The sequence below is a fragment of the Promicromonospora sp. CA-289599 genome (assembly GCF_050936155.1).
In the GTDB taxonomy this organism is placed as follows: domain Bacteria; phylum Actinomycetota; class Actinomycetes; order Actinomycetales; family Cellulomonadaceae; genus Promicromonospora.
In genome coordinates, this window is sequence record NZ_JBNJNI010000001.1 from 2563516 (window position 1) to 2621186 (window position 57671).

General features: G+C 69.3%; 50 protein-coding genes and 3 tRNA genes (2 of these 53 only partly in view). 31 read left to right on the top strand and 22 right to left on the bottom strand.

The window, feature by feature from the left end; all coding sequences use genetic code 11:
* A protein-coding gene (locus ACQEVI_RS11380) for a CCA tRNA nucleotidyltransferase (protein WP_432898399.1) crosses the window boundary here: on the bottom strand, nt 1-1435 show its 5' portion. 2 nt of this gene lie to the left of the window's left edge; the window shows 1435 of its 1437 coding nt (coding positions 1-1435); its start codon is at nt 1433-1435; the stop codon is cut by the window's left edge — 1 of its three bases falls inside, at nt 1.
* Between the two features lie 152 nt (nt 1436-1587).
* Between ACQEVI_RS11380 and ACQEVI_RS11385 the strand changes: the two genes are divergently transcribed.
* The 8 genes from ACQEVI_RS11385 to ACQEVI_RS11420 all read left to right on the top strand — a co-directional run bounded on the left by ACQEVI_RS11385 (nt 1588) and on the right by ACQEVI_RS11420 (nt 12525).
* Complete coding sequence (locus ACQEVI_RS11385) at nt 1588-2217, top strand: NUDIX hydrolase (RefSeq protein ID WP_432898402.1); 630 nt, start codon at nt 1588-1590, stop codon at nt 2215-2217.
* On the top strand, nt 2214-4463 hold the full coding sequence (locus tag ACQEVI_RS11390) for a DUF6049 family protein (RefSeq protein WP_432898405.1): 2250 nt from the start codon (nt 2214-2216) through the stop codon (nt 4461-4463). The genes ACQEVI_RS11385 and ACQEVI_RS11390 overlap by 4 nt, the downstream gene beginning before the upstream one ends.
* 85 nt (nt 4464-4548) lie before the next feature.
* On the top strand, nt 4549-6279 hold the full coding sequence (gene murJ, locus ACQEVI_RS11395; protein WP_432898408.1) for a murein biosynthesis integral membrane protein MurJ: 1731 nt from the start codon (nt 4549-4551) through the stop codon (nt 6277-6279).
* 166 nt (nt 6280-6445) lie between these two features.
* Nucleotides 6446-8314, top strand: coding sequence for a protein kinase family protein (locus ACQEVI_RS11400; RefSeq protein ID WP_432898411.1), 1869 nt, complete (start codon nt 6446-6448; stop codon nt 8312-8314).
* 216 nt (nt 8315-8530) lie between these two features.
* A complete protein-coding gene (trxB, locus tag ACQEVI_RS11405; RefSeq protein WP_377141710.1) occupies nt 8531-9526 on the top strand; it encodes a thioredoxin-disulfide reductase in 996 nt (331 codons plus the stop codon).
* A 68-nt stretch (nt 9527-9594) separates the two neighbouring features.
* Nucleotides 9595-9921 carry a thioredoxin gene (gene trxA, locus ACQEVI_RS11410; RefSeq protein WP_357448134.1) on the top strand — a complete coding sequence of 109 codons (327 nt, stop codon included), beginning with the start codon at nt 9595-9597 and terminating at the stop codon, nt 9919-9921.
* Between the two features lie 161 nt (nt 9922-10082).
* A complete protein-coding gene (locus ACQEVI_RS11415) occupies nt 10083-11393 on the top strand; it encodes a PLP-dependent aminotransferase family protein (RefSeq protein ID WP_432898416.1) in 1311 nt (436 codons plus the stop codon).
* 97 nt (nt 11394-11490) lie between these two features.
* Nucleotides 11491-12525: a D-alanine--D-alanine ligase family protein gene (locus ACQEVI_RS11420; RefSeq protein WP_432898419.1), complete on the top strand. Its 1035-nt coding sequence runs from the start codon at nt 11491-11493 to the stop codon at nt 12523-12525.
* A 110-nt stretch (nt 12526-12635) separates the two neighbouring features.
* On the opposite strand, the gene ACQEVI_RS11425 is transcribed toward ACQEVI_RS11420, so the two are convergent.
* The 8 genes from ACQEVI_RS11425 to rpmH all read right to left on the bottom strand — a co-directional run bounded on the left by ACQEVI_RS11425 (nt 12636) and on the right by rpmH (nt 20091).
* On the bottom strand, nt 12636-13910 hold the full coding sequence (locus tag ACQEVI_RS11425) for a ParB/RepB/Spo0J family partition protein (RefSeq protein WP_432898422.1): 1275 nt from the start codon (nt 13908-13910) through the stop codon (nt 12636-12638).
* Nucleotides 13911-14007: 97 nt separating this feature from the next.
* Nucleotides 14008-16005, bottom strand: a complete 1998-nt coding sequence (locus ACQEVI_RS11430) for an AAA family ATPase (RefSeq protein ID WP_432898425.1) — start codon at nt 16003-16005, stop codon at nt 14008-14010.
* Nucleotides 16006-16673: 668 nt separating this feature from the next.
* On the bottom strand, nt 16674-17333 hold the full coding sequence (gene rsmG, locus ACQEVI_RS11435; protein WP_432905902.1) for a 16S rRNA (guanine(527)-N(7))-methyltransferase RsmG: 660 nt from the start codon (nt 17331-17333) through the stop codon (nt 16674-16676).
* Nucleotides 17334-17460: 127 nt separating this feature from the next.
* Nucleotides 17461-18015, bottom strand: coding sequence for a protein jag (locus tag ACQEVI_RS11440; RefSeq protein ID WP_432898428.1), 555 nt, complete (start codon nt 18013-18015; stop codon nt 17461-17463).
* 11 nt (nt 18016-18026) lie between these two features.
* The gene (gene yidC / locus ACQEVI_RS11445) at nt 18027-19187 is read right to left on the bottom strand and encodes a membrane protein insertase YidC (RefSeq protein ID WP_432898431.1); all 1161 of its coding nucleotides are present in this window, start codon (nt 19185-19187) and stop codon (nt 18027-18029) included.
* Between the two features lie 80 nt (nt 19188-19267).
* On the bottom strand, nt 19268-19576 hold the full coding sequence (gene yidD / locus ACQEVI_RS11450; RefSeq protein ID WP_432898434.1) for a membrane protein insertion efficiency factor YidD: 309 nt from the start codon (nt 19574-19576) through the stop codon (nt 19268-19270).
* Complete coding sequence (gene rnpA, locus ACQEVI_RS11455) at nt 19573-19950, bottom strand: ribonuclease P protein component (protein WP_432898437.1); 378 nt, start codon at nt 19948-19950, stop codon at nt 19573-19575. Before rnpA ends, yidD begins: the two co-directional genes overlap by 4 nt.
* Before the next feature lie 3 nt (nt 19951-19953).
* Entirely contained in the window at nt 19954-20091 is a 138-nt protein-coding gene (gene rpmH, locus ACQEVI_RS11460) for a 50S ribosomal protein L34 (RefSeq protein WP_108493057.1), read from the bottom strand.
* 433 nt (nt 20092-20524) lie between these two features.
* Between rpmH and dnaA the strand changes: the two genes are divergently transcribed.
* The 5 genes from dnaA (at nt 20525) to ACQEVI_RS11485 (ending at nt 26552) form a co-directional block, all read left to right on the top strand.
* A complete protein-coding gene (gene dnaA / locus ACQEVI_RS11465) occupies nt 20525-21961 on the top strand; it encodes a chromosomal replication initiator protein DnaA (RefSeq protein ID WP_432898441.1) in 1437 nt (478 codons plus the stop codon).
* Between the two features lie 637 nt (nt 21962-22598).
* Nucleotides 22599-23729 (top strand): DNA polymerase III subunit beta, encoded by a 1131-nt coding sequence (dnaN, locus tag ACQEVI_RS11470; protein WP_116677406.1) that lies wholly within the window; start codon nt 22599-22601, stop codon nt 23727-23729.
* Nucleotides 23730-23858: 129 nt separating this feature from the next.
* Nucleotides 23859-24755 (top strand): phosphogluconate dehydrogenase (NAD(+)-dependent, decarboxylating), encoded by an 897-nt coding sequence (gnd, locus tag ACQEVI_RS11475; RefSeq protein ID WP_432898445.1) that lies wholly within the window; start codon nt 23859-23861, stop codon nt 24753-24755.
* Between the two features lie 26 nt (nt 24756-24781).
* Nucleotides 24782-26017: a DNA replication/repair protein RecF gene (gene recF, locus ACQEVI_RS11480; RefSeq protein WP_432898448.1), complete on the top strand. Its 1236-nt coding sequence runs from the start codon at nt 24782-24784 to the stop codon at nt 26015-26017.
* 40 nt (nt 26018-26057) lie between these two features.
* On the top strand, nt 26058-26552 hold the full coding sequence (locus ACQEVI_RS11485; RefSeq protein ID WP_357448160.1) for a DUF721 domain-containing protein: 495 nt from the start codon (nt 26058-26060) through the stop codon (nt 26550-26552).
* Nucleotides 26553-26664: 112 nt separating this feature from the next.
* Here ACQEVI_RS11485 and ACQEVI_RS11490 read toward each other — a convergent pair whose 3' ends face one another.
* Nucleotides 26665-27348: a hypothetical protein gene (locus tag ACQEVI_RS11490; RefSeq protein ID WP_432898452.1), complete on the bottom strand. Its 684-nt coding sequence runs from the start codon at nt 27346-27348 to the stop codon at nt 26665-26667.
* Between the two features lie 588 nt (nt 27349-27936).
* Between ACQEVI_RS11490 and gyrB the strand changes: the two genes are divergently transcribed.
* The 6 genes from gyrB to ACQEVI_RS11520 all read left to right on the top strand — a co-directional run bounded on the left by gyrB (nt 27937) and on the right by ACQEVI_RS11520 (nt 34559).
* Entirely contained in the window at nt 27937-30012 is a 2076-nt protein-coding gene (gyrB, locus tag ACQEVI_RS11495) for a DNA topoisomerase (ATP-hydrolyzing) subunit B (protein ID WP_432898455.1), read from the top strand.
* Nucleotides 30013-30159: 147 nt separating this feature from the next.
* Entirely contained in the window at nt 30160-32820 is a 2661-nt protein-coding gene (gene gyrA, locus ACQEVI_RS11500) for a DNA gyrase subunit A (RefSeq protein WP_432898458.1), read from the top strand.
* On the top strand, nt 32820-34100 hold the full coding sequence (locus ACQEVI_RS11505; RefSeq protein ID WP_432898461.1) for a DUF3566 domain-containing protein: 1281 nt from the start codon (nt 32820-32822) through the stop codon (nt 34098-34100). Before gyrA ends, ACQEVI_RS11505 begins: the two co-directional genes overlap by 1 nt.
* Before the next feature lie 145 nt (nt 34101-34245).
* Nucleotides 34246-34319 (top strand) — tRNA-Ile (locus ACQEVI_RS11510).
* A 35-nt stretch (nt 34320-34354) separates the two neighbouring features.
* A complete protein-coding gene (locus ACQEVI_RS11515) occupies nt 34355-34474 on the top strand; it encodes a DLW-39 family protein (RefSeq protein WP_274994665.1) in 120 nt (39 codons plus the stop codon).
* 12 nt (nt 34475-34486) lie between these two features.
* A tRNA-Ala gene (locus tag ACQEVI_RS11520) sits at nt 34487-34559 on the top strand.
* 161 nt (nt 34560-34720) lie between these two features.
* Here the strand turns inward: ACQEVI_RS11520 and ACQEVI_RS11525 are convergent.
* Nucleotides 34721-35776, bottom strand: a complete 1056-nt coding sequence (locus ACQEVI_RS11525; RefSeq protein ID WP_432898464.1) for a hypothetical protein — start codon at nt 35774-35776, stop codon at nt 34721-34723.
* A gap of 123 nt (nt 35777-35899) precedes the next feature.
* Between ACQEVI_RS11525 and ACQEVI_RS11530 the strand changes: the two genes are divergently transcribed.
* Nucleotides 35900-36439 (top strand): peptidylprolyl isomerase, encoded by a 540-nt coding sequence (locus tag ACQEVI_RS11530; protein WP_357448172.1) that lies wholly within the window; start codon nt 35900-35902, stop codon nt 36437-36439.
* 99 nt (nt 36440-36538) lie between these two features.
* Nucleotides 36539-37420 carry a rhomboid family intramembrane serine protease gene (locus tag ACQEVI_RS11535; protein WP_432898468.1) on the top strand — a complete coding sequence of 294 codons (882 nt, stop codon included), beginning with the start codon at nt 36539-36541 and terminating at the stop codon, nt 37418-37420.
* 161 nt (nt 37421-37581) lie between these two features.
* On the opposite strand, the gene ACQEVI_RS11540 is transcribed toward ACQEVI_RS11535, so the two are convergent.
* Nucleotides 37582-37854 carry a cell division protein CrgA gene (locus ACQEVI_RS11540; RefSeq protein WP_432898471.1) on the bottom strand — a complete coding sequence of 91 codons (273 nt, stop codon included), beginning with the start codon at nt 37852-37854 and terminating at the stop codon, nt 37582-37584.
* Nucleotides 37855-37999: 145 nt separating this feature from the next.
* Here ACQEVI_RS11540 and ACQEVI_RS11545 point away from each other — a divergent pair, with 145 nt between their 5' ends.
* Genes ACQEVI_RS11545 through ACQEVI_RS11560 form a run of 4 tightly spaced genes read left to right on the top strand, consistent with a single transcriptional unit; the run spans nt 38000 to nt 40490 of the window.
* Complete coding sequence (locus ACQEVI_RS11545) at nt 38000-38815, top strand: DUF881 domain-containing protein (protein WP_432898474.1); 816 nt, start codon at nt 38000-38002, stop codon at nt 38813-38815.
* Nucleotides 38812-39645, top strand: coding sequence for a class E sortase (locus tag ACQEVI_RS11550; RefSeq protein ID WP_432898477.1), 834 nt, complete (start codon nt 38812-38814; stop codon nt 39643-39645). Before ACQEVI_RS11545 ends, ACQEVI_RS11550 begins: the two co-directional genes overlap by 4 nt.
* On the top strand, nt 39645-39803 hold the full coding sequence (locus ACQEVI_RS11555; RefSeq protein WP_357448182.1) for a hypothetical protein: 159 nt from the start codon (nt 39645-39647) through the stop codon (nt 39801-39803). Before ACQEVI_RS11550 ends, ACQEVI_RS11555 begins: the two co-directional genes overlap by 1 nt.
* A 24-nt stretch (nt 39804-39827) precedes the next feature.
* On the top strand, nt 39828-40490 hold the full coding sequence (locus ACQEVI_RS11560) for an aminodeoxychorismate/anthranilate synthase component II (RefSeq protein ID WP_432898480.1): 663 nt from the start codon (nt 39828-39830) through the stop codon (nt 40488-40490).
* Nucleotides 40491-40547: 57 nt separating this feature from the next.
* Here ACQEVI_RS11560 and pknB read toward each other — a convergent pair whose 3' ends face one another.
* The 7 genes from pknB to ACQEVI_RS11595 are packed head-to-tail and all read right to left on the bottom strand — an operon-like array spanning nt 40548 to nt 50077.
* Nucleotides 40548-42587 carry a Stk1 family PASTA domain-containing Ser/Thr kinase gene (gene pknB / locus ACQEVI_RS11565; protein WP_432898483.1) on the bottom strand — a complete coding sequence of 680 codons (2040 nt, stop codon included), beginning with the start codon at nt 42585-42587 and terminating at the stop codon, nt 40548-40550.
* The gene (locus tag ACQEVI_RS11570; RefSeq protein WP_432898485.1) at nt 42588-44321 is read right to left on the bottom strand and encodes a protein kinase domain-containing protein; all 1734 of its coding nucleotides are present in this window, start codon (nt 44319-44321) and stop codon (nt 42588-42590) included.
* Nucleotides 44318-45853, bottom strand: coding sequence for a peptidoglycan D,D-transpeptidase FtsI family protein (locus tag ACQEVI_RS11575; protein ID WP_432898488.1), 1536 nt, complete (start codon nt 45851-45853; stop codon nt 44318-44320). The genes ACQEVI_RS11570 and ACQEVI_RS11575 overlap by 4 nt, the downstream gene beginning before the upstream one ends.
* A complete protein-coding gene (locus ACQEVI_RS11580; protein ID WP_432898491.1) occupies nt 45850-47346 on the bottom strand; it encodes an FtsW/RodA/SpoVE family cell cycle protein in 1497 nt (498 codons plus the stop codon). The genes ACQEVI_RS11575 and ACQEVI_RS11580 overlap by 4 nt, the downstream gene beginning before the upstream one ends.
* On the bottom strand, nt 47343-48851 hold the full coding sequence (locus ACQEVI_RS11585; RefSeq protein ID WP_432898494.1) for a PP2C family protein-serine/threonine phosphatase: 1509 nt from the start codon (nt 48849-48851) through the stop codon (nt 47343-47345). The genes ACQEVI_RS11580 and ACQEVI_RS11585 overlap by 4 nt, the downstream gene beginning before the upstream one ends.
* Nucleotides 48852-48858: 7 nt before the next feature.
* Nucleotides 48859-49350 carry an FHA domain-containing protein FhaB/FipA gene (locus ACQEVI_RS11590; protein WP_357448197.1) on the bottom strand — a complete coding sequence of 164 codons (492 nt, stop codon included), beginning with the start codon at nt 49348-49350 and terminating at the stop codon, nt 48859-48861.
* A 10-nt stretch (nt 49351-49360) separates the two neighbouring features.
* Nucleotides 49361-50077, bottom strand: a complete 717-nt coding sequence (locus ACQEVI_RS11595) for an FhaA domain-containing protein (protein ID WP_020017306.1) — start codon at nt 50075-50077, stop codon at nt 49361-49363.
* Between the two features lie 240 nt (nt 50078-50317).
* Here ACQEVI_RS11595 and ACQEVI_RS11600 point away from each other — a divergent pair.
* Nucleotides 50318-50401 (top strand) — tRNA-Leu (locus ACQEVI_RS11600).
* A 123-nt stretch (nt 50402-50524) separates the two neighbouring features.
* Here the strand turns inward: ACQEVI_RS11600 and ACQEVI_RS11605 are convergent.
* The gene (locus ACQEVI_RS11605) at nt 50525-51796 is read right to left on the bottom strand and encodes an anhydro-N-acetylmuramic acid kinase (protein ID WP_432898499.1); all 1272 of its coding nucleotides are present in this window, start codon (nt 51794-51796) and stop codon (nt 50525-50527) included.
* A gap of 72 nt (nt 51797-51868) precedes the next feature.
* Here ACQEVI_RS11605 and ACQEVI_RS11610 point away from each other — a divergent pair, with 72 nt between their 5' ends.
* Nucleotides 51869-52717, top strand: a complete 849-nt coding sequence (locus ACQEVI_RS11610; RefSeq protein WP_432898502.1) for a class I SAM-dependent methyltransferase — start codon at nt 51869-51871, stop codon at nt 52715-52717.
* Here the strand turns inward: ACQEVI_RS11610 and ACQEVI_RS11615 are convergent.
* On the bottom strand, nt 52695-53528 hold the full coding sequence (locus ACQEVI_RS11615; protein ID WP_432898505.1) for an alpha/beta fold hydrolase: 834 nt from the start codon (nt 53526-53528) through the stop codon (nt 52695-52697). The genes ACQEVI_RS11610 and ACQEVI_RS11615 overlap by 23 nt on opposite strands.
* 415 nt (nt 53529-53943) lie before the next feature.
* On the opposite strand from ACQEVI_RS11615, the gene ACQEVI_RS11620 reads away from it, so the two are divergent.
* The 4 genes from ACQEVI_RS11620 (at nt 53944) to ACQEVI_RS11635 (ending at nt 57044) form a co-directional block, all read left to right on the top strand.
* Entirely contained in the window at nt 53944-54435 is a 492-nt protein-coding gene (locus ACQEVI_RS11620; RefSeq protein ID WP_432905905.1) for a low molecular weight protein-tyrosine-phosphatase, read from the top strand.
* Nucleotides 54436-54497: 62 nt separating this feature from the next.
* Nucleotides 54498-55433, top strand: coding sequence for an NAD(P)H-binding protein (locus ACQEVI_RS11625; protein ID WP_432898508.1), 936 nt, complete (start codon nt 54498-54500; stop codon nt 55431-55433).
* Nucleotides 55430-56635 (top strand): alpha/beta hydrolase, encoded by a 1206-nt coding sequence (locus ACQEVI_RS11630; RefSeq protein ID WP_432898511.1) that lies wholly within the window; start codon nt 55430-55432, stop codon nt 56633-56635. The genes ACQEVI_RS11625 and ACQEVI_RS11630 overlap by 4 nt, the downstream gene beginning before the upstream one ends.
* A 115-nt stretch (nt 56636-56750) precedes the next feature.
* Nucleotides 56751-57044, top strand: coding sequence for a hypothetical protein (locus ACQEVI_RS11635; RefSeq protein WP_432898513.1), 294 nt, complete (start codon nt 56751-56753; stop codon nt 57042-57044).
* Between the two features lie 15 nt (nt 57045-57059).
* On the opposite strand, the gene ACQEVI_RS11640 is transcribed toward ACQEVI_RS11635, so the two are convergent.
* Nucleotides 57060-57671, bottom strand: partial view of a DUF1992 domain-containing protein gene (locus ACQEVI_RS11640; RefSeq protein ID WP_432898516.1) — the 3' portion only. 18 nt of this gene lie beyond the right edge of the window; only the last 612 of its 630 coding nucleotides appear in the window; the start codon falls outside the window, past its right edge; the stop codon is at nt 57060-57062.

Consider the following 57671-nt stretch of genomic DNA (forward strand, 5'->3'; position numbering starts at 1 on the left):
ACCGCTCCGCCCACCACTTCTTCAGCTCTTCCGTCGCCGCTTCCTCGCCCAGCGGGCCGCGCTCCATCCGCAGACCCAGCAGGTACTTGTAAGCCTCGCCCACCTCACGCGATGGCGAGATCCCGAGGATCCTCATGATCTGCGTCCCGTCCAGGTCGGGGCGGATCGCGTCGATCTCCTCCTGCTCACGCAGCGCGGAGATCCGGTCCTCCAGGTCCGTGTACGCGTCGGACAGCCGCTTGGCCTTCCGCTTGTTGCGAGTCGTCGAGTCGGCACGGGTGAGACGGTGCAGCCGCTCGAGGAGCGGACCGGCGTCGGTCACGTAGCGGCGGACGGCGGAGTCCGTCCATGCGCCTTCCCCGTACCCGTGGAACCGCAGGTGCAGTTCTACGAGGCGCGAGACGTCCTTGACCACCTGCTTCTCGAACTTGAGGGCCTTGAGCCGCTTGGCGGTGAGCTTGGCCCCGACGACCTCGTGGTGGTGAAAGCTGACGCCGCCGCCGGGCTCGAAGCGGCGAGTGGCCGGCTTGCCGATGTCGTGCAGCAGCGAGGCCAGGCGCAGCACCAGGTCCGGTGCCGGCACGGCGCCGTCGGGGCCGGTCTCCTGGGCGATCGCCTGCTCCAGCACGGTGAGCGAGTGCTGGTAGACGTCCTTGTGCCGGTGGTGCTCGTCGATCTCGAGCTGGAGCGCGGGCAGCTCGGGCAGCACCTGCTCGGCAAGGCCTGTGTCGACGAGGACCTCGAGACCTGCCCGCGGGTTGTCGCTCAGCAGCAGCTTGGTGATCTCCGCCTGCACCCGCTCGGCCGAGACGATCTCGATCCGCTCAGCCATCGCGACCAGCGCGGCGAGCGTCCCTGGTTCCACGTGAAACGAGAGCTGGGCCGCGAACCGGGCGGCGCGCATCATGCGCAGCGGGTCGTCGTCGAACGAGCGCTCGGGGGCGATGGGCGTGCGCAGCACCCCTGCCGCGAGGTCGCTCAGGCCGTTGAACGGATCCACGAACGTCAGGTCGGGCACACGCACGGCCATCGCGTTCACGGTGAAGTCGCGGCGCGACAGGTCCCCGTCGAGCGAGTCCCCGAACTCGACCAGCGGCTTGCGCGACGCCGGGTCGTACTTGTCGGTCCGGTACGTCGTCACCTCGACGACGACGTCCCCGCGCCGCGCGCCGATGGTGCCGAACTCCCGACCGATGTCCCAGTTCGAGTCGCCCCAGCGCGCGAGGATCTTCTGCGTCTGGTTCGGGGAGGCCGACGTCGCGAAGTCCAGGTCGTTGCTCGCCCGACCCAGGAACGCGTCCCGAACCGGACCACCGACCAGCGAGAGCTCGTGCCCGGCGGCGCGGAACTGGTCGCCCAGCTCGAGCGCGGCGGGCGCCATCTCGGTCAGCACGCCGAGCGCGCGCCGCAACAGATCCTGCTCAGGGGTAGACACAGCCCAAGATTCTCCCAGACGCGGCCGGGCAACACTCACCGCAAGATCACCCGCACCGCCAAACGAGGTCCTGGCGTCCGAACCCGTGCCCGAAACCGCCCGCACCCCTGCTCCTGACCAGACCAACGGTGCTCAGTCGGTAGTGTTGGGGCATGTCCACCCCAGTTCCGGCGAGCGACCGTCCTGACGGTCGCCCGGAGGTGCCCCCGCCGCCCGGCGGAGCGCCCTTGCGGGTGAATCCTGCCCGGCGCGCGGCGGCGAGCCCGACGCATCTGCCCGTCGTCGACGAGACCTCCGCGGGCGGCCTGGTGCTGCGAGGCGGTTCCGAGCGGCCCGAGGACTTCAGTGCGGCGGTGCTGCTGCGCCGGAACCGGACGGGGCGCCTCGAATGGTGCCTCCCGAAGGGCCATCTCGAGGGTCGTGAGACACCTCAGGAGGCGGCGATCCGGGAGATCCGCGAGGAGACCGGGATCCGCGGCTCGATCCAGGCGGAGCTCGGCGTGATCGACTACTGGTTCACCGGTGAGGACCGGAGAGTCCACAAGGTGGTGCACCATTACCTCTTGCGCGCGGAGGGCGGTCGCCTGACCGTGGAGGACGATCCGGACGGCGAAGCCGAGGACGCTCTCTGGGTCAGGGTCGACGAGCTCGCTGCGCGCCTGTCGTACCCGAACGAGCAGCGACTGGCCGTCGCCGCCCTGGACCTTCTCGAGTCATCGAGGGATCTCCGGGACGCGCTGCGTGCTGACGCCTTCCCCACGGAGCGCCCCGACCTGCCATGACGCAGCACCCCGACCTCGCACACAGTTCCGCCCTCCGCCGGGCGGCCCGTCACACCGGCAAGACAGGCGCCGTGCTCCTGGCGGCCATGCTGCTTGCCGGGTCCGCAGTGGTTCCGGCGAACGCCACCGTTCCGACGTCGGGAGGTGCCGCCGTCGGTACGGCCCCGGCGCCCGTCTCCGACACGGTCGCCGAGGACCTCTCCGCGGGTGTCCCCGCCGCGCCGTCGGCCCAGGGCACGGTGGACGTCTCGATCACCGACGTCTCGCACCCGACCGCGCAGCCTGGCGACGTGGTGACCATCCGGGCAAAGATCACCAACCACACCGGCGCCGTCGTCTCCGGAGCCAACGTCAGCCTGGCCGTCAACTACGTGGCGATCACGTCCCGCGCCGAGGTCAGCGAGTGGGCCTCCGCGGACCTGCTGGACCCGGTCAGGGGCATGCCCACCACGAAGCCGCTCGGACGGCTGGACGCGGGTGCGTCCAAGGACGTCTCGTTCACCTATGACCCTGGTGTCGCGGCACTGCAAGGTTTCGGCCCCCGCCGCTTCGCGGTCAGCGTCGACGACGCCACGGGTCGGCTCGGCATCGCGCGCTCGTTCCTGCTCTACGACGCCGACGGCGCCGAGCGTGCGCCCATGCGGCTCAGCGTCCTTGCCGGTATCACCGGCCCGGCCACCGACCCGGCAGACCACAGCACCACCGACATCGAGCTGGCGCAGCTGGCTGCCGCGGGCCAGCGGCTCGACGGCGTGGTGGAGGTCGCGGAGCACAGCAAGCTGTCGCTCGCCGTCGACCCCTCGGTGATGGCCGTCGCCGCAGCGTCGAAGGACTCCGCACTCATCGCCTGGTCCGAACGTCTCCTCGACGCCGCGGGCAGGACGACCACCTACACGATCCCCGACCGCGACCCTGATCTCGCCGCGCTCGCACACGCCAACGTGCGGACCACCGGTCCGCGCAGCTTCCTCCGCGTCCCCCGCCTGGACGACTGGCGTGTCCCGAAGAGCTGGCTCCCGGGCCTCGCCTGGCCGGCCGACGGCGCCGTGCCGGACATCGAGACCCTCGGGCTGGCCGTGGCCGCCGGCCGGCCGAACGTTCTGGTCAGCGGTGGACTGGCTGCGGAGAGCGCTACGGCGACCGGGCGGGCGGAGGTCACCACCCCGTCGGGCACCGCGCATGCGGCAGTCACCGACGCCACGCTGACCAGCGCCCTTCTCTCGGCGACCGACCTGTCGCAGGCGGAGACCGCCAACGCCGAGAGCGCCGCCGACGCGGGCTCCACAGGCACCACGACCACCGCCGCCGAAGGAACGCAACGCCTCCTAGCGGAGACGGCAGCGATCGTGAACCAGTCACCGGTAGAGCCGCCGACCAAGTCCATCGTGATGCCGCGGACCTGGACCCCGGACGCCGCGGCCGCCACCGCCGTCCTGGGTGCGCTCGAGGACGCCGACTGGGTGGAGACCACCACCCTCGACGACCTGTTCGCCCAGGATGCTCCGGACATCGCGCGCGAGCCTCTCCCGAACCGCAAGGTGCACAAGGCCGAGCTCTCCCCGACCAGCGTCGCGGCCCTCGAGCGCGCTCGGGACGCGGTCGTGACCTTCTCGTCCGTCGCGGTCGATGACCAGACCCCGCTCTGGAAGCCGGGAGTCGCCCGTCTCGCAGGGCCGCTGGCGGTCGCGCAGCGCGCCGACCCCGGCATCCGGAACCTGCTCTCCCAGCGGACGCTCAAGGCAGCCGACAAGTTCACGCACGAGTCCGTGACCGTCGTCCCCCGCCAGGACATCAACTTCATCACGGACGTCGGGAACATCCCGGTGCGCGTCCGCAACACGCTCGACGTGGACGCGACGGTGACCGTGGTGCTGCGCCCCGACCACCCGCGGCTCACCGTCGGCGACCGCCGCACCACGACCGTCCCGGCCGGCGAGGAGCTCGACGTACAGGTTCCGGTGCGCGCCATCGGCTCCGGCGACGTCGACGTCAGGGCACAGCTCCTCACGCCGACCGGCGCCCAGTTCACCGACGACTCGGCATTCCAGGTCCGCGTCCGCGCGGGCTGGGAAGAGGTCGGCACCTGGATCGCCGCGGGCCTCGTCGCGCTGCTGTTCCTTGCCGGCATCTGGCGTACGGTGCGGCGCGGCCGCTCGCCGTACCGCGCCACCCGCGAGGACGTCGAGGAGGCGGCCGAGGCGCCCGAGCCGACGGCGCCGGACTCCGTGGCCGTCCGGGCAGAGTAGTGTTTCGGCCGCCGCACACTTCGGCCACGCAGCACCGGGCAAGGCCCCAGACCACGGGAGTAGTCGCTTGACCCAGGAGAGAGCCGTGACCGTACCGACCGACCCGGCGTCGGACCCCAGCGCGGAGGCCGCGAGCGGTCCGGGCGCGCCCACCACACCACCACCGCCGGCACGCGGCCTGGGCCGCAACTCGATGGTGATGGCGGCGGGCACTGCCGCCTCCCGCCTCGGCGGCCTGGTGCGAAACCTGATGCTGGTGGCCGCGGTCAGCTCGGTGGGCAGCGTCTCCATCGCGTTCGACGTGGCCAACAAGCTGCCCAACGTGATGTTCGCGATCCTCGCGGGCGGCATGCTGAACGCGGTCCTGGTGCCGCAGATCGTCAAGGCGTTCCGCGCGCACAACACGCAGGAGCGGATCGACAAGCTGCTCACCATCTCGGCGGTGGGCATCCTCGCGATCACCGCGATCCTCACGGGCGCGTCGGCGTGGGTGGTGATGCTCTACACGGACGGCTGGTCGGCGGAGCAGCTCGCGCTGGGCACCGTGTTCGCCTACTGGTGCATCCCGCAGCTCTTCTTCTACGGCCTCTACACACTGCTGGGCCAGGTGCTGAACGCGCGCGAGCAGTTCGGGCCGTTCATGTGGGCGCCGGTGGCCAACAACGTCGTCTCGGTCATCGGGTTCGGCATCTTCCTCGTGGTGTTCGGCACCGCGCCGGAGCGCGGCATCAACGACCTGTCGGAGTGGGACACCCCGCGCACGATCCTGCTCGCGGGCACCGCGACCCTCGGCATCGCCGCGCAGGCGCTGGTACTGCTGATCCCCCTGCTGCGTTCGGGCTTCCGCTGGCACTTCCGCCTGGGGCTGCGCGGTATCGGGCTGCGCTCGGCCGGGTCGGTGGCCCTGTGGACCTTCGCCGCGGTGGTGCTGGAGCAGGCCGGTGTCCTGTACCTGACCCGGGTCTCGTCCGAGGCCGGTGCGATGAGCACTCCCTTGGAGGCGGTCGCCGGTAACGGCTCCTACGCGCAGGCACTCCTGATCTACCTGCTGCCCCACTCGCTCGTCACCGTCTCCATCGCGACCGCCCTGTTCACGGGCATCAGCAAGGCCGCACAGGAAGGCGATACGGATCGCGTCCGTGACGACCTCTCCATGGGTCTGCGCACGATCGGCGTCTTCACTGTGTTCGCCACCGCCGCCCTGACCGTGCTGGCCGCTCCGGCCACGGCGTTCATCGTTCCCACGGCGGGCGAGGAGGGCACCGCGCTCATCGCGCCCGTGCTGGTCGCGCTCTCGTTCGGCCTGGTGCCGCTCGGCGCGATGGCCCTCATGAAGTGGGTCTACTACGCCTACGAGGACGGGCGTTCCGTCTTCTGGATCACCGTGCCGTCCACGCTCGTCCTGGTGGCCGGGCTGATCGCCGCGCAGATCTGGCTGCCGATCGAGACCTGGGTGATCGCCGCCGCCGGCGCCTACGCCCTGTCGAACTGGATCACCGTGCTCCTGCGCACCCGGGGCCTCAGGACCAAGCTCGGCGGGCGGCTCGACGGCGGACGCGTGCTCGCGCTCCACGCCAAGACGCTCCTCGCGGCCGTCGTCTCCGGGCTGGCCGGATGGGGTGTGTACCGGCTGGTCGGCGGGTTCGAGGCGCTCTCGTTCGGCAACGGCTGGGTGCTGACGATGCTCAGCGGCCTGTGGGTGTCGGCACTGTGCGGCCTGGTCATGGTCGTCGTCTACGTGGTGCTGCTCCGCCTGCTCCGGGTCAAGGAGCTCGACCGCCTGCTCGGCCCGCTGCTCGCGCGGCTCAAGCGCTGACCCACTCCGTCGTCGTACCGGAAGCGCAGATCGCTGATCTGCGCTTCCGTTGCGTCTCTGCGACATTTCGACGGGCTGTCGGCGGTTCCGCGTAGCATGGCGACGGTGCCCGACCCCTCCGGTCGCGCACCTGCTACTGTCCCCCCGAGCGAGCGAGGAGGTCCGCGTGAGCACCGTCGAGCCAGGCATGGTGCTGGTCGAGAGATACAGGCTTGGCCAGCAGGTGTCGACCGACCTCGCCGCGGCCACCGCCTGGGAGGCACACGACCTGATCCTGGGCCGCGAGGTCCGCGTGACTCTCGTGACCGGGCCTTATTCAGGTGATGCCCTGGACTCCGCCCGACGCGCCGCGCTCGTCACGGACCCCCGTCTGGTGCGGGTCCTCGACGCCGGGTCCGACGCCGACGGTCGCAGGTACGTCGTCACCGAACCGCACACCGGTTCCACGTTGACCGAGATCGTCTCGAGCGGTCTGGTGGACGAGCAGCAGGCCAGGGCGATCGTAGGTGAGGCGGCCGCCGCCCTCGGTGTGGCGCACGCACGCGGTGTGCACCACACCGCTCTGCGCCCCGAGGCCGTGCGGGTGGACGGCCACCAGGTCAGGATCACCGGCCTGGGGCTCGACGGCGGCCTCGCTTCCGGTGCGACGCTGAACGTCAAGCCCGCGCAGCTCGACGCTCAGGGACTGGTGGCCCTGCTCTACTACGCGATGACGGCACGCTGGCCCGGCCAGGATCTCGAGGCCGACTGGATCGCCAAGGACACCCTGATCCCACTGCCCGCACTGCTCGACGCTTCCGGCGCTGTGGCGCCGCTGTCCACGCTGGTTCCCCACGTGGATTCCGACATCGATGCTCTGGTGGGCCGGACGTTCGCCGCGCCCGGCAGCACCGACGGACCGATGAACCCCGACGACGTGACCACGGCTCTTCAGCCGTGGGGAGAGGTTTCCGTAGTGGCATCGCTGCCTGGATTCGTGCAGCCCGAGCCGGAGGGGCCGCGACGGCAGTCAATCGCCGACGCTTTCGGCGCCGAGGGCACACCGCCCGTTCGACGCCCGGTCACCGGCCGGATCGCACGCAACGACGAGACGATGGCGACGGGAGCGGGCAACGTGCCCGCTGGTTACCCCGAGCCGCAGAACGAGTACACCTACGAGCCGCAGGTCTTCGGTGGGCACGCACCTGTGCCGCCCCCGCCTCCGGACGGTGGCGTACCGGTGGGCTACGACCAGTTCGGCCAGCCGGTCGGCCAGGTCCCGCCTGGTTACGACCAGGGGCAGTACGCGCAGGAGGGTGCGCCCCAGCAGTACCCGCCGCAGTACGCCCCGGCCGGTTACGACCAGGGCGGCGGCTACTACGGCCAGGACGGCGGGTTCGCCACCCAGCCCGCACCCAAGCGCGGCGGCGTCAACCCGACGCCGATCGTGCTCGGGCTGGTCGGTGTCGCTGTGGTGGCCGGTCTGATCTGGGCCATCAACTCGGTGCTGTCGCCTCCTCCGGAGCTGATCGCCGATGCTTCCCCGTCACCTGAGGTGAGCACCTCGGCCGGCGCCGGCGGTGAGGAAGAGGGTGAAGGCAGCTCGCCGCCCTCTCCCCCGGCGCAGACGGAAGCGCGACCGGTGATCGACTCGGCCGCGCTGCTCGGCACGCTCGACTGGAACGGCGAGACCATCGACCACCCCGAGAAGGTGGAGCTCGCCTACGACACCGACCCGGCCACGTTCTACTACACGACCACGTACCAGCAGGCCGCGTTCGGTGGTTACAAGGACTCGCTCGGCATGGAGCTCAAGCTGCGCGAGCCGGCCTCGGTCAGCAAGGTCGAGCTGCTGACCAACACTCCGGGCGGCAAGGTCCAGATCCTGAAGGGCGGTGCGGGCGGTGAGGTGCTCGCGGAGGGCACCTTCTCCGAGACCACCACGTTCGAGCTGACCGAACCCGTCGTGAGTGACTCGTTCACCATCTGGGTGACCGAGCTGCCGCAGGCGTCGAACGGTTTCCGGCTGGAGCTGAACGAGGTGGTGCTGAGCTGACCTGTCGTCAGCCAGCAGAGTCATCCAGAACGCCGGTGGGAACGAACACATGATGTTGATGGTTCGTTCTCCCGGCGTTCTGGGCGTCTGAGCACCTGGGCCTGGCCGCCCATCGAAGAATGTCGATGTCGTGTGGCGAGGTTCACGCCCGCGATGGCGCCATAGGTGACCTGGCCTGGAACACTAGGACGCGGTCGCGTGTTATGGCGTGTGCCCATGGAACTCGAGGAGAACACCTTGACCGAACAGACCACCGCTCCGGCGGCCGGGACCACCGACGCCCCCGTGCTCGACGTCGTCATCGTGGGGTCCGGCCCCGCGGGATATACCGCAGCCATCTATGCGGCGCGCGCAGGTTTTGCGCCCGTTGTCATCGCGGGCTCGGTCACTGCCGGTGGCGCACTGATGAACACCACCGAGGTCGAGAACTTCCCCGGCTTCCCTGCCGGGATCCAGGGTCCCGACATGATGGAAGCCATGCGCGAGCAGGCCGAGAAGTTCGGCGCCAAGGTCATCTGGGACGACGCCGAGCAGGTCGAGCTGTCCGGTGACGTCAAGACCATCGTGACGGGCGGCGGCGACACCTACCGCGCCCGTGCTGTCATCCTCGCCACCGGATCCGCGTACCGCGAGCTGGGCATCTCCGACGAGAAGCGCCTCTCCGGACGCGGCGTCTCGTGGTGCGCGACCTGCGACGGCTTCTTCTTCCGTGACCAGGACATCGCGGTGGTGGGTGGTGGCGACTCCGCGATGGAGGAGGCCACGTTCCTCACCCGGTTCGCGTCCAAGGTCACCGTCGTGCACCGTCGCGACGACCTGCGCGCCTCGAAGATCATGGCCGAGCGCGCCCTCGCGGACCCGAAGATCGAGTTCGCGTGGAACAGCGAGGTCGCCGGTATCTCCGGTGACAGCAAGGTCTCGGGCATCAGCCTGCGCGACACGGTCACCGGCGAGATCCGGGACCTGGACGCGACCGGCCTGTTCGTCGCGATCGGCCACGAGCCCCGCACCGACCTGGTCAAGGGCCAGGTCGACCTGGACGAGAACGGCTACATCCTCGTCGAGGGCCGGAGCACTCGGACCAACCTTCCCGGTGTCTTCGCCTGTGGCGACGCCGTCGACCACACCTACCGCCAGGCGATCACGGCCGCCGGTTCGGGCTGCTCCGCGGCGCTCGACGCCCAGGCCTTCCTCGACTCGCTGAACGACTGATCTCCGGCCGGTTCCCACCGACCGCGCCCCTCTCGGCCCTCCAGGGGCCACGAACAAGGAGATGCTGGATGAGCACCATCAAGGTCACCGACGACACCTTCAAGACCGAGGTCCTCGACTCTGACATTCCTGTCTTCGTCGACTTCTGGGCGACCTGGTGCGGCCCGTGCCGCATGGTGGCGCCGATCCTCGAGGAGCTGTCGGAGGAGTACGAGGGCAAGATCAAGATCGTCAAGATCGACACCGACGAGAACCGCCAGACCGCCATGGACTACGGCATCGTGTCGATCCCGACGCTCAACGTCTACAAGGGCGGTGAGGTCGTCAAGTCGATCATCGGCGCCCGCCCGAAGCGCGCGCTGACCGAGGAGATCGACGAGGTCCTCGCGGGCTGACCTCGCACGCACCGCTACGAGGAGCGCGTGTCCGTCGCACCTGATGCCGTCATCGGGTGGTTCGGGACACGCGCTCCTTGTCGTTGCCGGCCACGTAGTCTCACCTTTTCGCCACGAACGGACACTCGGCCACACACCACCCCCGTGCGAGACTGGGCCGCGTGAACGAGCTTCCCGAGACCGCCGGTAACCGCCTCGACCCGTGGTTCGGCGCGTACGCGGCGCGAGCGCACGGCATGCGCGCCTCGGAGATCCGGGCACTCTTCTCGGTCGCGAACCGTCCCGAGGTCGTGTCGCTCGCGGGTGGCATGCCGTACCTTGAGGGCCTTCCCCTCGACGTCATCGCGGACACCATGCGGCGGCTCATCGTCACCAAGGGGACCACCGCCCTGCAGTACGGCTCGGGCCAGGGCGAAGAGAGCCTGCGTGAGCACATCACGCAGGTCGTCGCGCTCGAAGGCGTCTCCGCCCACCCCGACGACGTCGTCGTCACCACGGGTTCGCAGTCCGCGCTCGACCTGGTGACCCGCATCTTCATCGACCCGGGTGACGTCGTCATCGCCGAGGCACCGTCCTACGTCGGAGCGCTCGGCGTGTTCCGGTCCTACCAGGCCGACGTCGTCCAGGTGCCGCTCGACGCCGACGGGCTCGTCCCCGCGGAGCTCGACGCCACACTGACCCGCCTCGCGAACGAAGGCCGCCGTGTGAAGTTCCTCTACACGGTTCCGACGTTCCAGAACCCTGCGGGTGTCTCTCTCTCCGCCGAGCGTCGCCCGCAGCTGCTCGAGATCTGTCGTCGGCACGGCGTCCTTGTCGTCGAGGACAACCCGTACGGTCTGCTCGGCTTCGACGAGGAGCCCTTGCCCGCGTTGCGCTCCTACGACAGTGACGGCGTGCTGTACCTCGGGTCGTTCTCCAAGACGTTCGCCCCGGGATACCGGGTCGGTTTCGTGATCGCTCCCCACGCGGTGCGCGAGAAGCTGGTCCTGGCGAGCGAGTCGGCGGTCCTGTCCCCCTCCAACGCCTCGCAGCTCGCCGTGGCGACCTACCTCGAGACGTGTGACTGGAAGGCGCAGATCAAGGCCTACCGCGAGCTGTATCGCGAACGACGCGACGCTCTGGTGGGCGCGCTCGGTGAACATCTCCCGAGCGCGTCGTGGAACGTGCCGAAAGGCGGATTCTTCGTGTGGGTGCGGCTCCCGGAGGGCCTCGACTCCCGCGCCATGCTTCCTCGAGCCGTGACCGCGCGCGTGGCGTACGTCCCCGGCACGGCGTTCTACTACGACGGGAGCGGCTCCGACCACATGCGGCTGTCGTTCTGCTTCCCCACGCCGGAGCGCATCCGCGAGGGTGTACGCCGGCTCGCGGGCGTCGTCAACGGTGAGGCCGAGCTGGTACAGATCTTCGGCACGGCAGCGCGACCCGATCCCGACACGGACGATGTCGAGAGCCCCGCTCCCGACCTGGCATGACGTCATGCGTAGCGCCAGAGGACCACACCGTCCAGGAGATCGGGCTGTCTGGCACGATGGCAGCTGACCCGTCGATCACAACCGAGTGAGTCCCTAGATGACCAGTTCCGCCCCTGCTCCGTCCACTCCGGCGTCCGCCGGCTCCGCGGGCCTGCCCAAGCGCCCTGGTGGGCCCGATGCCGCGGACAGCGCTCCCCTGGTGGTCATCCTCGCCGGCGGACTGTCGCACGAACGCGACGTCTCGCTCCGGTCGGGACGTCGGGTCGCGGAGGCGCTGCGCTCCACCGGCCTGGAGGTCGTGCTGCACGACGTCGACGCCGACCTCCTGGCATTCCTTCGCAACACCCGGCCCGACGTCGTCTGGCCGCTGTTGCACGGCACGTCCGGCGAAGACGGCTCGGTACGCGACGTGCTCGACATGCTCGGCCTGCCGTACGTGGGCACCGGCCCGCGCGCCAGCCGCACGGTCTGGAACAAGCCGATCTCGAAGGCAGCCCTGCTCGATGCCGGCCTCTCGACGCCCGACTACGTGACGCTCCCCCAGAGCCTCTTCCGGGACCTCGGGGCACAGCCGGTGCTCGACACGGTGGTGCGGCGGCTGGGGCTCCCCCTCGTGGTCAAGCCGACGGAGGGCGGCTCTGCGCTCGGCGTCACCGTCGTGACCCGGGCGGAGGACCTGCCGCGAGCGATGGTGGAGTGCTTCGCCTACGGCGAGACAGCTCTCATCGAGCACGCCGTCATCGGCACCGAGCTGGCCATCAGCGTGATCGACGGGCCCGACGGGCCGGAGGCGCTGCCCGCTGTGGAGATAGTCGCCGACGGCCGCTACGACTACGCCGCTCGCTACGTCGCCGGCGAGGCCGAGTTCTTCGCCCCCGCGCGCCTCACTCCGGACCAGGCCACGCTGGTGTCAGACGTCGCGGTCCGTGCCCACCAGGCTCTGCACCTGCGTCATCTGTCCCGTACCGACCTGATCCTCGACTCCTCTGGCGCCGCCCAGATCCTTGAGGTCAGCGTCGCGCCGGGCATGACAGAGATGTCTGTGCTGCCCCAGGCGATCGCGGCGAGCGGCCGCGACCTCGCGGCGCTGTACCGCAAGATAGTCGACACCTCGCTGGCCCTGGTGCCCTGACGCCGTCGCCTACCGGCTGAGACGACGCTGGGCCGGCATCTCCCTGTGCGGAGATGCCGGCCCGGCGTCTTTGTGTGCTTCTACCGCTTCCGCGGTCCCCCTGCAGGGGGTCAGGCGCCAGAGGGCGGCTTCAGGAGGCCGCGCTCGTCCGGAGCCATCACATTGAGGATCCGGTTGAGGTCTTCGACCGAGGCGAACTCGACGGTCATTCGACCCTTGGTCTTGCCGAGCGCCACCTTGACCCTGGTCTCGAACCGGTCGGAGAGGCGGGTCGCCAGCTCGTCCACCGCTTCGCTGCGGGTGCCGGCACGCGGCGCCTTGCGGGTCTTGCCGTTGCTGCCGTCGGACTCCGTCAGCATGACGATCTCCTCGGTCGCACGCACCGAGAGCCCTTCCGACACGATGCGTTGAGCGAGTCGTTCGATCTCCGCGCCGTCGCTCAGACCGAGAAGCGCGCGAGCGTGCCCGGCCGAGAGCACGCCGGCAGCGACACGTCGCTGCACCAGCGGAGGCAGCCTGAGCAGCCGCAGCGTGTTCGAGATCTGGGGACGGCTTCGTGCGATCCGATTTGCGAGCTCTTCGTGCGTGCAGCCGAAGTCGTCGAGGAGCTGACGGTAGGCCGCGGCCTCCTCGAGCGGGTTCAGATCCGAACGGTGCAGGTTCTCCAGGAGCGCGTCACGGAGCATGTCACCGTCGTCGGTCTCCCGGACGATCGCCGGAATGGTCTCGAGCTGTGCTGCCTGCGTCGCGCGCCAGCGCCGCTCGCCCATGATGAGCTCGTACTCACCAGGGTGTTCCTTGTCCGGGCGGACGACGATCGGCTGGAGCACGCCGATCTCCCTGATCGACTCGACCAGCTCGTCGAGGTCTCCTTCGTCGAAGACCGTGCGGGGCTGCCAGTTGTTCGGACGGATCGCCGTGACGGGGAGCTCGGCGAAGCGCGCGCCCGGAACCGGGAGGAGGTCTCCTGTTTCACGTGAAACGGAGGACGTCTCGCCCTCCTCGCGGCTGAAGAACGTGTCGTCGAGCGCGGACGCACCGCCACTCTCCGCAGCTTCGTTCGCGACCGAGAGCCGCCCGCTGGCGATCGCGGAGTCCCACTTCACGGTGCTCGGACGAGGACCGTTGGTCTTGACAGCCTTCTTCTCCGTCGCCGGCTCCGCTGAGACGGTGTCCACGGAGATGGTGCTCACCGGCACCTCGTCCGTCGCGTCCAGCGCCGGTGACGGACGCTCCTCCACCACGGTCGCGACCGAACCGCCCAGTGCGTAGTCGGCGCCGTCGGACTCGCCCGACCCTGTTCCGGCGCCGAGCTCATCCGGCTCGGGACCCGTCGGGATCAGGGCGCCCAGGCCCCGCCCGAGCCCGCGTCGCTTCGCACTCATCGTGTCTCCTCGTCGGTTCCGGTCTCGCGTCCAGCGCGGACAGGCTTCTTCTCCATCACCACGGTCCGCGTCGCGTCGCGTGCTTCACTGCGCACCATCAGTCCTGCGCTCCGACCGGCTCCGCCTGCATCGCACGACGCGGGCTCGAACCACCCTGGCCGCGCTCGGCCAGTTCACGGGATGCCTGAAGGTACGCCAGCGCACCCGTAGATGTCGCGTCGTAGGTCATCACCGTCTGGCCGTAGCTCGGGGCCTCGGAGATGCGCACCGACCGCGGGATGGTCGTCTTGAACGTCTCGGCCGGAAAGTGCGAACGGACCTCACCGGCGACCTGCTGCGCAAGGTTGGTGCGACCGTCGTACATGGTCAGCAGTATCGACGAGACGCGGAGCTCCGGGTTGAGGTGGGAGCGGATCAGGTCGATGGTCTTGAGCAGCTGGCTCAGGCCCTCGAGTGCGTAGTACTCGCACTGGATCGGTATGAAGACCTCGCGACCCGCCACGAACGCGTTGACCGTGAGGAGTCCCAGGCTGGGCGGGCAGTCGATGAGGACGTAGTCGATCCGTTCCTCGCCGGCGGCGACACGGTCCGCCAGGTACTTGTCGATCGCCTTCCGAAGTCTCGTTTCACGTGAAACGAGCGAGACGAGCTCGATCTCAGAACCCGAGAGGTCGATCGTCGCCGGGACGCCCCAGAGGTTCGGAACGTCGGGGCACTGCTGGATCGTGCTCGCCAGCGACTCGCCCTCCACGAGGATCTCGTACACCGACGGCGTCCCGGCACGGTGCTCGATGCCGAGCGCCGTGGAGGCGTTGCCCTGCGGGTCGTTGTCGATGACCAGTACGTTCAGGCCGGACTGGGCAAGACCCGCGGCGACGTTCACCGTGGTCGTCGTCTTGCCGACGCCGCCCTTCTGGTTGGCCACCGTGATGATGCGCGTCTTCGGCGGGCGCGGGAACTTCCGCCCCTGGAGCTCGATGCGTCGGCGAGCGTCCATCGCCAGCTCTGCGGCGACAGGCGTCGTATCGTCAACGGCCGGAACGGTTGCGATGAGGGCTGACCGGCGCTCGTCATCGCCACCGTGCGGGCCGCCCGTGGGCTGCTGCGTGCCATTGGGCGTCTGCGCTGACCCGGACGTTTCACGTGAAACACCGGGAGCGGAGAGGCCCTGCACAGGAATCGGATCCGTCACGCGGCCACTGTAATCGCTGGCCACGTCTTCTGGCTCGGACTCCGGCTCTGTTTCACCGTCGAAATGTGTGAATTCCGCGTCCACGAGGACCACCGACTCGTCATCGTCGACCGGTGTGGGCGGTCCGAGAACCGCGGGCGCAGCGTTCACCGCGGCGTCGAGGGCCTCGCTCGCCCTGCGGATCGCGTCTGCCGGGACAGGTCGGTCTGACGGCAACTCTTCCATCTGATCGGGATCGACGTCGGCAGACGTCGCATCGGTCCCCCACTCGGCCGTGCTGGTGTCCGCAGCAGCCTCCAGCACCTCGGTCGGTTCGGCCGACTCCTTCACAGCGATCATGTCTGGTTCCTGATCTTCGGTCTCGGAAGCGGGCATCGTCACGGACTCGATCAGCTCGCTCAACGCAGCGACGCTCTTGCCCTCCTCGCCAGGACGGTCCTGGCCCCAGACCTGGTCCCGCGGCACGTTGCCCGCGATCACAGGTTGAGGCGGCGCCATGTCCTCGGACGAGATGGGCGTCGTCTCAGGTGCCGAAGGTTCGTCTCCCTCCGGCTCCTCGCGCTCAGCACCAGCCGCACCGGCCTCCGGCGCACTCAGACTGTCAGCGTCCGGGTCGGCGGCATCCACGCCGTACTCGATGATGGTGGTGTCAGGCTCGGTGGCTGACCCCGTGGCAGCTCTGTCGTCCGCGGGGTCAGCCTTCGATTCGCCGGCAATGTCGTGGGCGCTGTCGGCCGGCGCTGTCTCCACCTCATCAGCCTGTGCCGGGAGGTCGTCCTCAGATCCGTGAGATCCCGAGGAGGCCGCGTCGTCGATCGGAGCATCGCTCAGATCTCCAAAGTGCACAGGCGCGGCCTCCCCCTGCCCGTTGCCGGCTTCCGATTCCGGTCGCTCGGCGAGCACGGTAGAGCTCGGTGCCGGGGCCGACGCCATTGCCGCCGATCGCGCTTTCTCTGCCGCAGGCTCCTCCAGAACGGAGGCCTGTTCGGATGCGGACGAGTCGGGCGCTGTGGTGGAGGCAGCCGACGCCGCAACGGACTTGGCTGCCGCTACTCGCTTGGACTTTCGTCTGAAGAAGCACACGCCAGCAACGCTAAGGTCGGCGACCTGTTCAGCCCCGTCGAAACGCCGACCTCAGGGTGATCGGATCCACTCTTCGTCGGTATTCACGCCAGCTCTGCACGAGGCGACGAGTTTCGAAGGTCGGCGAGCCCGAAAACTACCCGAAGTCCGTTCCGGTGCCGAGGACGATCCTCCGCTCAGTTTCACGTGAAACGGACGACCAGCGAAGTCCGTATCCGTTCACGGCTGTCGACAGTCGGGCGTCGTTTCACGTGAAACAGGCCACCGCTGCTGCGCCTGTTTCGCGCGAACAGACCCGCGCCGAACTGGAGACCGGAGCAGTTACCTTCCGCCGGCGTGGGTCCCAACGGCTGTCCGGAGGGGGACCTGAACCCCCACGCCTCGCAGTCCACGGACAGGACGGAACCTTGCTCAGCTCCAACAAGAACGAGAGCGGCCACCCTCAGGTGACCGCTCCCGTTCCACGTGAAACATCTTCCTCGCGAGGACTACTTTCCTCGACGCACGCGCACGATCGTCGTCGACTCCACACCCTCGACGGTGGAGCCCTCAAGGATGTCGGGATCGCCAGTTGCGTACTTCCGCAGGATCTTGCGCGCCGGGTCGACCTCCTCTGCGACGCTGCGGCCCTTGAGGATCACCATCTCCCCGCCTACCCGAACCAGCGGCATGCTCAACCGGACCAGCTTCGACAGTGCGGCCACCGCTCGGGACGTCACGGCGTCGACCTCGAACGCGCCGTGGTACTCCTCCGCCCTCCCGCGCTTCACCTCGACGTTCTCCAGGCCGAGTTCAGCCACCACCTCCGACAGCCACGTCGTCCGTCGCTCCATCGGTTCGATCAGGATCACCTCGAGCTGCGGGCGCATCGCCGCCAGCACCACGCCTGGCAGCCCTGCGCCGGATCCGATGTCGGCCACCGACCCCGACGTCGGAAGGAAGGGCACGACCGCGGCGGAGTTCAGGATGTGCCGTTCCCAGATGCGCGGCACCTCGCGAGGCCCGATCAGCCCTCGGAGCTCGCCCTGGTCACGGAGCATCTCGGCGTAGTGGGCGACGCCGTCGTACGCATCGCCCAGGAACGCCTTGACGCTGTCGCTCGTGCCCAGCGTGTCGCCGCCGGGCACCGCAGTGTCTCCGTCGGGCATCTCCTGTGCCGCCACGTCCGAACCTTCCACGTCTCGTCCTCCAGTCGCTGTCGAAAGTAGCCAAACACACCGAGGGCCGGTGCACGCCCTCAGGGACGCACACCGGCCCTCGGCCGAGGCCGATAGTTCAGTCGGTGACCGTTGCCGGCGTGCCCGCCGGCTGGACCACCACGTACCGCTCGGGCTCGACCCCACGGGAGTCGCTGATCAGGCCGGCAGCCGCCACCGCGTCGTGCACCACCTTGCGCTCGAACGCATTGAGCGGCTCGAGCTCGACCTCCTCGCCGGAGCTGCGCACCCGCTCCACCGCAGCCTCCGCGATACGCGTGAGATCGACGCGGCGAGCGGCACGGTAGCCGCCGATGTCGAGCATCAGCCGGCTGCGCTCCCCGGTTCGGGTCTGCACCGCCAGGCGCGTGAGCTCCTGCATCGCGTCGAGCACCTCGCCCTCGCTACCGATGAGGTGCGCCAGCGACTTGGGGTCGTCCGCCACCACCTCGACCGCGGCACGGTCGTGCTTGATGTCGAGGTCGATGTCGCCGTCAAGATCGGCGATGTCGAGGAACTCCTCGAGGTAGTCGGCTGCGATCTCGCCCTCTTCTTCGAGGCGCTTGGTCCGGTCCTCGGGATCCACGACCGGAGCCTCGGGATCGGGTGTAGCCGTACCTGTGCTCGCGTTCATCGTGCTTCCTCCTACTTCTTCTGCTTGCGCTTGCTCGACGCGGTCGGGGTGGACCCGGGCGCCGTGCCGGACGGCTTCGGCTTCGAGCCCGGCTGCTTCGCCGGCGTCGTGCCGGCGGGCTTGGGCTTGGAGCCGGACTGCTTCCCCGGGGCCGGCTCGGGCGTCGTCTCCGGAACTGCGTCCTGCGGTGCCGACTGCGCGACGGCGGGACGCGGGGGCACCGCGCCCTTCTGCCGGTCCTTGCGCTTGGGCTGCACGCGCTGACCGCTCTTGGGCTGCTCCACCACGGGGGTCGCCTCCTCGATGACCTCGCCGGACTTCGCGGCACGCTTGGCAGCCTTCGCGGCCTGGCGCTCCTTCATCTGCTTCTCCGCGATGGAGCCAGGCGTCGGCATGCGCTTGATCGTGTAGTACTGCTGACCCATGGACCAGAGGTTGGTCACCGTCCAGTAGATGAGGACGCCCACCGGGAAGTTCACGCCCGAGATCGCGAAGACGATCGGCAGCATGTAGAGCATGAGCTTCTGCGTCTGCGCCATCGGGCCCTCGAGGGCCGCCGGGGGCATGTTCTTCATCGTCAGCTGTCGCTGCGTGGTGAAGGTCGTGACGCTCATCGCCACGATCAGCGCGATGACGACGGCGCGCGAGACCCACGAGTCGGTCTGCAGGAACACGTCGCTGAGCTGCGCGCCGAAGAGCGTGGATGACTCGATGTCACCGGCGACCGACTGAGTGATCGGCCCGATCGGGTCCGCGTTGCCCTCAGAGATCGCCTTCAGGCCGTTCAGCACGCGGAACAGCGCGAAGAAGATCGGCGACTGCAGCAGGATCGGCATGCAGGAGGCGAACGGGTTGGTCCCGTGCTTCCGGTACAGCTCCATGGTCTCTCGCGTCATGTTCTCGCGAGACGCCGGGTCGGTCTTGCCCTTGTACTTCTTCTGCACGGCCTGCAGCTCGGGCTGGATCATCTGCATCCCGCGCGAGGCCTTGATCTGCTTGAAGAAGAGCGGGATCAGCACGATGCGGATGACGATCACGAGAGCGACGATCGACAGGACCCACGCCGTCCCGGGACCTGCCGCCATGCCGAGCGTCGTGAAGAGCGAGTGCGACCCGTAGATGATCCAGGCCACGACCCATTCGATCGGGTAGAGGAAAGCGAAGAAGTCCATCGGTCAAGAAGCTCCAGAGTCGGTGACGCAAAGTCTGCGGTGGCTGCGGGTGTCGTGCCGGCGGCACGAGCCGGGGCAGGTCATCCCTCGGCGTGGGTGTGCGCGCCGCGCACGGGCGGCACGTCGTCGACGCCGCCGAGACTCCACGGGTTGCACCGCAGCAGGCGCCACAGCGCGAGACCCAGCCCGCGCACGACACCGTGACGCCGCAAGGCGATCAGGGTGTACTGCGAGCAGGACGGGTAGTACTTACAGCTCGGGGGGCTCATCGGGCTGATGAACGCCTGGTAGAAGCGCACCATCCCCACAAGGAGTGTCACCGGGAGCCTGCCGATCAACGAGGGCTCGCGCGGCGGTGCCTCACCCTCGGGTGCGGGGGCGGCGGTCATCTCTTCCCGTCTCCGGTGGCGCGTGCGACCGCACGGCGCAAGCAGGAGTCGAGGTCACGTTCAAGGTCCGCATACGTTGCGGCCGACGACGCCGGAAGCGCGCGCACGACAGCTCGGGCACTGCTCGGCAGAGCCGATAGCTGCCCGGACGCGGCAGCGCGGAGCCGACGCTTCACCAGATTGCGCTGCACGGAGTTGCCCACAGCCTTGGAAACGACAAAACCGACCTGTGGAGTTCCCGATCCCCGGTCCGAGACGTTTTCGTCCGGTACCAGGAGGTGAACCACCACGGTCGATCGACCTGCACGCGTGCCGCGGCGCACCGTCCGCTCAAAGTCGACGGAACGGCGCAGTCGGTGCGCCGCGGGCAACATGGCTCAGGCTGAGAGCTCGGCGCGACCCTTGCGGCGACGGTCCGCCAGGATGGCGCGGCCGGCGCGGGTGCGCATGCGCAGCCGGAAACCGTGGGTCTTTGCACGCCGGCGGGTGTTCGGCTGGAAGGTCCGCTTGCTCACGAGGTACTCCAAGAACGTCGGGGTAGGCACACCGTCTGTCCTCGACGATGCAGTGAAAGTTGGCCGATCCGTACAGCGATTGGCCTCGCCGACCCGGGGGCCTGGCCCACTGGTCGTGGTCGACGTCGTTAGGACGTGACTCGAATCCGTATGTGGGCGCGCAGAAGTACCTGGAACGGCTGTATGACGTTACGCCGCGGAGGCCCTCCGGGTCAAACCAGAACGGCGAGATCATGCGTGTCGGACGCGCCACATCGGGCGTCTCGACCGGCCGCGCGAGAGGGCTCTGTGACCTGCCCGTGTACCACCTGTCCAGCGGCGATCCTGGCAATCCACAACCTGTGGACAACTGTGTGGGCAGTGCTCCATCATGGCAGACTCCAAGACACCCCCAGCACTCGCAGGACCCCGCGCACGAGACGAAGGAAAGCCAGTGGCCAACCCGGACGAGAACATCGGCGACGTCTGGGCACAGACCCTGACGGCGCTCGAGGCCCGGCCCGATATGAGCCCCAGGCAGCTCGCCTTCATCCGTCTGGCCAAGCCGATGGCCGTGCTGGACGACATGGTCTTCATCGCCGTCCCCCACGAGCAGACACGTACCTATCTGGAGACTGCGGTCCGCGACGACCTCGTGTCCGCGATGTCTTCAGTCCTCGGCCGGGACGTGCGCTTCGGCATCACCGTGGATCCCGAGCTGAGCAGCCGTACGCTCGCCGGACCCTCACAGATCTCAGGGCCGGCGACCCTCTCGCTCGAGCACGAGCCGCCGGAGCCTGAACAGGCGCAGATGCCTATTGCTCCGCAGCCGGCGCCGAAGCCGTCGGCCGAGCCCACCCGGCTGAACCCGAAGTACATCTTCGAGACGTTCGTCATCGGTTCGTCCAACCGGTTCGCCCATGCGGCCGCCGTCGCCGTGGCCGAGGCCCCTGCCAAGGCGTACAACCCACTCTTCATCTACGGCGACTCGGGGCTGGGCAAGACCCACCTGATGCACGCCATCGGGCACTACGTCCACAACCTGTACCCGCACATCCGGGTGCGGTACGTGAACTCCGAGGAGTTCACCAACGACTTCATCAACAGCATCGGTGAGGGCAAGGCGGGTGCGTTCCAGCGTCGGTACCGCGACGTCGACGTGCTCCTCATCGACGACATCCAGTTCCTGCAGGGCAAGGAACAGACGATGGAGGAGTTCTTCCACACCTTCAACGCGCTGCACAACGCCAACAAGCAGGTAGTGATCACGTCCGACGTCCCCCCGAAGCAGCTCAACGGTTTCGAGGACCGCCTGCGCTCCCGCTTCGAGTGGGGCCTCATCACCGATGTCCAGCCCCCTGACCTCGAGACCCGCATCGCGATCATGCGGAAGAAGGCAGCGAGCGAGCACCTGGACGTGCCGGCGGACGTCCTCTCCTACATCGGCTCGCGTATCTCGACGAACATCCGTGAGCTCGAGGGCGCTCTGATCCGCGTCACCGCGTTCGCGAACCTCAACCGGCAGCAGGTCGATCTGGCTCTCGCGGAGATCGTCCTCAAGGACCTGATCACCGACGACGACGACACCACGGAGATCACGCCGGCCGTCGTGATCGCACAGACCGCCGCGTACTTCGGTCTCACGATCGACGACCTGTGCGGCTCGTCCCGGTCCCGCGTGCTGGTGACCGCCCGGCAGATAGCCATGTACCTGTGCCGCGAGCTCACGGACCTCTCGCTGCCCAAGATCGGCCAGCAGTTCGGCGGGCGCGACCACACCACTGTCATGCATGCGAACAAGAAGATCGCGGGCCAGATGGCGGAGCGTCGCTCGACCTACAACCAGGTCACCGAGCTCACGAGCCGGATCAAGCAGCAGCAGCGCAGCTGATCCGAGACATCTTGCGCGGCGTCCCGAAATCGGACGTCGCGGCACTTTTCACACCTATCCCCACCCCTGTGCACAGCCCGACCGGTGCACGGGGGTGTTGCATATCTGCACCTCCACAGGTCTATCCACATGCGGAACGGCGGGATGCTGCGGTTCTCGTGGGCTCGTCCCCAGCCCTGTGCACGCCCGCTGTGCAGAACTCGGCTCATGACCCTGACCTGCCAATACACACCTGGGGACAAGCCTGTGGACGGCTGTGGACGACGGGCCATTTTCTGTGGGCGGGGACCCCCTGATCGGTGGACAGCCTGTGTGCACAAACAGCCCGTCCACAGGTGTCCCCAGTTAATGCACAGTTGGGCCCACAGCTCCTCCACAGGAGAAAATGGCCTCTGACCTGCGCTAAGACCCGATATCCCCAGTATCCACAACCCCTACTACTACGACGACATCTATCTCTAAGAGGGAATCCACACGCCTTCATCAGGCGGTCCGGGCGTTCGGCACACCACTTCGAACATTAGTACTAAGCCCCGGAAGAAGTCCATCCACAACCTGTGCCACTCGAGTGCCACGTGGTCAGCAACTCGCGTAGGGTTTCCCTCGACAGTCCAGGAACAAGAGGAGATGCAACGGCATGAAGTTCAGGGTCGAGCGCGACGTCCTCGCCGATGCCGTGACGTGGACCGCTCGCACGCTCCCCACGCGTCCGCCGGCTCCCGTGCTTGCCGGCGTCCGCATCGAGGCAGACGCTCAGGGCGTCATCAACCTGGCCAGCTTTGACTACGAGACGTCCGCGCGGTCCGAGATTCCCGCCGAGGTCGCAGAACCGGGCACGGTCCTGGTGTCGGGCCGACTCCTGGCCGAGATCTCGCGGGCGCTGCCCAACAAGCCCGTGGATGTCGCACTCGAGGGCAACAAGGTTGTCGTCACCTGCGGCGCGAGCCGCTTCACGCTCCTCACCATGCCTGTGGACGAGTACCCCGCGCTGCCCGGCCTCCCCGAGGTCAGCGGGACGGTCTCCGGCGACGCGTTCACGCACGCCGTCGCCCAGGTGACCGTCGCGGCGAGCCGTGACGACACCCTGCCCCTGCTGACCGGCGTACGGGTGGAGATCGAGGGCGAGCGCATCACGCTGCTCTCCACGGACCGTTACCGCCTCGCGCTCCGTGAGCTCACCTGGACCCCGGCCACACCGGGCTTCTCCGCGGTGGCCCTCATCCGAGCTCGCACGCTGAACGACGTCGCGAAGTCGCTCGGCTCGGGCGGGCTCGTGAACGTCGGGTTGTCCACAGGCCAGGGTCTCGACCTTGTGGGTTTCGAGGCCGGCGGCCGCCAGACGACCTCGCAGCTGGTCGAGGGCGACTACCCGGCCGTTCGTCGGCTCTTCCCCGACAGCACGCCGATTCATGCCGTGGTTGCCACGGCGCCCCTGATCGAGGCCGCCAAGCGCGTGAGCCTGGTCGCGGAGCGCAACACGCCGATCCGTCTTTCGTTCAGCGACGGCCAGGTTGTGCTCGACGCCGGTCACGGTGACGACGCGCAGGCGTCCGAGGCGCTGGAGGCAGTGCTGGTGGGCGAGGACATCGCCGTGGCGTTCAACCCGCAGTTCCTGCTCGATGGGCTCGGTGCGCTGGGCACCGACTTCGTCCGGCTCTCGTTCACACACCCCAACAAGCCGGTCGAGTTCACCGGTCAGGGCAGCCTGGACGGCGAGGACGACTCCGCCTACCGGTACCTGCTGGTCCCGATCCGCTTCACGGGCTGACGGCTCGGGGCTCTCCAGCGGACGGCCCCGTTATCCACAGCCCACAACAGTCAGTCTGGACAGCCAGCCTGCACCAAGGGACGGCCGCCACGAGCGAGCCCGTCGATCGACCCTGGAGGAATCACGCACATGGTCAACCACATCGGCCTGGTCGGCCTGGGCAAGATGGGCAACAACATGCGGTCCCGCCTGCGCAAGGGCGGCATCGAGGTCACCGGGTTCGACCCGCGGCCGGAGGTCTCGGACGTCCCGACGCTCGCCGACCTGGCAGCCGCCCTTCCCGAGGACAAGCGGGTCGTCTGGGTGATGGTGCCGGCCGGAGAGCCGACGCGCGGTGTGCTCGACCAGCTCGCTGAGATCCTCAACGAGGGCGACATCGTGATCGAGGGCGGCAACTCGCACTACGTCGAGGACCAGGAGCGTGCCGCCGAGCTCGCCAAGAACGGCATCGGTTACCTCGACGTGGGTGTGAGCGGCGGTGTCTGGGGGCTGGAGAACGGTTACGGCCTGATGGTCGGTGGCGCTGCCGCCGACGTCGAGTCGGTCATGCCCGTCTTCGACGTGCTGCGCCCGGAGGGCCCCCGCGAGGAGGGCTTTGTCCACGCGGGCGGCGTCGGCGCCGGTCACTACGCCAAGATGGTCCACAACGGCATCGAGTACGGCCTGATGCAGGCGTACGCCGAGGGCTACGAGCTGCTCGCAGCCAAGTCGGACCTCATCACGGACGTGCACGGCACCGTGCGCGCCTGGAGCCGCGGCACCGTCGTCCGCTCCTGGCTGCTGGACCTCATGGTCAAGGCACTCGAGGAGGACCCGAAGCTCGCTCTTCTCGACGACTGGGTCGACGACTCCGGTGAGGGCCGCTGGACCGTGGACGAGGGAATCGACCTGGCTGTGCCGCTCCCGGTGATCTCTGCTGCGCTGTTCGCCCGCTTCGCCTCCCGCCAGGAGCAGTCGCCCGCCATGAAGGCGGTCGCCGCGCTGCGTCAGCAGTTCGGTGGGCACGCGGTCAAGTCGGCCGAGTAGCGCGCGGGACGTACGATCTCCTACCGATGTACGTCTCCCACCTCTCCCTGCTGGACTTCCGGTCGTATGCCTCGGCCGATGTGGAGCTCGAACCCGGGGTCAACGCGTTCGTAGGTCGCAACGGCCGGGGCAAGACCAACCTCGTCGAGGCGATCGGCTATGTCGCGACGCTCGGTTCGCACCGCGTCGCCACCGACGCGCCGCTCATCCGGTCGGGTGCCGAGCGCGCCGTCGTGCGGACGCGGATCGTTCGCGGGGACCGGGCCAGCACCGTCGAGCTGGAGATCACCCAGGGCAAGGCGAACCGGGCACGTATCAACCGGGGCCAGGCGGTGCGTGCTCGGGACGTGCTGGGGGTGCTGCGCACGGTGCTCTTCGCACCCGAGGACCTCGCCCTGGTCAAGGGAGAGCCGGACGGCCGACGGCGGTTCATGGACCAGCTGCTGGTCCTGATGATGCCGAGGGTGTCCGCAGTGCTCTCGGACTACGAGCGGGTGCTCAGGCAGCGTTCCGCACTGCTCAAGTCCGCTCGGGCATCGCGAAGGTCTGGTGGCTCGTCGCGAGCGGAGAGCGCTGCGGCAGAGCTTGCGACACTCGACGTCTGGGACGCGCGGCTCGCCGAGCTCGGCGCCGAGATCCTGTCGCTGCGAATCCAGCTGGTCGACGTGCTGCGCCCCGCGGTCGCCGCCGCGTACGAGCAGGTGAGCGACGCCGACGGGGATGCGGAGATCGCGTATCGGTCATCGCTCCCCGCCCTCTCGACAGGTAATCCACCGGAGTTGTCCACAGGGCCTGGGGATAACTTTGCGGACGTGGGACAACTACGGGACCTGCTGTTGGAGGCCCTGGTCACAGCGCGCCCGCAGGAGCTGGAACGAGGAGTGAGCCTGGTCGGCCCGCACCGCGACGACCTCGTCCTGACGCTCGGCGGGTTGCCGGCCAAGGGCTACGCGAGCCACGGCGAGTCCTGGTCGTTCGCGCTCGCGTTGCGCCTCGCATCATTCCGACTCCTCGGCGGAGATCCGCAGAATTCGGCCGATTCACCCGCTTTCTGGGACCCGGAACTTGGTACCGATGCTGACCCCGTACTGATCCTTGACGACGTGTTCGCCGAACTCGACGTCAGGCGCAGGCAACGGCTCGCCGACCTGGTGCTACCGGCTCGCCAGGTGCTGGTGACGGCAGCCGTTGCCGAGGACATCCCCGCTGCCCTGGACGGCGTACGGTTTCACGTGGAACCCGGGACGGTGACTCGTGACTGACGACTCTCCACAGGGGCCTGTGGATAACTCTGAGCCCCCTTTGACACCACCCTCCGAGGTGGCGCGCGCCGCTCTGAACCGGGCCAAAGCCGCGGCTCGAGCACGTGGTCTGCGGCCCGGATCGCCGTCACGCAGGTCTCCCCTGGCCGAACCGCGGTCGAGCGGATCGGGCCCGGGTGCCCGTGACCCCCAGCTGCTCGGGGCGCTCGTCGGGCGGCTGCTGCGCGAGAAGGGCTGGACCGAGGACGTCTCGGTGGGTGGGGTGATGGGTCGGTGGCGCGAGGTGGTCGGTCCCGAGATCGCTGACCACTGCACGCCGGAGACCTTCGAGGACAAGGTGCTCGTGGTCCGTGCGGACTCGACGGCGTGGGCGACCCAGCTCCGGCTGCTCGTACCCACGCTGCGCAGGCGCATGGCCGAGGAGATCGGCGAGGGCGTGGTCGAGGAGGTCACCGTGCTCGGCCCGGCCGGCCCCGGGTTCCGCAAGGGCCCCCGCTCCGTACGCGGCCCTGGCCCGCGGGACACCTGGGGCTGATCGCGGCGACGCGTGTTGTTCCGGCGGAGGGGAACGCAAAGGGCCCCCTGGCCGAGGCCAGGGAGCCCTTCTCAGTTCAGCTGCGCCGAGGCGTCAGCCAGGAACTACTTGTTCACGCGTTCTGCATGCGCTTGCGGGCCCAGACCAGGGCGACGCCACCGGCGGCGAGCAGCGCGGCGAACGCGATGGCGCCACCCACGGTCGCACCGGTCGCGGCGAGCACCGGGGGCTCCTCAGCGGCAGGGCTGGGCGAAGCCGACGGCTCGTCGGACGGCATGGGAGCCGGCGGGACGGACGCCTCGTCGGTGGGCTCGACGGTGGGCTCCTCCGAGGGCTCGGGCTCGGTGACGGGCGGCTCGCTCGGCGTCGGCTCCGGCGTCGGGGTCGGCTCCGGCGTGGCCTCGACACAGGCCTCGATGGTGCCCGTGGCCGGGACCTTCTCGGTGCCGTTCGGGGTCCTCGCGTCCTCGTTGCCCGGGCCCCAGTTGAACTGTTCGCCGTCACTGGCTACGACACTGGCCTCCCAGGTGTGCTCGACGGTCGGGTCCAGGCCGGCCAGGGTGTCGGACAGAGACTTACCGAACGTCTCGACGACAACGGTCTCACCGTCGACAACGAGAGTGAACTGGTTGTTCTCAGGAGCGTAGTAGCTGAGGTTGTAGGTGATCGACGAACCCGCTTCGGCGTCGCAGACACCGCTGACGGCAGGGGTGTGGGCGGACGCCGGGGCCGCGCCGGCGACGATGCCGCCGAGCGTGAGAGCGGCGAGAGCGCCGCCCGCGAGAAGCTTCTTCACTGTGAAGTCCTTCGAGAGAGACTGGGCGCAAGTTGCGCATATGACCGGTTCGCGCCATTAGAGCAGAGAATGTCAAACCCACGAAATGTCACCCTCCGTGCGCACATTGCCAGACCTTCGGCAAGCACGGGCATGACGATTCGAGAGAATCGATGTCTCCGTGGCTTCGCGGACGATCCGGAGGGTGTCGGCCGCCTTTGGCGAACACGTGTGCGGGTCCCGGTCGAGGCGCGTCGACCGACCCTGACCAGGGGGTCGATCGCGGTGGTGCCGGAGCGCCCGGCGACCCTCCCAGGACCCCTCCAGGAGCCCAAAAATCACCCTGTGGAGAAAGGTTGTGGAGGAGTGGCTACAAACGGCCCCGGATCCCGGGTTTTCGCCGCTCAGAAGGTAGTATGAGGGGGTCAACCGCGCCGGGTCCCAGGATCGTCCTGAGGCCCGGAACGCTGAGCACCGACGAGCCGTCGGATCGTACGTCAGCACCCGAGCACGGCATGGACCCATGTGGGTCCGAGCCGCTCGTGCAGCCGCTGGTACGTCCGTCGTCGTGCACATCGTGTGCCTGAAAGACGAGGAGCAACCCCGCCCGTGACAGAGCGAATCGACGGCGGCTACGACGCCGGGAACATCACAGTCCTGGAAGGTCTCGAGGCCGTTCGTAAGCGACCGGGCATGTATATCGGGTCGACCGGTGAGCGTGGGCTCCACCACCTTGTGTACGAGATTGTGGATAACGCTGTGGACGAAGCCCTCGCGGGCCACGCCACCGAGATCGACGTGCGGCTCATGGCCGACGGCGGTGTACGCGTCACAGACGACGGCCGAGGCATCCCGGTCGCGATGCACCCGACCGAGGGCAAGCCCACGCTCGAGGTGGTCATGACGATCCTGCACGCCGGTGGCAAGTTCGGTGGCGGCGGCTACGCCGTCTCCGGCGGGCTGCACGGTGTCGGCATGTCCGTGGTCAACGCGCTGAGCTACCGCTTCGTCTCCGAGGTGCGCCGGGACGGGTACAACTGGCGACAGGAGTACGCCGACGGCGGCAACCCGGTCACCGGCGTCGACCGGCTGGAGCCGCTCGACCCCGACGAGGGCACCGGGACCACCCAGACGTTCTGGGCCGACGGGACGATCTTCGAGACCACCGAGTACGACTTCGAGACGCTCCGTGCCCGGTTCCAGCAGTACGCGTTCCTCAACAAGGGCCTGAAGATCACGCTCACCGACGAGCGTGCGGGCCACTCCTCCGCCACCGACGAGGTGACGGGTGTCGAGCACGAGGCCGCTGCGGACGACGTGGTCACCGCCGAGAGCAGGCCGACGGCCGACGGACAGGAGTCCGGCTCGGAGTCGGACGGCTGGCGCACCGTCACGTACAAGTACGAGAACGGCCTGATGGACTACGTGCACCACCTCAACTCCGCGAAGCGGGTGGAGCTCGTGCACCCGGACGTGATCTGGTTCGAGAGCGAGGACACGGAGCGCAAGATCGCCGTCGAGATCGCGCTGCAGTGGACGAGCGCCTACAGCGAGTCGGTGCACACGTTCGCGAACACGATCTCGACCACCGAGGGCGGGACGCACGAGGAGGGTTTCCGCGCGGCAATGACCACGCTGGTCAACAGCTACGCGCGGGACAAGAACATCATCAAGGAGAAGGACGAGAACCTCACGGGCGACGACATCCGTGAGGGCCTCACCGCCGTCATCTCCGTGAAGCTCGGTGAGCCGCAGTTCGAGGGGCAGACCAAGACGAAGCTCGGCAACACGGAGGCCAAGACCTTCGTGCAGCGCGTGGTGCGCGAGCAGCTCGTCGACTGGTTCGACGCGCACCCGAACGAGGCACGTGACGTCATCCGCAAGGCGATCTCCGCCTCGCAGGCCCGCATCGCGGCGCGCAAGGCGCGCGAGGCGACCCGCCGCAAGGGTGTCCTGAACGGCGGCGGCATGCCGGGCAAGCTCAGGGACTGCCAGTCGCGCTTCCCCGACGAGTGCGAGATCTACGTCGTCGAGGGTGACTCGGCCGGCGGCTCCGCGGTGCGCGGGCGCAACCCGCACAACCAGGCGATCCTCCCGCTGCGCGGCAAGATCCTGAACGTCGAGCGGGCCCGCCTGGACAAGGCACTGTCCAACGCCGAGGTACAGGCGCTGATCACCTCGTTCGGCACGGGTATCGGCGAGGACTTCGACATCACGAAGCTCAAGTACCACAAGATCGTGCTCATGGCCGACGCCGACGTCGACGGCCAGCACATCTGCACCCTGCTGCTCACCCTGCTGTTCCGCTACATGCGCCCGCTCATCGAGCACGGTCACGTGTACCTCGCGCAGCCGCCGCTGTACCGGATCAAGTGGAGCAACGCCCCGCACGACTACGTGTACTCGGACCGGGAGCGCGACGCGTTCCTCGAGGCCGGCGCCGCGCAGGGCAAGCGGATCCCGAAGGACAACGGCATCCAGCGCTACAAGGGTCTGGGTGAGATGGACTACTCCGAGCTCTGGGACACCACCATGGACCCGGACCACCGGACGCTGCTGCAGGTGACCATGGACGACGCGGCCGCGGCCGACGAGATCTTCTCGGTGCTCATGGGCGAGGACGTCGAGTCCCGCCGCACGTTCATCCAGCGCAACGCCAAGGATGTTCGGTTCCTTGATATCTGAGGCCATCTGAGGATGGCGCGCGAGCCCCGCAGGGTGGCTCGCGCGCCCCGGCGTGACCGCCCACCCGGGCGTGCGGCGTCGGACACGGACATGGCGGCCCAGGAGACGAAGTGACACGCCCACCGGCGTGGAAAGGAAGTACAGACGGTGACGGACGAGACCCCCGGCGTAGAGAACTCCGACGACGGCATTCCGATGGAGGATGCCCGAGTAGCGGTGCACCACGGCCGTGTCGAGCAGGTCGACCTTCAGCTCGAGATGCAGCGGTCGTACCTCGACTACGCGATGAGCGTGATCGTGGGCCGCGCGCTGCCCGACGTGCGGGACGGCCTCAAGCCGGTGCACCGCCGCGTCATCTATGCGATGTACGACGGCGGCTACCGCCCGGACCGCGCGTACTCCAAGTGCTCGCGCGTCGTCGGTGACGTCATGGGCAAGTACCACCCCCACGGCGACACCTCCATCTACGACACCCTGGTGCGCCTGGTCCAGGACTGGGTGCTGCGGTACCCGCTGGTCGCGGGCCAGGGCAACTTCGGCTCGCCGGGCAACGACCCGGCCGCCGCCCCGCGGTACACCGAGTGCAAGATGGCGCCGCTCGCCCTGGAGATGGTCCGGGACATCGAGAAGGGCACCGTCGACTTCCGGCCGAACTACGACGGACGGACCCAGGAGCCGGTGGTCCTGCCGTCACGCATCCCGAACCTCCTGGTCAACGGGTCGGCCGGCATCGCCGTCGGGATGGCGACGAACATCCCGCCGCACAACCTGCGCGAGGTCGTCGAGGGCGTGCGGTGGCACCTCGCCAACCCCGACGCCACCCGCGAGGAGCTGCTCGAGGCGCTCCTGGAGCGCATCAAGGGCCCGGACTTCCCGTCCGGCGCGCAGATCCTGGGACACAAGGGCATCGAGGACGCCTACCGCACGGGCCGTGGCTCCATCACGATGCGTGCGGTCGTCAGCGTCGAGGAGATCCAGAACCGGATCTGCCTGGTCGTGACCGAGCTGCCGTACATGGTGAACCCGGACAACCTGGCATCGAAGATCGCCGACCTCGTCAACGACGGCCGGATCAACGGCATCGCGGACATCCGGGACGAGACGTCCGGCCGCACAGGCCAGCGCCTCGTGATCGTCCTCAAGCGTGACGCCGTGGCGAAGGTGGTGCTGAACAACCTCTACAAGCACACGCCGCTGCAGGAGAACTTCAGCGCGAATATGCTCGCGCTGGTCGACGAGGTGCCCCGCACGCTCAGCATCGACGCGTTCGTACGCCACTGGACCACGCACCAGATCGAGGTCGTGCGTCGGCGTACCGAGTACCTCCTCAAGGAGGCGCAGGACCAGATCCACATCTACGAGGGCTACCTCAAGGCCCTCGACGCGCTCGACGAGGTCATCGCGCTGATCCGCCGCTCCCCCGACGCGGACGAGGCGCGGACGGGCCTGATGGAGCTGCTCGCGATCGACGAGCTGCAGGCGAACGCGATCCTGGCGCTGCAGCTGCGTCGCCTGGCGGCGCTCGAACGGCAGAAGATCCTCGACGAGCACGCCAAGCTGCGGCTCGCGATCGACGACTACCTGGACATCCTCGCCAAGCCGGAGCGCCAGCGCGCCATCGTGGGCGACGAGCTCAACGAGGTGACCGAGCGCTGGGGCGACGAGCGCCGCACCACGATCCTTCCGTACGACGGCGACATGTCGATGGAGGACCTCATCCCCGAGGAGGACGTGGTCGTCACCATCACGCGCGGCGGTTACGCCAAGCGGACCCGGACGGACAACTACCGCTCGCAGAAGCGCGGCGGCAAGGGTGTGCGCGGCGCGCAGCTGCGCGAGGACGACATCGTGGACCACTTCTTCACGACGACGACCCACCACTGGATGTTGTTCTTCACCAACCTGGGCCGGGTCTACCGGGCCAAGGGGTACGAGCTGCCCGAGGGCGGCCGTGACTCCAAGGGTCAGCACGTCGCGAACCTGCTGGCCTTCCAGCCCGGCGAGAAGATCGCCCAGGTGCTCGACATCCCCGACTACGAGGCGGCGGAGTACCTGGTCCTCGCCACGCGCCGCGGGCTCGTCAAGAAGACCCGGCTGAGCGAGTACAACTCGCCGCGGTCCGGCGGCCTCATCGCGATCAACCTGCGAGAGGACGAGGACGGTGCCGCGGACGAGCTGGTCTCGGCCCGCCTCGTGAACGCCGACGACGACCTCATCCTCGTCTCACGCAAGGGCCAGTCGATCCGCTTCCACGCGGACGACGAGTCGATCCGCCCGCTGGGCCGTGCCACCTCGGGCGTCACGGGGATGAAGTTCCGGGAGGCCGACGAGCTGCTCTCCGCCGCCGTGGTCATCGACGGAGCCGACCTGTTCGTGGTCACCGAGGGCGGTTTCGCGAAGCGCACCCGCATCTCGGAGTACCGGGTCCAGGGTCGTGGCGGGCTCGGTATCAAGGTCGCCAACCTCGTGGAGGCGCGTGGCGACCTCGTGGGCGCACTGGTCACGTATGCCGACGACGAGGTGCTGGTCATCATGGAGCGCGGCAAGATCGTGCGTTCCGCCGTCGCCGAAGTTAACCTCACCGGCCGGAACACGCAGGGGGTAACCTTCGCAAAGCCGGACAAGGGCGACAGGATTATCGCCGTCGCGCGCAACGCGGAGCGTGAGGACGCGGGCGATGCGACAGGTGCTGTGGACGAGATCTCCGACGGCGACTCCGCGGAGCGGGTTACCGTGGAAGAGGTTCCGACCCCTGATGAAGTTCCGAGCACCCCTGAGCAGAACAGCACCGGACGCGAGGACAGCTGATGACGAGTGACAAGAGCGGGCCCGTGCGCACGGCGTCGCCCGACCTCGATGAGGACCTGGAGATCACCCGGGATCGCAAGGAAGTGAACGGGGAGCAGACTCCGGCGGAGACCCCCGACGCGAAGCAGGCGGAGGCGCCCTCGAGCAAGAGCTCGGCGTCGACGAAGGCTGACGCTGCTGAGTCCGGCGCCGCTACGAGCGACTCCGGCGCGGCGAGCGAGAAGGCCGACCTGCCGGTTCCTGCCCCGTCGACGAAGCGCCCCGGGCCCGGTGTGGCGACCCCCGCGCCGCCGGCACCGGAGGAGTCGAGCATCCCGACGACAGGCGGGGTCTGGCGCTCCGCGTACGAGGCGGGCCGCACGGGCAAGGAATCCAAGCCGGCCACGCCGGCGGCTCCGGCCGTGCCTGCAGCTCCAGCCGCACCGGCCAAGCCGGCCGCTTCGGGCTCGCCCACGCCGCCCAAGCCGGCCACCCCGCCCGCACCCCCCGCGCCGGCCACGCCGGTGGGCAGCGAGCCCGTAGCCGGGCCCGGCCTCGTCTCGCCCGGCTCCGGCGTTCCGGCTCCGGCGTCCGACGCCACCGCGAAGTCGTGGAACCGCGTCCCGGCACCGACAGCCCCGCCGGCACCGCCCACCGCGACCTCGGAGGGCGCGGAGGGTGTTCGAGCAGGCGCGATGAAGGCAGCTCAGGCTGCCCTCGACGCGGCCCGCAGCGCAGCCAAGAAAGTGACGTCGATAATGCCCGACGACGACGCGCGGTCGGCAACGCCCGCGAACGAGACCACGGCGCGGCCGGAGATGCACTACACGGCAGCCGGAGTGCGCGGAACCGCCACCGCGGCCGCGCCGCAGGCCACGGGTACGACGCCGCAGACGCAGTCGGAGCCGACTCCCGAGGCACCTCGCTCTGCACCGGCCGGACCGCGCCGAGTGCGCCTCGCCATCTCTCGTGTGGACCCCTGGTCCGTCATGAAGCTGGCGTTCCTGCTGGCTGTCGCGATCGCGATCATGACGGTGGTCGCCACCGCGGTGTTCTGGTCGGTGCTGAACAGCCTCGGCGTGTTCACCACCATCCAGGACTTCGTGAAGGATGCCGTCGGACCACAGAGCGACGTGAACCTCACGCAGTTCGTGGAGTTCCCCCGTGTCATCTCGCTGGCGACTCTGATCAGCATCTGTAACATTGTCTTGTTGACGGCGATCGCCACGATCATGGCTTTCCTGTACAACATCACTGCAGCACTCGTCGGCGGCGTGCACATGACGCTGACCGACGACTGACGTCTTCGGCGTCACCCAGAGCGTTCTCGTGCGCTGCTGCGCACGACTCGATGCACGTCACACCGCGAACCACGTTTTCGGTTTGGGACATCGTCCCGACCTGGGGTAATCTCCAGTGTCGCGGCAGCGTGCGGAACGCTCGCCCGGGGCTATAGCTCAGACGGTTAGAGCGCTTCCCTGATAAGGAAGAGGTCGGAGGTTCAAGTCCTCCTAGCCCCACTCCCGGACCTGCAGAGGCTCCTCAGGAGGAACTCGTGAAGAAGCTGCTTATAGTGCTGCTCGCTGCTGGAGCCGGCTACGTTCTCTGGCGCAAGCTGAGCGAGGACGCCGCGGGGCGCGACCTGTGGTCCGAGGTCACTGACTCGCTCGACTGAGCGGCTCGCAGAGGGGCCATGGCGCAATTGGTAGCGCACCTGCTTTGCAAGCAGGGGGTTGGGGGTTCGAGTCCCCCTGGCTCCACCCGCGATGACCTGCGGCGATGATTTCGCCGCAGGTCATTTTTTTGTGCCCTGGTCCTGGTCCTGCTCCGAGGACGTGGGCCGATGACGTCGCGCCGGACATGACAGGAGGGCCTGGCCGCTGGCCAGGCCCTCCTGTCATGCTCACCGGAAAGCGGGAGGTCAGCCCTCCTGCTTGCCCTCCCCCGCGTGCTTGGGCTTCGCGGGCGGAACCTCGTCCACCAGGGGCAGGTCCTCCGCCGAGTCGGCCGGAACGGCCTCGTCGAGGAGCGGGCTCTCGGTGGGTGCAGCCGTTTCGCCGGACCCGAGGTCCGACTCCCCCGACGCCGGCGCTTCGGGGTCGTTACCGCCGCGCTTCTGTGCGGCGGTACTCGCCTTCTGCGCGGTGGCCCATGCCGCGTCCAGGACCGGAGCGGCCTTTTCCTTCGCGGCGTCCAGCACCGGGCTCGCCTTTTCCAGCACCGGTGCGGCCTTCTCCTTGGCCGCCTCGAATGCCGGGCTCGCCGCCGAGTAGGCCCGAGCGCCGAGGTCCTTGGCCGTCTGCGCGGCCTTGGCCCCCGCCTCCTTGCCCTTGGCGACGGCGGAACCGGCCGCCGCGCCGACGCCGGACGAGTGCCGCGCGGCGCCGTTCGAGTAGTCGGCACCCGTGCCCTGCTCCCAGGGTTCGGCCCACGGGTCGGTCTGCGGCTGCGCACGCTTCCAGAACACGTAGCCGGCGACGGCCGCGCCACCGGCCGCCAGCGCTACGAGCCAGCCCTTCTTGGAGCCCTTCTTGTTTGCCTCTTCCGCCGCCTTGGCGACGGAGTCGGCCAGAGCGGCCTTGTTCTGTGCCGTCGCCGCGTTGGTAGCCGCGCCGTTGAACGCGGCGACCATCTTGGGCAGCAGGTCGTCCACGAGCTTGTCGTGCGCGGAGTCGATGAGCGGCGCTGCCTTGCCTGCGGCCTTCTCGACCTGGGGGGCGGCAGCCTGGAGGCTGTCCTGCCACGCCTTCTCCGCACGCGGCGTCAGCCACGCGATGAAGTCGTTCACACGGGGCTGAGCCCAGTCCTTGGCGTTCGAGGCCCGGTCCTTGGCCTGGGCCGCTACGGCCCCAGCCTGCGTTGCGGCCTTGGAGCTGACGTCGGAAAGCAGAGCTGCGGCCTCCGCCGCCCTCTCCTTGACCTTCTCGGTGTCGATCTTGCTCGTGTCCACGTAGTCGGTCACCTTCTTGCGGGTCATGAAGCTCCCCTCGAACTGTTCAAATAGTCCTCAAGATGCCACTCTGCCACCGGACGGGCCCACTGGCGAGGGCGAACGACGTCGGTGCAGCACCAGCGGGCCGCTCCGTGGGAGGATTGATACATGTTCGCAATCCTGCACACCACCTCCGGTGACATCCGTATCGAGCTCTTCCCGAACCACGCGCCCAAGACTGTCGAGAACTTCGTCGGCCTCGCGACCGGCGAGAAGGCCTGGACGGACCCGCGGACGGGCGAGGAGCGCAAGGACCCGTTCTACGACGGCCTGATCTTCCACCGTGTCATCGAAGACTTCATGATCCAGGGCGGCTGCCCGCTCGGCACGGGAACCGGCGGCCCCGGGTACACGTTCAACGACGAGATCCACCCCGAGCTCCAGTTCAACGAGAAGTACATCCTCGCGATGGCCAACGCCGGTAAGCGTCGCAACCCGGTGACGGGCGAGATCGAGGGCACCAACGGCTCGCAGTTCTTCCTCACCACCGCGGAGACCCCGTGGCTCAACGGCAAGCACACCATCTTCGGCAAGGTCGCGGACGACGCGTCGCGCACGGTCGTCGACGAGGTCGGCAAGACCCGTACGCGTCCCGGCGACCGTCCCGTCGACGACATCACGATCACGTCGGTCACCATCGAGCCCTGAGGGACGGCGGCGGCCGGTCCGCTCCGGCGGGACCCGGCACCACCGCTCCGGCACGACCAGCGAGTACTTGAGGACCGAGGGGACTGAGGACGTATCGCGATGAACGACCCGGCCGCCGAGGAGCCGACCGAGGCCGAGGCTCCCGTGTGCCCGCGCCACCCCGACCGGGTGGCCTACGTACGCTGCCAGCGGTGTGGCCGGCCCGCGTGCCCCGAGTGTCAGCGGCCGGCGGCCGTCGGCGTGCAGTGCGTCGACTGCGTCCGGGACGCGAAGCGCTCTGCGCCGCGCGTCCGGACCGTCTTCGGCGGCTCCGCCGACAGCGTCGCGGTCAACGGCCGACCGGTCGTCACGTTCACGATCATCGGGATCTGCGTCGTGAGCTGGCTGCTGCAGCTGGTGACGGCGGGTGAGTGGACGCGGCTGCTCTGGTTCTGGCCCTGGGGCGGAGCGGTCGAGCCGTGGCGCTTTCTCACGGCGTCGTTCCTGCACTCCACGTCGCCGCTGCACATCCTGTTCAACATGTACGCCCTGTGGATAACCGGGCAGTTCCTCGAGCCGTTGCTCGGGCGGTTGCGCTTCGGGGTCCTGTGCCTGCTCTCCGCCGTGGGCGGATCGGTCGGCGTGCTGCTCCTCGCCGGCGACCCGGCGACGTCAGCCGCCTGGCAGACGCCTGTGGTCGGGGCGTCCGGCATGGTGTTCGGCCTGTTCGGGGCGATGCTTCCCGTGATGCGGCGGCTCGGTCGGAGCATGGGCCAGGTGCTCGTCCTGCTCGCGATCAACGGTGCCATCGGCTTCTGGGTGCCGAACATCTCTTGGCAGGCGCACCTGGGTGGACTGGTCACCGGAGCCCTGGTCGCGGCGGCTTATGCGTATGCACCGAAGGACCGCAGGGCCGCAGTCGCGTGGGTGGTTCCGGTCGCCGGTATCGCGCTGCTGGTCGCGCTCGCGACATGGCGCTATGCCTCGATCGGCTTCCTGTGAACGAGTGCGGCGGCACCTCCACGAGTTCGGCCCGACACGAGCAACTGGGCCGTTCCCGACACCTGGCGGTGCGTCACCACTCTCTTTTCCCCAGCTTTACCCACAGCTGTGGATAAATAGGGATACAGTTCCGCGGCCGCCTCAGCGCGGCCGCGGAACGCTCACTTCCAGCGTGTGGTCAGGCCGAAACCCACAATGATCAGGCCGAAGCCGACCGCGAGGTTCCACTGACCGATCTGCGGGATCGGCAGGCCGAGGTCGGAACTCGTGAGGTAGAACGTCACGATCCAGACGAGGCCGAGGATCATCAGGGTCAGCATCACCGGAGCGAGCCAGCGCGGGTTGGTCGCCTCTCCGGGCAGCGCGACCTTCGCCTCGGACTTCTCAGCCTTGGGCGTGACCTTCTTCTTGTTGCGGGACTTCGACTCGGGCACGAGGCGGGCTCCTGTCCTGGGGTGGTCTGCCCGACGGGTGTGCCGAGCCGACGTCTGCTTTCTCTTGGACTAGCGTAGTGCTCCACAGGCCGCAGGCGTGACCAGACGCGTCAGTGGGTTTGTCAATTGTTGCAGGAGGGACGCGGTGACCGGAGCCGAACCGACCCCCGCGCCGTCCGCGAAGGGCAGCGCGACGGGTTTTTTCCGCGCCTCGATGCATGCGGGATGGCGGTCCTGGTTGAGCGTCGGCGGCGTGGCCGTGCTGGCCGGACTCATGTTCAGCGCGAGCGCTCGCCTGGCCGACGGCGGTGGTGCCGACACCCGTGACCCACAGGACCTCGCCCAGCTCGTGAGCGCCGAGACGGGCCGGGTCTCCGAGCTCAACGAGCGTGCCCGCGAGCTGGACCGGGAGATCGAGACCCTGAGCGCTCGCACCGGCACCACCGTCCCCAGGCTGGACGGCGACCTGGTCGAGCGCGAGGGGGTGGTGTCCGGCTCCGCGCCGGTCAGCGGTGCCGGGCTCACGGTGACGCTCGACGACGCGCCGTCGACGCCGGTCGGCGTGGGACCTGGCGGGGTGGAGCCGCAGCCCGACGACCTGGTGGTCCACCAGCAGGACCTGCAGCACGTGATCAACGCGCTGTGGGCCGGCGGGGCCGAGGCGATGACGCTGCAGGGTGAGCGCGTGACCTCGACGTCGGCGTTCCGTTGCTCGGGAAACATCCTGTTGCTGCACGGCAAGGTGTTCTCACCCCCCTACAAGGTGACGGCTGTCGGCAACCCGGCGAAGATGGAGTCGTCGCTGATGAGCTCCGAGGGTGTGCAGACGTATCTCGAGTACGTCGACTGGGTGCACCTGGGCTGGGACGTGCGACGCAGCGACAACCTGGACCTCCCCGCGTACGACGGCGGAGGTCTGCAGTATGCGACGGTTCCCGACGGTACGGAGGTCTTTGGATGACCCACGCGCAGGCCGGCCACAACGTGCCGCTGCCACAGGAGGTCTTCCCCATCGCGTATGAGCGCGGCCCCTCCGGCATGGGTCCGCGCAACGCGCGGCGCCCGAGCGGGTCGGCGGCGCCCATGCGGCCGGTCGCCTGGCTGATCGGCGTCCTGGGCGAGCTCCTGGTGACCGCCGGCGTCGTGCTCGGTCTCTTCGTGGTGTGGCAGCTCTGGTGGACCGACGTCGAGGGCGAGCGGGCTCAGAGCGAGATCATCGCCGAGATGGACTGGGAGGGCGCCCAGACCGGTCCGGCAACTTCCGTCGAACATCGGGACTCGCCGCCGGTCATGAAGGAACCGCCGGAGGCCGGGACCCTCTTCGCGCAGATGTTCATCCCCCGGTTCGGGGACGACTACATCAAGCCCGTCGCCGAGGGCACGGACAAGGCGACCGTGCTCGACACCATCGGCATCGGACACTACGACAGCACAGCGATGCCCGGTGGACTCGGCAACTTCGCCGTCGCCGCGCACCGCACCACCTACGGCAAGCCGTTCAACCAGATCGCGGAGCTCAAGGAAGGCGACGCCGTAGTGGTCCGTACCAAGGAGAACTGGTACGTCTACAAGGTCACCGAGTCGAAGATCGTCCTCCCGCAGAACGTGGAGGTGATCGCGCCGGTGCCCGGCGTGACCAAGGACCAGGACATGCCGAAGCTGACCAAGCGGTTCATCACCCTGACGTCCTGCCACCCGATGTTCTCCGCCACCGAGCGGTACATCGTGCACGGCGAGCTCGACTACTGGTCCCCTGTGGGCGAAGGCAAGCCGAAGGAGCTGATGGGCTGATGTACGGGCTGTTGTGGCGGGCCATCCCCGGACCCGGCTGGTTCAAGTTCCTGGTGTGCCTCGTGCTCATCTTCGGCGTGGTCGCCGTGTGCTTCACCGAGTTCTTCCCGTGGCTCAGCGAGTACATGCCGTTCAACGACACGACGGTCGGCGCGTAGCGGTCCTCGCCGTAGCATTTGACCATGACGCGCATCCTCGTCGTCGACAACTACGACTCGTTCGTCTATACGATCGTCGGCTACCTCGACCAGATCGGCGCCCGGACCGTAGTGGTCCGGAACGACGCCGTACCCTCCCCCGACGCCGACGGCCGCTACTGGTACGACGACGGCGACGGCTCCCCCGAGCCCTATGACGGCGTGCTCGTGTCCCCCGGACCCGGCACCCCCGCGGAGGCCGGTGCCTCCGAGGACGTCATCCGCGCCTGCGCCCGGTCCCGCACCCCGATGCTCGGGGTCTGCCTCGGGCACCAGGCCCTCGCCGAGGTGTACGGCGGCAAGGTGACCCACGCCCCGGAGCTCATGCACGGCAAGACGAGCCTCGTCGAGCACACCGGCCACGGCGTCCTCAGCGGTCTGCCCATGCCGTTCACCGCCACGCGGTACCACTCGCTCGCCGTGACGCCGGACAGCGTGCCGGCGGAGCTCGAGGTCACCTGCACGACGGCGTCGGGCATCGTCATGGGACTGCAGCACCGGGAGCTGCCGCTGCACGGCGTGCAGTTCCACCCGGAGTCCGTCCTCACCGAGGGTGGACACCGGCTGCTCGCGAACTGGCTGGAGGCCTGCGGGCTCGCGGGCGCGGTGGAGCGGGCAAAGGGAATGGCGCCGCTGGTCACCACGTGACCGACGACGCCATGCCTGTCCTGCGCTGACCGGTACCAACCGGTCAGCGCAGTCGCGTTACGGGAAGACGGGTTCGCCCTCGTCCTCGCCGCCCCCGCCTTCTCCCTCGCCGCCGCCTTCAGCGGGTCCGGTCGAGATCACGAGGCCGATGTAGGCGCCCTCCTCGACGGTGGTACCGGGCGGCGGGTCCGACGTGATGACCTGCCCGGCGGCGACGATCTCCGAAGCCTCCTCGGACGTCTGGTCACAGGTGATCTTCGCACCGGTACAGGCGACCTGGGCCTCGTCGAGCGTCTTGCCGACGAGGTCGTTGGGCACCTGCGTCTCCTTGGGCTCCGGCGCCACCGCGAGGTAGACCGTGACTCCCCGCCCCTGCGGTACGTCACCGGCTTCCGGGTCGGTGCGGACCACAGTGCCCGGCGCTGCCTCTTCGCTCTCTTCCTCGTCGTACTCGATGGTGCCGAGGCCAAGGTTCGCCAGCTGCGCGCTGGCACCTTCCTTGGACTGGCCGACGACGTTCGGGAGCGTCGTGTTGCCCGTCGAGAGATACAGGGTGACCGTGTCGCCTTCCTGCGCGGGCTGGCCTGCGCCGGGCTCGCTCTTGGTCACCAGGTCCTTCGCGATGTTCGGGCTGTTCTCCGTCTGGGAGGTGCCGAGAGTGAGGTTGAGCTCCTCGAGCTTGGCACGGGCGTCGGCCTCGGACAGGTTCTTCAGCTCGGGGACCGTGACCTGGCCCGGCGCGCCGGCGACGTAGACGATGACCGTCGAGTCAGGCTCGACCTCCTCGCCCGCCACCGGGTCGGTCGTCCCGGTGGTCCGTCCCTCGTCGAGGTCGGAGTCCTGGTCGATGGCCTGCTCGAACGTCAGTCCGGCCGCCTCGATCTGCGCCCTGGCCTCGTCGGCGCTCAGGCCCTCCGCGATCTCGGGCACGGGCACCGTCGTGGGCGCCCGGTTGCTGTTCGCGTTCTCCACCGCCATGGCGATAGCGATGGCCGCGACCGCCGCCAGGGCGATCCCGAGCAGCCACCACATGAGGGCCTTGCTCTTCTTCTCGGGCTCCTGCTGGTCGCGCGTCGGCTGGCCGGGGTATCCCCCACCGGGCGTGACCGGGCTCTGCTGCGCCGTCGCCGGACCCCAGCTCGGGGTCGGCGACATGACCTGCGTGGCGCCGTACGCGGGCTGGCCCGCGACCTGCGTCGCACCCATCATGGCGCCCACCATCGGCGCGCTGATCTGGCCGCCGCGCATCGCGGACTCCAGGTCGCGCCGGAACTCGGCGGCAGTGCTGTACCGCTGCTCACGGTCCTTCGTCAGCGCCTTGAGGGTGATGCGGTCCAGCACGTCGGGGACGTCGGTGGCGACCTCGGACGGGCGCTGCGGCTCCTGGCCCACGTGCTGGTACGCGACGGCCACGGGCGAGTCGCCCTGGAACGGCGGACGACCGGTGAGGAGCTCGAACAGCATGCAGCCGGTCGAGTACAGGTCGGAGCGGGTGTCGACCTGCTCGCCGCGGGCCTGCTCGGGGGAGAGGTACTGCGCGGTGCCGATGACGGCGTTCGTCTGCGTCATCGTCGCGGCGGAGTCGGCCATGGCCCGGGCGATGCCGAAGTCCATCACCTTGACCGCACCCGTAGGCGTGATCATGACGTTGGCGGGCTTGATGTCACGGTGCACGATGCCCGCGTGGTGCGAGTACTCCAGCGCGCTCAGCACGCCGACGGTGATCTCGACGGCCTCCTCGATGGGGACCGCGGCGCCGTCGGTCAGGATGTCGCGGACCGTGTGGCCCTCGACGTACTCCATGACGATGAACGGGACGTGCACGTCCTCGCCGGCGGCATTCTGGTGGATGTCCTCGCCCGTGTCGTACACGGCGACGACAGCGGGGTGGTTCAGCGCGGCGGCGGACTGCGCCTCGCGCCGGAAGCGCACCAGGAAGGACGGATCACGAGCGAGGTCGGAACGCAGCACCTTGATCGCGACGGTACGACCGAGACGGGTGTCGTGGCCGATGTGGACCTCGGCCATGCCGCCACGGCCGACAAGCTCGCCGACCTCGTAACGGCCGGCGAGTACGCGGGGCGTGTTCTCCACCACTCATACGTCCTTAGATGTCATGGCCGTCTGCCTCAGGGCATACGACTCGTTGAAAAACATCATCCCAGAAGCGGCTGCTGCGGCGGCTACCGGGGGATTCAGTGTTTCGCCGTGGATTTCGGAGGAACCCAACGGCTCCTGCAGAGCGCTGTTGTCACCGCCTCCGGAGACCAGCGTGATGATCAGCACCACCAGCAGCAGTGCGACCAGCGCGACAAGCGGCCAGGATACGCGGACCCCTATGCGGTCCTCGATCCCGCCCAGCCATCGCTGTACGTCCGACGACAGACTTCGTCGCTTCCCAGGGTGCCCCCCGGACCGCCCCTGCTGGGGGACCCGCCGTCCGTCCTGGCGTGTCGAGTGCAGATCGCGACGCGACGGGTAGGACCGCCCACCGTTCCCCACGCCGTTGCCGGCCGCCTGCGGTGGGACGTAGCCCGAACCGTGCGGCCGGCCGTAGGCGTCGGTCCCGTACGTGCCCGACGTGGTGCCGTAGCCCGCGGAGTCCGCCCCGTAACCGGCCGAGTCCGTGCCGTACTGCCCCGAGCCCGGGGCGCCGGCTGGGGTGCCCGGCGCGGGCGAATAGGGTCGCCCGTAGGCGTCCGTCCCGTGCGTGCCCGACGTCGTGCCGTAGCCGGCCGAGTCGGAACCGTGGGCTCCCGAGCCGAAAGGTCCCGAGCCGTATCCGCCGGCCGGGGTGCCGCGGTCCGGGCTGGGCGGCGCGGACTGCGCGTTCGTGACGGTGGTGTGCCGACCGCCGCTGGTCTGGCCGAACGGGGTCTGCCTGCGCGCGTGGGACGGGCCGGGCTGTGCCCCTGCTCCGCTGCGGCCGTTGCCCGACCGCTGCGGGCCGGACGACTGTCCGTCGCGGCGGGCCCTGCGTGCGTAGCGCGAGCTTCCGAACGGGTCCTCGGCGATCTCGGCGGCGAGCACGTCGAGGTGCCGCGCGAGCTGGTCCGCAGAGGAGATGCGCTGTGCCGGATCCTTCTCCAGCATCTGCGTGATCGTCTCGGAGAGTCCGGGGTGCACCGAGGTCGGCAGGAGCGGGACCGGCGCGTTGACGTGCGCGATGGCGATGTCGACGGGAGTCCTGCCGGTGAACGGACGACGGCCCGCCGTGGCCTCGTAGGCGACCACGCCGAGCGCGTAGATGTCGGACGCTCCGGTGGCCGACTGTCCCACCGCCTGCTCGGGCGACAGATACTGCGCGGTGCCCATGACCATGCCGGTGGCAGTCATGGGCACCTGGTTCTGCGCCACGGAGACACCGAAGTCGGTGATCTTCACCGTGCCGGAGTGCTCCAGCAGGATGTTGCCTGGTTTTACGTCGCGATGGACGACACCCGCGAGGTGGGCGGCGTGCAGCCCGCGGGCGGTCTGCGCCAGGATCGGCAGGAGCCGGGCCGGCGTCAGCACCGGCTCACGTTCGAGCAGGTCGGCGAGCGGCTCACCCCGGACCAGCTCCTGGACGAGGTAGCCGGCGCCGTTCTCCTCGCCGTAGTCGAACATCTGCGCGATGTTGGGGTGAACGAGGGTCGACGAGTTCCGGGCCTCCGTGCGCAGGCGACGAAGAAAGTCCTCGTTGCCCGTGTACTCCTCGCGGAGCACCTTCACGGCGATCTCGCGCGCGAGCTTCTCGTCGCGCGCCACCCAGACCTCGCCCATGCCGCCCATGGCGATGCGCCGTACGAGCGTGTAGCGCTCACCGAGCGTCAGACCCTCGACCGGTCTCATCTCGAGATCGCCGCCTGCATGATCTGTCGGGCGATGGGGCTGGCGAGAGCGCCACCGGTGGTCTCGTTGGTGGACTGACCCTCGTTCTCCAGCACGACCGCCACCGCGACCTGCGGGTCCTCGGACGGGGCGAACGACGTGAACCACAGCGTGGGCGACCGCGGGTTGTCCTCGGCGGTGCCGGTCTTGCCCGCCACCTGGACGCCCTGGATCTGCGCGCCCTTGCCGGAGCCCTCGTTGACGACCTCGACCATCATCTCGGTGAGCGCGTCCGCCGTGGACGACGAGAACGGGCTCTTGTAGCGGCTCGGCTTCGTCTGGCTGACGAGCTCCAGGTCGCTGTCCCGCACGCTCTGGATGAGATACGGCTCCATGAGGTCGCCGTCGTTGGCGACGGCGGCCGAGATCATGGCGACCTGGAGCGGCGTCATGCGGACGCTGCCCTGGCCGATGCCGGACAGCGAGACGCGGGCGGCCGAGTCGTCGTCCTCCTCGCCGCCGATGAGGCCGGGGTAGGCACCGATCGTGGTCGACATCGGGATCTCGAGCGACTCGGTGAACCCGAAGTCCTCGAACATCCGCTGCATCCCGTCCTTGCCGACCTCGTTGGCCAGGTCGAGGAACGCGGTGTTGCAGGAGATCGCCAGTGCCGCCTTGAGCGTCATCTTGCCCGAGGCGTCGCAGGACTCACCGCCGAAGTTCCCCACCTGACCGTTGGGGCCCGTCGTGCCGGGAAGCTGGTAGACGTCGGGCGCAGGGATCTCGGAGCCGGGGGTCACCCCGTTGTACTCGATGGCGGCGGCCGAGGTGAGCAGCTTGAATGCGGAGCCGGGCGGGAATGTGGCGTTGATGGTGCGGTTGATCGTGGGCCCGTAGGTGCTGAACCGCTCCTCGCCGTCCTCCGAGTTGACCTGCGGCTTCTGGTTCAGGAGCTCGTTGTAGGCCGCGGTCGCGTCCCCGGCGTTGTGCACCGCGATGGCGTTCGGGTCGAACGACGGCTTGGAGACCATCGCGAGGATGGCGCCGGTCTTCGGGTCCAGGGCGACGGCCGCGCCGGTGTAGTCCCCGAGGGCGTCCCAGGCGGCCTGCTGGACCTTGGGGTCGATGGTGAGCTCGACGGAGGAGCCCTGTGCCTCCTCACCGGTGATGAGGTTCTGCAGCCGGTCGAGCCAGAGCGAGTCGTCCTCGCCGCCGAGGTAGCCGTTCGCGAAGCGCTCGAGCCCCGTGTAGGTACCGGTGACAGCGAAGAAGCCGGTCAGCGGCGCGTAGACGCTGGCCGCGCCCGCGTCCCCGCCCGAGTAGGTGCGCTGGTACTTGTAGTCGTCGTCGACCTCTTCGGACGTCACGATCGGCTCGCCACCCACCACGATCGGCCCGCGGTCCCGGCCCAGCTCGCTGTAGATGTTCCGGAAGTTGCGCGGATCCTCGTTCAGGTCGTTCGCGGTGACGAACTGGATCCAGGTCGTCGAGACCATGAGGGCCAGGAACATGGCCATCACGACGGTCGAGAGGCGACGCAGGGTCGTGTTCACCGGTCCACCCCCCGGACGATCTGGGTCGCGTCGTCGGGCGTTGCGCCCCGGCCGGCGCCGGCCTCGGTTCCCGCCTGCACCGGGCCCATGCCGGGGCCTCCCACCTCGATGGCGTCGCCGCCCACCAGTGCGGGCGCCGGGTCGGCCAGCGCGCCGCGGGTGGGCAGGGCCGAGGGGCGTCGAGCGGCGTCGGAGATGCGCAGCATGAGGGCGATGACTATCCAGTTCGCGAGCAGGGAGGATCCGCCCTGCGCCATGAACGGCAGGGTCAGGCCGGTGAGCGGGATGATGCGGGTGATGCCGCCCACCACCACGAAGAGCTGCAGCGCCATGACGAACGCGAGGCCGCCGGCGAGCAGCTTGCCGAATCCGTCGCGCACACCGACCGCGTGGCGCAGTCCTCGCTGCACGATGACCAGGTAGATCAGCAGGATCGCCAGCAGGCCGGTGAGCCCGAGCTCCTCGCCGAGCGAGGCGTAGACGAAGTCGGAGAAAGCGAAAGGCACACGGTCCGGGTAGCCCTCGCCCCAGCCTGCGCCGAACATGCCGCCGTACGCCATGCCGAACATGCCCTGGACGATCTGGTAAGAGCCGCCGAAGTCGCGCTCGTACAGCTCCGCGTTGAGCGGGTCGAGCCAGACGTCCACGCGGGCCTGTACGTGGCTGAAGAACGACCAGGCAACGAGGGCGCCGCCGGCGAACATGGTGAGGCCGATGACGATCCAGCCCACCCGGTCGGTGGCGAGGTACAGCATGCCGACGAACAGGCCGAAGAACAGGAGCGACGTCCCGAGGTCCTTCTCGCCGATCAGGACCGCGAGCGACACGGCCCAGACGATCAGGATCGGGCCCAGGTCGCGCAGTCGGGGCAGCTGCAGGCCCACGAACTTCTTGCCGGCGAGGGCCAGGGTGTCCCTGTTCGCGACCAGATAGCCGGCAAAGAACACCGCGAAGGCGATCTTGGCGAACTCAGCAGGCTGCAGCGAGAACGGGCCGATGAAGATCCAGATCTGGGCGCCGTTGATCTCCTTGCCCAGTCCGGGGATCAGCGGCAGGATCACGAGGACGATACCCACGACCATCGCCGTGTAGGTCAGCCGCCGCAGGCCGCGGTGGTCCCGCAGCAGGAAGATGACGGCGCATGCGACGATGACGCCCAGTGCGGTCCACATGAGGTGGCGGGAGGCGTTCGCGCCTCGCATGTCCACCAGGTCCAGCCGCAGGACCATGGCCATGCTGACGCTGTTCAGCAGCACCACGGACGGCAGGATCACCTGGTCCGCGTACGGGGCGCGCAGGCGGAGCACGATGTGCGTGGTGAACGCCAGCGCGGCCAGGACTATCGAGTAGGTCCAGAAGCCCTCGGGCAGAGCGTCGTCCAGTGCGTAGCCGACCATCCACATGCCGCCCATGCCGAGGGCCAGCGCGACGATGAGCAGCACCGCCTCGGCGATGCGGGTGGGCGCCTTCTCCTCGAGCTGGAGGCCGCTCATCCGTTCGCCTCCTGGCTGGAGTCGCTCTTGGCGGTCGACCCGGACGTCGGCGAGGAGCTGTCGCCCGGCTCGTCGCTCGTCGAGGGGCTGGGTGACGGTGACGGGGACGGCTCGGCCTCCTCGGCGGCGTCCAGGATGAGGCGGTCGGCGCGTCCGCGGGCGTCCTCGAGCGACGTGGCCCGGATGGTCTCCTGCACGCGGTCCGCGATGAACCCGGGCAGCTCGTCGACGCGGGTGCCGGTGAGCTCGACCGGGGTCGAGAACGTCAGGGGACCTGCCGTCGCCGGGATACCCCGGAACACGGCGACCTGGCCGTCCGACTCGCCCACGTAGTACTGGGTCTGGGTCCAGCGGTAGCCGCCCCAACCGGCCAGGGCGAGGCCCACGATCAGGAGCAGCGCACCGAGCACGGTCAGCCAGACCCGCTTCCTCGCCGGGATCTCCTCCTCGCGGGCCTCTTCGTCGAGGTCGTCGTCGGGCTGGATGTCCGGCTGGTACTGCTCCTCGTCGGGGTCGCCCGCGATCATGGCCTGCTCGAGGGTGTCGGCGAGGCCGTCGCGCGCCGCGTCGTCGGGCAGGACGCCGACGGAGACCGGTGAGGGTGCGGTCTGGGCGCCTGACGGGACGGTTGACCGGGTGAAGCCGGTCACGGTGTCGCCGTCGATGCCGGAACCCGAGACGGGCAGAGCGGTGGGGGACGCCGGGTCACCCGCAGCGGTCACGCCGGCGAGTGCGGCCGAGCCGACGATCTCCGGCGCGGCGGTGGTGGCCGCCGCGGCATCGTCGAGGACGTCGGCGACGACGACGGTGATGTTGTCGGTGCTGCCCGCGCGCATGGACATCGAGACGAGCTGCTCGACGGCGTCCTGCGGGGCGCTGACCGAGATGAGCACCTCGGCGATCTCGTTGTCGGGCACGAAGCCGGACAGGCCGTCGGAGCAGAGCATCCAGCGGTCGCCGGGTACCGCCTCGCGGATCGAGAGGTCCGGTGTGAGGTCGAGGTCGAAGTCGCCCAGCACCCGCATCACGACGTTGCGCTGCGGGTGGGTCTCCGCCTCGTCGGGCGTGATCCGGCCGGTGTCGACCAGGTGCTGCACGAAGGTGTGGTCCACCGTGACCTGGGCCAGGGTGCCGTCGCGCAGCAGATACGCGCGCGAGTCGCCCAGGTGGGCCATGGCCAGCGTGTTGCCGGACTTCAGCAGCGCTGTGACGGTGGTGCCCATGCCGGCCAGGTCCGGGTCGGCCGTCGTCGCGTCGACGAGGTCCTGCCTGGCGCGGTCGATCGAGCGTTCGAGCTCGGACATCGACTGGTCGGAGCTGTGGTCGGGCCGGTCGAGGGCCACCAGGGCCGCGATGGTCAGCGCGGACGCGACGTCGCCGCCCGCGTGCCCGCCCATCCCGTCGGCCACGACGAGGAGGTTGGGGCCCGCGTAGGCGGAGTCCTGGTTGTTGGAGCGGACGAGGCCGACGTCGGAGCGCGCGGCATACCGCAAGGTCACGGTCACGTGATGGTCATCCCTGGAGCTCGACGACGGACTGTCCGATCTGCACACCCACACCGGGGGCGAGCGGCAGGACACCCTGCACCCGCTCCTCGCCGATGTACGTGCCGTTCGTGGAGCCGAGGTCCTCCACGAACCACTGGCCGCCCTGGGGGAAGATCCGTGCGTGACGGGACGACGAGTAGTCGTCGTCGAGCACGAGCGTGCAGCTCGGCGCGCGTCCGATCAGCACGCCGGACGAGGTGAGCGGGATGGTGGTACCCGTGAGCGGGCCTGCCACCACGACGAGCCGTGAAGGGCCGCCGCGCTGCGGAGCGCGGGGCGCGCCACCGGCCGGGGTCGGCGTCGGGGCCGGCCCCGCGAGCTCCGGCCGGCGCCGTCGGCCGCTGGGTGTGCGTGGTCCTGCCAGGTCGCGCCGGAGCACGGCGACGGCGGAGAGCACGAACACCCACAGCAGCACGAGGTAGCCCAGCCGAAGCAGGGTGAACGTCAGCTCGCTCATGTCGGGTTTTTCACCAGTCCTCGTTGTCTGCACCGGAAGCACTGCCGGTCCAGAACATGATGCGGGTACGGCCGATGGTCATGGTGTTGCCATCGAGCAGGGTCGCCGCCGGGACCTGGTGGCCCTCGACGTACAGGCCGTTGGTCGAGCCCATGTCGGTCGCGACGACGCCGTCCGGCGTCACGCGGATCTCGAGGTGACGGCGGGAGACTCCCGGGTCGTCCACGACGATGTCCGCCTCGGCGTCACGCCCGATGACGGTCACCGGTCCGGTGAGCAGGTACCGCTGACCATCGATGTCGATCAGCGGATGCCGGCCGGTCGGTGCGCCGGACGTCGCCGGGGCGACGCTTCCCTGCACGCTGCGCGACCGCACGGTGAAGCGGCCGGGCACCAGCTCGTACTGCTCGTCGAACGTCACGCTCACGGGGCCCACGAACGCGTAGTGCTGCGTCGCGGCGTACGCCGTGATGTTGGACGCGAGCTCGTCGGCGAGGGTCTGTGCCCCCCACGCCTCGATCTGGGCGAAGTCGTCGGGAGCGAGCTCGATGGTGAACTCGTTCGGGGCAACGGTACGGTCACGTCCGACGACCGCGGCACGGTCGTCCAGCTCGCGACGAAGCCTGCTCGCCAGTTCGACGGGCTTCACCTCGCCACGTCCCACCTTGGCGAACGCGTTGTTCATCATGCGCTCCACGCTCTTCTCGAAGCGGTCCAGGGCGCCCATGCCACCTCCTTCCGGGTCTGCGCCGGGCAGACTACCTAGATCGTATAGACCGGTCGGTCCCCGCAGACTCCATTACTGTGGATGTCCTGCGGATCTTCTCCGATCTTCCCTCAGGTGGCGCGGTGAAGAGAGGCGTGGGCGGATCCGCACGCTACCGGACCTGCGGCAAGACGTGAACCACTTCACGCTTATTGGATTCGGAGACGACGTCCGTGCCGTGCTAGCCTCTCATCCAGCAGCGCGCGAGTGGCGGAATAGGCAGACGCGCACGGTTCAGGTCCGTGTGCCCGAAAGGGCGTGGGGGTTCAACTCCCCCCTCGCGCACGTTGTTACGAAAGGCCCCGGCTCATCGAGTCGGGGCCTTCGTCATGCCCGGACCTGCGCTGATCCTGGCGCCTGACATGGGCACTTCTCCCCAGCCGGTTCGCCAGCAATCAGCACTGCGGTTCAGGCCGGCCGTAGGACCTCCAACCGCCCTGGCTGCCCGACGGCGGCGGCCCGGCCTGGCGGGAAGCGGCCACCCGCGCCCGGGGTCACCGAGCCCAGCACGCTCGGGCGCCGCGCACCCGTGGCCCCCGGCAGCACGCCGGGCAGGCCGTACCAGGTGTGCCAGCCCAGCACGGCGAAAGCCAGCGCCTCCTTCGCCTGGCTCGGCACGCCCAGCTCGTCGGACGTGCGGACGGTGACGCCGGGCAGCTCCGCCCGGAGCGCGGCCATCAGAACCGGGTTGCGGGTGCCGCCACCCGAGGTGACGACCTCGGTGGCGGTGTGCCGGACGGCGTCCGCCACGGTGCGGGCGGTGAGCGCGACGAGGGTGGTGAGCAGGTCCTCCGGCGTCGGCGGTGTGGGGCCGAGGCGAGCCAGCAGGTAGTCGAGGTGGAACAGCTCCTTGCCCGTCGACTTCGGTGCCGGGCGCGCGTAGTAGGGCTCGTCGAGCAGGCGTGCGAGGAGGTCGGGGAGCACCTGCCCGCGGGCGGCGAGACCGCCGTCGGCGTCGAAGGTGAGGCGGCCGTTCGTGACGTGGCGCGTTGTGGCGTCCAGCAGGGCGCAGGCCGGGCCAGTGTCGAACGTGTGGGTCTGGACAGGCTCGACCACCGGAGGGACACGCTCGACCACCGGGGGAGTCGAGGGCAGCACCGTCACGTTCGCGATACCGCCCAGATTGAGCGCGACCGGCGAACCCGGGCGGCCCGCGAGCCACAGAGCGTCGAACAGACCCACCAGGGGAGCGCCCTGCCCACCCGCTGCGACGTCGCGCGTGCGGAGGCCCGAGACGACGGGCAGCCCGGTCGCCTCGGCGATCCATGCGGCCTCACCGATCTGCAGGGTGCCGAGCACGCCACCGCCGTCGGGCGCCCAGTGGAAGACGGTCTGTCCGTGCGACACGACGAGGTCGGCGCGACCTCCGCAGAGCTCGGCAACGGAGCGCGCGGCGACGTCGGCGAAGGCCTGCCCGATCTCGGTGTCCAGCCTGCACACGGTCTCCAGCGTGGTGCGGGCCGGGGGGAGCGCCGCCACGAGCTCGGACCGGAGGGACGGCGGGTAGGGGACCGAGAGGTGTCCCAGCGGCGTGAGCGTCAGCGTGTCGTCGGCGAGCCGGAGCTCGCACGCGGCGGCGTCCACCGCGTCGTGGGACGTGCCGGACATGAGTCCGACCACGCGCAGAGCAGTCGATGTATCCCCAGGTGAAGACTGCTTTTCAGGCAACGGGTCCACCATCAGATCGACTCCTCCGGTCGGGTTTGCGCCAGTGTTACCCCCTTGCCCCTACTTTGCGCCACAATCTGCACCATGCTCGACGTCTCGATCGCCCCAGCTCCGGCGCCGGACGCGCCGTTCGAGGACCACATCGAATGGGCGCGCAACGCCCCTGCGACTCCTTCGACCCCCGCGGCGCTGTTCACCGACGGGCTTGCCGACACCCCCGTCGGCGACCGTCTCACGATCGACGCACCGGAGTGGGACTACCCCGCCCTCGCTCGCGAGGTCGTGCTCAGGTCCCGGGGTGCCGTGCTCGACATCGGCACCCGCAACGGCGACTTCTTCGCGGGCCTCGGCCCGCTTCCGAGGGGGTCGGCCGCCACGGAGACCGGCCCCGCCTTTCTCACCGCCCGACGCCGTCTGGAACCGCTCGGCGTCGACGTACGCCGGGCGGAGCCGTCCTGGAACGGCGACATGCTGCTGCCCTTCTTCGACGGCCAGTACAGCGTGGTGCTGAGCCGCTTCAGCACCATCGACCCCGACGAGGTGGGTCGCGTGCTGGAGCCCGGCGGTACGTTCCTCACCGAGCAGGTGGACACGCGGGACGGCATAGTCCTCAACCGGGCACTCGGCGTGGCGCTCGGCTGGGACCCGGACGCCGTCACCGTCGACGTGATCTCCGACGGGCTCGTCGCCTCCGGCCTGGAGATCGTCGAGGCCAAGGAGCACACCGGGACGCGCACGTTCACCGACCTGTCCTCCGTGCTCTGGTACCTGCGGAGCGCGGCGTGGCAGGTCCCGGACCTCGCCGGTCTCAGCCCGTCCGCCGTCGCGCGGCACGAGGCAGGGCTGCGTGCGCTGCACATGCACTTCGCGACGGGCAACGAGCTCGTCGACGAGGCCCCGCGCATCCTGGTCACGGCCCGCCGACCGTTCTGAGCAGGCTCGTCACCGCCTCCGCCATCGCCTCCGGTGGCACGTCCGTCCCGTGCCCCGGCAGGGTCACCCGACGTGCCGCCGGCAACACGGCCGCCAGAGACTCCGCGGCGCGCTTGACGGACGCGGCGCTCCCGGCCCCGTTCGCCACGAGGACCCGCTGGGTGATCTGGTGCCACCGGCCCATGAGGGCCCGGTGGCCCAGCGTGATGCCCGCGAGGATCCGACCGTCGTAGGCGATGGTCGGGGCGATCGCCTCGAGGCCTGCCCACGAGGGCGACTCCCGCATGCGCGGCAGCAGTCCGCACGGCAGGCCGACCACGTCGAGGAACAGCTCGACGGCGCTGCCGGGGTCGCCCACCTCCACGCAGATCTCCACCCCGGCGATCATCCGGGGATCGGTGGGTGGCTCGCCGCTCGCGATGTCGTACGTCGGCTCGTAGCAGAGCACGCCCGTGACGTCTGCCCCCAGGTCGGCCGCCGCGCGCAGTGCGAGGAACGTGCCGGAGGAGATACCGAGCAGCGCGGCCGGACCTGTGACCTCCAGCAGGGCGGCGATGTCGTCGATCTCCCGGTCCACGCTGTACGGGGGAGTGTCTCCGCTCCCGCCGCGCCCGCGCCGGTCGTAGCGCAGCGTCGTGGCCCGGTCGCCCAGCGCGGACGCCACGGCGAGCGTGACGGGCAGGCGGTGGGCGAGCACACCGTCGACCACCACTATCGCGGGCGCCAGACCGGGGGTCGGTCCGGTGAGGTCGTACGCGATGTGGGTGCCGTCTGCCGACGTCGTGAAGGAGTCGACGGTGATGGTCGTCATGCAGGGCAGACGGACCGGCGCCCCAAAAGTCGTCGCTCCGACGGATGCTCGAGGCTATCGATCTCGTGCCGATTTTCGCCGCGAGGAAAAAACCTGGGCGGCCGCCGCCCCGAGGCGTAGGTTCGTAGGCACATGAGAAAAGGAGGTGATCCGAGCAGTGATTTCACATCGGACCCATGAGGTGGTCGCGCGCTAGTCGCGTGACGCGCAAGCGTTTCGCGCCGACGCCGGTCGGAAGGCTCAGCACGGGGCCTTCCTGATCTGCCAGGCGCAACGGGACAAGGTGGCGAATTTCTCGCGACCACCGGAGCCCGCGGGTGCCGTGCCCTCGTCCAGCACGGCTGACACAAGTCGCCCCGCGGGCTTTCCCGCGCCTCCGGCCGGGGAGAATGCTCACGTGACTGCCTACCGCGTGATGACTGTCTGCACGGGAAACATCTGCAGGTCCCCGATGGCCGAGATCGTGCTCCGTGATCGTTTCGAGGCCGCGGGTCTCGGTGACTCCGTGGTCGTCGACTCCTCCGGCGTGAGCGACGAGGAGCACGGCAACCCGGTGGACCGGCGGGCCCGCACGGTCCTGGCCGAGCACGGCTACGCCACGGGTGGCGGACACCACGCGCGCCAGGTGACCGCCGCCGACGTCGCCTCGCGGGACCTGGTGCTCGCCATGACCAGCCGGCACGCGCGCAGCCTGTGGGACCTTGCCGAGCAGAGCGAGCCGGTGATCCGGATGTACCGGTCGTTCGACCCGGCAGCCCAAGAGCTCCGCGAGGACGAGCTCGACATCGCCGACCCCTGGTACGGCGGTCCGCACGACTTCGAGGTCTGCCTCGCACAGATCGAGGCGGCCGCGGACGGTGTCGTCGACTTCGTCCGGAATGAGCTCGGGGTGTCGTCCGGCGCGTGACCGGCGGACGTTTCACCCGACCACGATCGGCCGGGTGACCGTCTGCCGACTACGGTGAGGGGATGACCTCCGCGTCGTCGGACCGGCTGGTCGTCCTCACCGGGGCCGACGGCCGTCTGGGTTCCAGGCTCGCCTTCCGCGTGGCGGCGGCGGGCGGTCGGCAGCGCCTGCTGGTCAGCGGCGAGGGTACGGCGCCCCGCCTGCCCGACGGCGCCCCGCTGCCGGAGGCCGAGATCGTCGCCGTCCCGTCCGACGTCGATTCCAGGGCCCTGACCAGCGCGTTCTCTCACGCTCATGCGGTCTTCCTGGTGCCTGGCAAGGAGCGTCCGGGGCGGGTCGGCAAGCACCGCGCGGCGATCGACGCCGCGGTGCTCGCCGGGGTGCGGCACGTGGTCTACGTGTCTTCCGTGGGCGCAGGGCCGGACGCTATCTCGTCGACCGCCCGCGACGACTGGCTGACCGAGGAGTACCTGCGCGGCACGGACCTCAGGTGGACGATGCTGCGGATCGCCATGTTCCACCGCACCCTTACCCTCGCGGTCTACGACGAGTCGTACGGATCGACGCGGGACACGGTGCTCCGGGCGCCGGCTGGGGCGGGTCGGGTCGCCTCCGTGTCGCACGACGACGTGGCCGACGTCGCCACCGCGGTCCTCCTCGACGAGGACCCGAACCGCCACGCGGGCCGGATCTACCACGTGACGGGGCCGGAGGCGCTGAGCCTCGGCGAGGTGGCCGCTGTGCTGTCGAGCGCCGCGGGCCGCATGATCCGGTACGTGCCGCAGACCGTGGACCAGGCGCGTGCCCTGTTCTACCGGTCGACCGCCGCCGAGGTGGAGGACTGGATCTCGCAGTGCCAGGCGATCGAGGCGGGCGTTCTCGCGGTGGTGAGCCCGGATGTCAGGCAACTGGCGGGGCGGGAGGCGCGGTCGCTCGAGGCATGGCTCGACGACTATCCGACGGAGTGGGCGCACCTGCGATTACCGTCGGTCAGATGACGAGCCTCTCCCTGGGTGTAGAAGACGGAACGACGCCCGAGCAGGCGTGGGAACCAGACGTGCTGTCGGGCTTCGAACGTCTGACGCTGCCCCTGCAGCCGGACGAGGAAGAGCCCGAGGTCGTGGCGACGCTGGTGCGTCGCATCCGGCCGACGGCGGTCGAGCCCCCGGTGGACCCGCACGGGGACGAGCCCCGCCGGGGCATCCGCCGGGTAGGCGCCGACAACCCACAGGTGGCGCGCCTCTGGGACGAGCTGTCCGAGCTGGGGCGGAGGCTGCACCTGGGTGGCGCGGGGCGCGTACATCCGGAAGCTCCGCCAGCGACCGACGACGAGCCACCGGCCGCCGTGCCCGACGCCGGCGTGGACGTGCTGTACGTGCACGGCTGGCTCGACTACTTCTTCCAGACCCATCTCGCGGACTTCTGGGAGTCGCTCGGGGTCCGGTTCCATGCCCTCGACCTGCGGCGTTACGGGCGCAGCCTGCGTGAGGGACAGACTCCTGGGTACGTGCGCAGCCTGACCACCTACGACGAGGACATCGAGGCCGCGCTCACCGCCATGGGGCACGGCCGGGACGCGGCACCCGAGCGCAAGCTGGTGCTCATGGGCCACTCCACCGGCGGCCTCACGGTCAGCCTGTGGACGGCGCACAACCAGGAGCGGGTGGCCGGGCTCGTGCTGAACTCGCCCTGGCTGGAGTTCCAGCCCCGCGAGGCGGTGCGCAAGATCATGGAGCCCGGCATCCGGGTGCAGTCCGCACTCGTGCCGCGCAGCCAGCTCGTGAACCTGGACCGCGGTCTGTACGCCCGCGCCATCTCCGCACGGTTCGACGGGGAGTGGGACTACGACGTCGCCTGGCGACCCGACGCCGGCTGGCGCGCCACCCCGGCCTGGCTCGCCGCGATCTTCCGCGGCCAGGACCAGGTGGCGCGTGGGCTCGGCATCGAGGTGCCGGTGCTGGTGCTGCTCAGCACACGCAGCACCATCCCGACGCGGTGGAGCGAGGACATGAAGAGCACGGACTCGGTCTTGGACGTGGTCGGGATCGCCCGCCGGGTGCCCGACGTCGGCTCCCTCGTCACCCTCGTCCGCATCGCCGGCGGCCTGCACGACGTGACCCTCTCCGCGGAGCCCGTACGTGAGCAGGTCTGGCGTGAGACGGGTCGCTGGTTCCGCGGCTACGTGGTCTCCCGGGACTGACGCCGAGGCCGCCTGTCTGCTCGGTTCCGGCGGACTCTGGCGAAGCCGCAGCCATGGTGGGATCCTGGAACGAAGGTGCCCACATTCCGCCGTCGGGCACGAGGGGCGATGCGCCATGACAACGCACCAGGAGACCCACCCCCGGGCTCGCCGGGGCGGGCCGTATCTCGCTCGCAGCGAGACCGCCGCCGGGATCGCCGCGCTGATCCTCGGGATGCTCATCTCGCAGACGGCCGCCGAGGGGGTGACGATCGTCGGGTGTCTCGCCATGGCCGCCGGAGCGCTGTTCGGCAGGTTCGGCGCCCGCTGGGCGCGGATGGCCGTGGCGGCAGGGCTGGGCTTCGTGGCCGGTTCCGTGCCCTACTGGCTGGTGACCGCCGTGGTCATCGTGACCGCGTACGGCTTCTGACCGGTAGCGGGGCGGTCACCAGAACCGCCACCACGGGCGGTCCTCCGGCGTCGTCGGGCCGCGTTGCGAAGCCGGCGGCGGACCGGATGTCGCCGTCCGCCGCGCCGCGCGCCGGGCCTGCCACCGCGCGACCTCCTCGTCCACGTCCCTGGTGGGCGTGACGACGGGCGGCCCGCCCTGGAGCTGGCGCCGGGCATCGACGACGCGCGCGTTGAAGTCCGTGACGAGCTCCCGGACCCGGACCTCCATCGCCTCGAGGTCCAGCTTGTCGTCCAGCTCCGCGTCGTCCTTGCGCAGCTGGGCGGACGGCAGCAGGCCCGTGATGTTCTCGCGCTCGATCAGGCCCTTGATCCACCAGTCGGGGTCGTGCGTCCCCGTCAGGCCGGGGATCGGCTTGCCCTGCAGAGGCAGGTTGTCGAACTCGCCGCGACGCATCGCCTGGTCGACCACCACGTCGACGTAGCGGGAGCGCTCCTCGACGGTCATGCTGCCGGGCGTCTTCTTGCCTTCGTCGCCCTCGTCCGGGTCGGTGGCACCGGGAGAGCCTGCCGGTTCCTCGGCGCTCCCGGTCTCCCGGGCCACGCGGTACTGCGCGGCCCGGCGGAGAGGGTCGTTGTCTGCGTCATC

Bases quoted from the DNA above. Each gene is read 5' to 3' on its own strand.
- ACQEVI_RS11385 (WP_432898402.1), top strand. From the start codon at position 1,588: ATGTCCACCCCAGTTCCGGCGAGCGACCGTCCTGACGGTCGCCCGGAG.
- ACQEVI_RS11390 (WP_432898405.1), top strand. From the start codon at position 2,214: ATGACGCAGCACCCCGACCTCGCACACAGTTCCGCCCTCCGCCGGGCG.
- trxB (WP_377141710.1), top strand. From the start codon at position 8,531: ATGGAACTCGAGGAGAACACCTTGACCGAACAGACCACCGCTCCGGCG.
- trxA (WP_357448134.1), top strand. From the start codon at position 9,595: ATGAGCACCATCAAGGTCACCGACGACACCTTCAAGACCGAGGTCCTC.
- ACQEVI_RS11420 (WP_432898419.1), top strand. From the start codon at position 11,491: ATGACCAGTTCCGCCCCTGCTCCGTCCACTCCGGCGTCCGCCGGCTCC.
- ACQEVI_RS11425 (WP_432898422.1), bottom strand. From the start codon at position 13,910: ATGAGTGCGAAGCGACGCGGGCTCGGGCGGGGCCTGGGCGCCCTGATC.
- rsmG (WP_432905902.1), bottom strand. From the start codon at position 17,333: ATGCCCGACGGAGACACTGCGGTGCCCGGCGGCGACACGCTGGGCACG.
- ACQEVI_RS11440 (WP_432898428.1), bottom strand. From the start codon at position 18,015: ATGAACGCGAGCACAGGTACGGCTACACCCGATCCCGAGGCTCCGGTC.
- yidC (WP_432898431.1), bottom strand. From the start codon at position 19,187: ATGGACTTCTTCGCTTTCCTCTACCCGATCGAATGGGTCGTGGCCTGG.
- yidD (WP_432898434.1), bottom strand. From the start codon at position 19,576: ATGACCGCCGCCCCCGCACCCGAGGGTGAGGCACCGCCGCGCGAGCCC.
- rnpA (WP_432898437.1), bottom strand. From the start codon at position 19,950: ATGTTGCCCGCGGCGCACCGACTGCGCCGTTCCGTCGACTTTGAGCGG.
- dnaN (WP_116677406.1), top strand. From the start codon at position 22,599: ATGAAGTTCAGGGTCGAGCGCGACGTCCTCGCCGATGCCGTGACGTGG.
- gnd (WP_432898445.1), top strand. From the start codon at position 23,859: ATGGTCAACCACATCGGCCTGGTCGGCCTGGGCAAGATGGGCAACAAC.
- recF (WP_432898448.1), top strand. From the start codon at position 24,782: ATGTACGTCTCCCACCTCTCCCTGCTGGACTTCCGGTCGTATGCCTCG.
- ACQEVI_RS11505 (WP_432898461.1), top strand. From the start codon at position 32,820: ATGACGAGTGACAAGAGCGGGCCCGTGCGCACGGCGTCGCCCGACCTC.
- ACQEVI_RS11525 (WP_432898464.1), bottom strand. From the start codon at position 35,776: ATGACCCGCAAGAAGGTGACCGACTACGTGGACACGAGCAAGATCGAC.
- ACQEVI_RS11530 (WP_357448172.1), top strand. From the start codon at position 35,900: ATGTTCGCAATCCTGCACACCACCTCCGGTGACATCCGTATCGAGCTC.
- ACQEVI_RS11535 (WP_432898468.1), top strand. From the start codon at position 36,539: ATGAACGACCCGGCCGCCGAGGAGCCGACCGAGGCCGAGGCTCCCGTG.
- ACQEVI_RS11550 (WP_432898477.1), top strand. From the start codon at position 38,812: ATGACCCACGCGCAGGCCGGCCACAACGTGCCGCTGCCACAGGAGGTC.
- ACQEVI_RS11555 (WP_357448182.1), top strand. From the start codon at position 39,645: ATGTACGGGCTGTTGTGGCGGGCCATCCCCGGACCCGGCTGGTTCAAG.
- ACQEVI_RS11560 (WP_432898480.1), top strand. From the start codon at position 39,828: ATGACGCGCATCCTCGTCGTCGACAACTACGACTCGTTCGTCTATACG.
- ACQEVI_RS11570 (WP_432898485.1), bottom strand. From the start codon at position 44,321: ATGAGACCGGTCGAGGGTCTGACGCTCGGTGAGCGCTACACGCTCGTA.
- ACQEVI_RS11580 (WP_432898491.1), bottom strand. From the start codon at position 47,346: ATGAGCGGCCTCCAGCTCGAGGAGAAGGCGCCCACCCGCATCGCCGAG.
- ACQEVI_RS11590 (WP_357448197.1), bottom strand. From the start codon at position 49,350: ATGAGCGAGCTGACGTTCACCCTGCTTCGGCTGGGCTACCTCGTGCTG.
- ACQEVI_RS11595 (WP_020017306.1), bottom strand. From the start codon at position 50,077: ATGGGCGCCCTGGACCGCTTCGAGAAGAGCGTGGAGCGCATGATGAAC.
- ACQEVI_RS11605 (WP_432898499.1), bottom strand. From the start codon at position 51,796: ATGGTGGACCCGTTGCCTGAAAAGCAGTCTTCACCTGGGGATACATCG.
- ACQEVI_RS11610 (WP_432898502.1), top strand. From the start codon at position 51,869: ATGCTCGACGTCTCGATCGCCCCAGCTCCGGCGCCGGACGCGCCGTTC.
- ACQEVI_RS11615 (WP_432898505.1), bottom strand. From the start codon at position 53,528: ATGACGACCATCACCGTCGACTCCTTCACGACGTCGGCAGACGGCACC.
- ACQEVI_RS11620 (WP_432905905.1), top strand. From the start codon at position 53,944: ATGACTGTCTGCACGGGAAACATCTGCAGGTCCCCGATGGCCGAGATC.
- ACQEVI_RS11625 (WP_432898508.1), top strand. From the start codon at position 54,498: ATGACCTCCGCGTCGTCGGACCGGCTGGTCGTCCTCACCGGGGCCGAC.
- ACQEVI_RS11630 (WP_432898511.1), top strand. From the start codon at position 55,430: ATGACGAGCCTCTCCCTGGGTGTAGAAGACGGAACGACGCCCGAGCAG.
- ACQEVI_RS11635 (WP_432898513.1), top strand. From the start codon at position 56,751: ATGACAACGCACCAGGAGACCCACCCCCGGGCTCGCCGGGGCGGGCCG.